Origin of the sequence: Alkalimarinus alittae, assembly GCF_026016465.1 — a bacterium.
GTDB classification, from domain to species: Bacteria; Pseudomonadota; Gammaproteobacteria; order Pseudomonadales; family Oleiphilaceae; genus Alkalimarinus; species Alkalimarinus alittae.
In genome coordinates this window covers 1,431,986-1,489,656 of record NZ_CP100390.1, presented here as the reverse complement: position 1 = coordinate 1,489,656, position 57,671 = coordinate 1,431,986, and the positions used below count along the sequence as shown (strand labels likewise).

Here is a 57,671-nt window from a genome sequence, read left to right as displayed (position 1 = left end):
CTACCGGTCCGCATCAAATTTTAATATTTAGCTTTTATACTAAATTGGTGGGTGGTACAGGGATCGAACCTGTGACCCTCGCCTTGTAAGGGCGATGCTCTCCCAGCTGAGCTAACCACCCAGTGGATTGTTTATTAATTGGCGGACCGGACGGGACTCGAACCCGCGACCCCCGGCGTGACAGGCCGGTATTCTAACCAACTGAACTACCGGTCCGCAACAACATCAAAACATTCACTTTATCCAATATTGGTGGGTGGTACAGGGATCGAACCTGTGACCCTCGCCTTGTAAGGGCGATGCTCTCCCAGCTGAGCTAACCACCCCAACCCGTATTGGAGATGCGCATTCTACTGATTCTTGGCAGAGTGTCAAATGCATTCTTACAACTTTTATAAAAAAAGAGGCCTATTTTTAAAAATAGTTAAAAAAACCGAATAATTGCTTATATTTTAAGCGACTAAGAAGACCTTTTACCTACCGAATAAATTATAGAGTCGACTGGTAAATACTTTATACCCTGTCTATATTTTAAAAGGTCAGATACTGATACGTCTCAAGAGAGTAACCACAGGATTCATCACGAATGGAAACTGGCAAAGCCAAGTAAATAGACAAGGAGAGAAAAATGGGACGTCCGCAAGAAATTCACTTTCAAGGTAGGCATTATCAGGTCGATATTGTAAAAAAAATGCTATCAGAAGAAATCAACCTTTACGAAAGACGTCTAATAATCATTAAACGTGCCTCATTAAAAGGTCAAGAGAGCCTAATAAAGACCTATCAAGATATGATTGACGCTAGAGTTAATATATTAAATCAACTCAGCAAGATGACTTACACGCGCTCTAACTAGACCCACAATCGCTTACACAGACATAAACAATACCCTCCCTGCATATAAATGTAAGGGGGGTCACTATAAACTCATCACTGCACCCGCTTAGCTACTTTTTCGACCGAACACTCTGAGTCGCTTTGCTACTAGAGCTACCATTCTTCTGCTGTGAAGCTTTTGTCTTACCTTTAACCGACTTTTTCTGTGCACCCTTTGCTTTTTGCTCCAACTGCTCTCTAGATACAGCACTTTTTCTAAAAGAAGGGATCGCCTTATCTGCCAATGACTGATTAAAGTCATCCAACGCCGTTTGAGCTCGTTGATATCCACCTTCAAGAGTTGTCTTTACTGCAGGGTGAATCTCTTTTATGAGCTCATTGCCCCCCCCCTTTCGTAGCTCGTCTGCTTTACTGTACGCATCTTCATATACAGCTCTCACACTATCTGCAAATTCTCGAGCCTTCTCTAGTCGATCTGCAATTACACGTTTTACACTCATAACACTCTCCACAACACACTATATATCCTTACAACGCTTCTTGCTGCGGCTCTTCTTCTTGCTGCTTATTACCAAACGGCCACCACCACTTTGTCTTCCCTTTATTCTCTTCTGCCGCCAGTGCTAACAAGTAATTCTCTCGTTCTTTTTCAAGTTCTTTGAGCTCGATATCGGCTTCAGTTCGTTTTGTTGGGCCTCCACCGAACGGCCAATACCACTTAGTGCTTTTCCAGTGACCATCCGCTTTTAACTGTTCCAACTCTTCTTCTTTAGCGAGCTCTAATCTTGCCTTTTCTTTTTCATAGGCGTCTTTTTTATTTTGCTCAACAATAGACGTACCGGCTGAGTTTTTAGCAAAAGGGGGTTCATTCTCAATAAAACGAGTTTTTACTATTTCTTTAATCGCCACATCACGCGAGACTAGCTGCATATCACCTTGAGCCAAGGTATCTTCTGGGTCTAAATCAGGATTAGGCTGTGATGGTGCTTGTATTTCTGAGTAACGGAAGTAATAAACCTTACCCGCTTCTAAATCAAACTCTGCGTCTACTATTTTACTCAGCGAGAAGCTGCCAATCCCTTCAAACCCTAGCAACAACCCTATCGGCCTTCTCATTGTTATTTGTTTAGGCCCTGGCGCCATCTCTAACCACGTAAACCCATTAGCACGCAGACTCACATAACGATGATCATCGATAAATACACTTGGAGCATCAATTTCTTCCGAAGCCCAACGACTATCGGGGCGATAAAAATAAACCATCGCATTATTTGTCGAGTCCCACTGGTCATTAGGGATATGCACAAACTGCTCCCCCGTTACAGACACCAAAAAAGCGCCGCCGTGCTTTTCAAACGCCATATACAAACAACCTGTCTGAAAAGTGACAATGACTGCAACAAATGCAATTTGTAAAATTCTTTTTAACATATTAAGTAAACTCCAAGATCTAAGCACTAATACTTTTCTAGTTAGATTTAGTTACAGCATTAGCGGTAATCTGCCCATATTAACAAACTTATGATGCAAAAATTGAGAAGCACCTCAAGTCATAGGATACATTTTGAAACAATTCGAGAATATTAACCTTTAACAAGACAGAAATCGTTGCATTACATTTCAGCCATCAACTCAACAACCCACTACCCACTACCGACTACCGACTACCGACTACCGACTACCAAAAACTATGCAACCAAAAACCTTCGTCTATACTTGAAAAAACGCTAGTTATAGGTTGTGGGTTATCATCAGCATAATGAGCAGCACAGCAATAATTTAAAGGTCATTGTTTTATGTCGGGTAATCATGCCAAGCAAGCAGTGGCCGCAGCACAAATTGCCTCAGAGCTTCACCTTGCTCAAAAGGTCGCTAAACAACTTGCTATTTCATCCAAAAACGCAAGGGCCATCGTTTTAAGGGCGGGCAGTCAAGCAGCCGGCCTTGCCGTTATCGCAAATTTTTACGATGAATTAGCAAGCGAAACCATCAGCTTAGCAAAATCAATTAACATTATGGCGCTTGATATATCGACACATTCTGTGACCGAGTGGAGAAACAGTGTCGTTTTAAACAAGCTGAACACTGCGTTTAAACTCGCAGAATCCGCTATTTATAAAAATGACATCACCTTTACTATGTCTAAAATCACCAACACGCAAAAATCCCTAAACTATGATTTCGGCAAATTAATTAACGATCTAGGCAATAAGCTGGACGAAATACAACAACACATGAGAGCCATTGATGTGATCGCGGTCACCTCAAAGCTTGAAGCAGTTCGAACAGGTGAATTTCAAGGTCATTTAGTTGAAATGGCGGACAGCATTCAGGTAATGGCCAATAAAATTAAAGAGCACATCTCTCGCTCAATATCATTATTGGGAACCCCAAGATAACACTATGACAGAGAACAACTAAAAATGCTGGCAACAACGCTCTACAATAAAAGTCATCGATGGATCATATTTGGCCGAGACCCAGGAAAGCCGGAAAAAATAATTGATACCAACCAAGTGCTAATTACGTCTGGCGAGCATTCAATTTTGCTCGACCCAGGCGGTATAGAGCTATTTGCGCCCATGCTGGCTGCAACCCTCAAATATGTGCCGATAGATCATATCACTCATATATTTGCATCTCACCAAGACCCAGACATTATTTCATCTCTTGGGTTATGGGATCAGGTAGTGCCAAACGCCAAACTCCACTGTCCCTGGCTTTGGGAAGGCTTTGTTCGCCATTTTGGAATGAATAATATTGAGTACACGCCAATTAAAGATCAGGGTGGAACGATTAAAGTCGGCAACATAGAGCTGCAATTTATCCCCGCTCATTATCTTCATTCTTCGGGTAATTTTAATGTTTATGACCCGGTCGCTAAAATACTTTTTTCGGGCGATATAGGCGCTGCACTTGAAGCACCCGATGCACCTTTTGAGATCGAAGACTTCAACGAACAAATTGACAAAATGCAGCTCTTCCACCAGCGCTGGATGCCATCAAACAGAGCTAAGCAGGACTGGATACGCCGCATTAGAAAACTAGACATTGACATCATGATCCCACAACACGGTCGAATATTCAGAGGGGAAAATGTCGGGAAGTTTCTCGATTGGTTTGAAGCGTTAGAAGTGGGCGTCGCTATACAGTAGAAAAGAAAAGAAAAGAAAAGAACAGCCGAATACACCTTAAGCAAGCGCCATTCGGCTAAGTGCCTTTTTATATCGCGCAGATCGAGCATAATTGGCTACACTCATAATACCCCGATCCCTCTTCCATGCCGCTGCAACAGGTGAGCTAACGCCTTCCCACTCATCATCATAGTTATCTAGCCAACACGCCAGCTTAGCCGCTTGATCAAACATTAATATATGTGCCATTGGCTCATCAGCATCCATCTGCTGCAAGCCTACTAACGTTACCAGTATCGACATAATTTCTACCTTAGACGACACAGGCCACTGATTCGTCAGCGCTAGTTTTAATAGATACCCTGTCAATGAAATAAATACATTGATATCTTCAAACCACCGAAATGGTTTTACAAAGTTGGCATAACCATCACCTGGGTAAATATCCTTACCCTCTACCAATACCGAGTCGAATGTAACAGCCCCATGACTCACATCAGGAATAAAAGGTAAAGGCGGGTGCGTTAAAACATCCACCCCAGAAGCAGACACATCCACTTTAACGAGCTTGATTTGGTTACGCCCATCACCCGATAGACCCGACTTTGCCGCCACAAGAAGCCACTTAGCATTACAAGCCATGGTTACAAAGTCTTTTTTCCCAGTAAGCATCCATTGCCCATCGCGCTTTTTAGTTAAAGATGTCTGCATTGCCTGAGGATGCGCACTTTTATTTTCTGTCACACAAAAGGCGGCCAAATATTCCTGAGTATCCAACCCAGTTAAACGCTGTATCGCAACTTCATACCCAAAAACAAATGCCTGACCCGCACTATTAGCGTAAAAGCCACCTTGCAGAGCACTTAGTCCTTGGGTTTCTAACCCTTCAGTATCGACCCTCATCTTCCGATACCATTCAACAAGGGGTAAATCGTCAGCACCTTTAAGATAAGGTTGCTGTATCAATTTCTGTAGCAAATGCTCAACGGATTTATGCTTTGTCATTATTCACCTATTAAAGGGTCTTCTGTATTTACACTAGACAAGCATACAGGCTCTATGAGCCTAAGGCGCTGCCGTTGGTTGAGACGACTTGATTGATAATTGAAGATCATTTAATCGACGATCTATCGCTACAATACGCTCATTCAATTGTAACCTTGATGCATCAATCGCCTCGATAGCCACTTCATTTAAACGAACTCTGCCTTCAACCGCTTTGGTGTCTTTTAGTTTATCGATACTTTGTCTAATTTCTGCAATTGCACTACCTGAAGCATCCTCAATAGATTTCAACTGACCCAGCAACTGACTGTTTTGCTCCCTTAACAATGACACTTCTGTCTGCAACGCTGCAGTAGAAGCCGTTTCTTTATCTATTTTAGCGGTAAGGCTATCAACCTTGCTCACTAGCGCCTCAACCCCTTTAGCTTGCTTGCTAACCGTTGAACTAATGGACTTTAGTTCTGTACCCTGCTGCTTTATATCGCCATTATTTGCAGCAATAGCCTTTCTGTTTCGGTCATACGCAATACCCCAAAGCTTACGAATTTCCGATTCGAGAAATGCCATCTTTTTTTGCGCCCCAGTATCACTTTCGATCAGTTCTGCACCGGTCTCACTCAACTCACCTTCGAGCCTTGCCATTAACAACTTACTTTGTCTCACAAACACTAATGCATCTTGCAGCTCAGCAGTAGTTGCCTTTAGCACCTGCTTCTGCTGATAGCTTTCCCAGCCGAACCAAGACACCACACCCGCAATAACGACCAACATTAACCACACAAGCATAGGACTACTTGATTTAGTGGTTTTTGGGGCTTTGGGCGGCTTAGATGCTGTTGTTTTTGCAGCGCCTTTCTTGTCTGCACTTATACTTGGGTTAGCTTTTTGCTTTCCAGCCCCCTTGCCCGTATTTCGACTTCGCTGAAAGTTGTCGACTTCATCTCTGTCGGGTCTTAAGCCTTCCATTTAAACTCCTTAACCTTCACTTTTTATATAAGAATCTGCTTATTTACTGTAAACAATTATCTGTTTACCCGCGGTCAAAGTAAATTGGGTTTGCATGGTAATCGCTGAATCACTACTATATGCCCTTTTTTCTGGCTAATATTCATTCAATCACTGCTTATCATTCAGTTTTTCGAAAGACTAAACGTTTTCTAAGCGATTCTGAATGATATTGAATAGTAGTCGCAATACGCATTGATTTATCTTGAGGACACAAAATGCAACCACTTGTTGGCCTAATCATGGGTTCAAAGTCAGACTGGCCCACCATGGAAAACGCCGCAACGATGCTTGATAAATTAGGTATCGCTTACGAAGCCAAGGTTGTTTCAGCGCATCGTACACCCGATTTACTATTTGATTATGCTAAAAGCGCTGAGTCCAAAGGTATTCAAGTTATTATTGCGGGTGCGGGTGGTGCTGCCCACCTACCAGGCATGGTCGCGTCCCAAACATCATTGCCTGTGCTAGGAGTTCCTGTTCAGTCGCGTACACTTAACGGTGTTGATTCTTTATTATCCATTGCCCAAATGCCGGGCGGAGTGGCCGTTGGCACACTTGCAATAGGCAAAGCAGGCGCAACTAACGCAGGTTTACTTGCCGGCCAGATTCTGGCACTGCAAAACCCATCAATCAAAAAAGCAGTTGATGAATTTAGAGCTAATCAAACTCAAACTATTTTGGACAACCCTGACCCTAGAGGCGAGTCAAAGAGAGTAGCAAAATGAAAATAGGCGTATTGGGTGCAGGTCAATTAGGGCGAATGCTTGCCATTGCAGGTTACCCTTTAGAAATGTCATTTAGCTTTTACGATACCAGCGGCTCACCTAGTGTTGGTTTTGGAGATATCATTGTCGATAAAGGCGGATCGGGTGATCAGTTAGAAAACTTTCTTCAAAATGTTGATGTGGTTACCTATGAGTTTGAGCATTTACCGCTTGAGCTCACTCAAGCCATCGAAAAACAAAAACCGCTTTATCCCTCTTCGAAGTCTATTGAAGTCTGTCAAAATAGATCGAAAGAAAAAGCATTATTTAAAACCCTAGGCATCCCTACTGCCAACTACCGTATCGCCACAAGTGCCGACGAACTCGCACAAGCTGCAACGGAACTCGGTTGCCCAGTCGTTGCCAAGTCAGTCACTGAAGGTTATGACGGTAAAGGTCAAGCGGTGCTTAGAGATGTTGCAGACGCTCAAACCGCTTGGAATTCAATCAATCACGACGCAGTTATCGTTGAATCATTTATAAATTTTTCGCGTGAACTATCTATCATCGCTGCGCGATCGACTAACGGCGAAGTCGCTTTTTACCCATTAGCTGAAAACAACCATCATGACGGTATATTGCGTTATTCAATCGCGCCTGCCCCAAAAGTATCAATGGAGCTTCAGAAGCAAGCCCAGAGCTACATCAAAGCACTGATTAACGAATTGAACCATGTCGGAGTGCTGACGCTGGAACTTTTCGAAACACCTGAAGGCTTAATGGCGAACGAAATGGCCCCTAGGGTTCATAACTCAGGGCACTGGTCTATCGAAGGTGCAGCAAGCAGTCAATTTGAAAACCACCTTAGAGCTATCGCGGGTTTACCATTAGGTAACACTGATGCCAACAAGCCTACCTGCATGATCAACATCATTGCAGAAAAAGGTGACAAAGAAGCCATTCTTAAACTCCCCTATGCCCACCTTCACCTTTACGGCAAAGAAGAGCGTAAAGGCAGAAAACTAGGTCATGTAACAGTTCAGGCTGACAGCTATGAAGAGCTAGCTTGGAGAGTTAAAAATGTTGCTTCATTTTTACCTGGCAGCCCCGATTTTATATCGTCCATCAGTTAAAATAGAACCTACAATAAAACCACTTTCGCCAACTATTAAGAATTTATAATAGTTGGCGACCCCCTTATCGGCTCGATATCTAGATAAGCTGCGATTTCAGTGCTATTATCTCGTCACAACTAGATTTGATGTACATCAAAAATAGCATCAGACTTTAGCATTGCCTAAAACAATTACGATGCAAAAATCAAATCAAAATAAATGCAATTCCTGATAGAAAACAATGGAGAAGACCAGCATGGCTTTTGAATTACCTGCACTACCTTACGCACAAGATGCCTTAGCACCTCACATCTCTGCAGAAACATTAGAATATCACCACGGCAAGCACCACAAAACGTATGTTGATAAGTTAAACGGTATGGTTCCGGGTACTGAATTTGAAGGAAAGACGCTTGAAGAAATCATCAAATCTTCAAGCGGCCCGGTTTTCAACAACGCAGCACAAATCTGGAACCACACATTCTACTGGAATTGCCTAAGCCCAAATGGCGGTGGCGCTCCAACAGGTGCTGTAGCAGATGCAATCAACGCTGCATTTGGATCTTTCGAAGCATTCCAAACTCAGCTTAACGACAAAGCAGTTAACAACTTTGGCGCAAGCTGGACTTGGTTAGTTAAGAATGCTGATGGATCGTTAGAAATTGTTAACACTAGCAACGCAGGTACCCCCATGACTGCAGGTCAAACAGCACTATTGACTGTAGACCTTTGGGAACACGCTTACTACATTGACTACCGTAACGCACGCCCTGCTTATTTAGATGCATTCTGGAAGCTTGTAAACTGGGAATTTGTTACACAAAACCTAGCGGCTTAAAGCACTTATTTGCTTTCAAGCCTGTTACAAAAAGAAGCCGCCTCTGTGCGGCTTTTTTTCGGTTTAAGCGTTCGCTATCTAGGCCGTTAAAAATTCTTTCAACTGTTCTCTTTCCCGTTCTAGTTTTTTTGCTACACTGAATGATAATTGATTGATTTTACTTAAAGTTCTTCGCAACCAAGAATATAACGACAAATGACTGAGATGCACCCTCAAAATCAGCGCCTATCTATCAAACTCCTTCGGTGGGTTATTCTAACTGCTCTCATCGCGGGGGGGGTATTAAGTATCGGGCAAATATCTTTAGATGCCTTTAGAGCGATGGATGAGCTTGACACTCAAGCAACCCAAATTCTTGACGTTGTCAAAGACCCTGCAACCCAAGCGGTGTACAGCCTTGACCCTGAACTTGCAAAGCAAGTAGTTGAAGGACTATTCCAGCAAAGGGAAATACGTTACGCAGGTATTGGGCACCCCGATGAAACGCTGTTGGCAGAAAAGGTGCGAGACTTACGTAAAGCGCCTTTTCGTTGGCTCACAGACCCTATTTTTGGTAAAGAAAAACAGTTTAAAGTTCAGTTGATTAAAGACGAGGGTGAGCAGGTTTACTATGGCGACTTAGTCATTACAATCGATACAGCCTACAAGTCAAAGCTCTTTTTAGATCGCTCTGTCATTGTTTTCGCCTCAGGTCTTCTTAGAGCGGCGATATTAGCGGCTATTTTGTTTCTGGTTTATCACTACCTACTTACACGTCCTCTATCCAACATTATCCAGTCGCTATTAAGGGTTAACCCTTCTGAACCCAGCAGGCAGACCATTCCAGCCCCAAAAAATCATGAGAATGATGAGCTTGGTGTTTGGGTTAGCACAGCTAACGACCTCCTTGAAGAAATTTCAGACAACCAACAGAAAAGAAGAGCTGCAGAAGCCAGAGTTCTCAAACTCTCTCAATACGACCCTTTAACTGGCCTACCCAATAGGCTGATGTTTAGAAACCATCTTCAAAGTTCACTTGAAGATGCTCGCCGAGCGGGCCATAAGGTCGCCGTATTATGTTGCGGTATAGATGATTTTAAATCCATTAATAGCCAATTCAACTATACCGTCGGCGACAAGCTACTTCAGGCGTTTGCAGAAAGACTATCCAATAACAATGGTGCATTACATACCGCATCTAGACTGGGCGGTGATCAGTTTTCATTAATCCAATACAACATCCACAACGCTTATAATGTGGCTGAATTAGCTGAAAAATTACTTAACCGCCTTAATGAACCCTTTTTGATTGATGACTTAAGTATTAATTTATATACCACCATTGGCATTACTATCTTTCCTGATGACGGAGAGACTGCAGATGACTTATTACAGAAATCTGAGCAGACAATGACACTGGCCAAAACGGTTAGCCGTAATCAGTTTCAGTTTTACGTTGCCAGCGTTGATAGTGAAATGCGTGAAAGAAAGCAGATGGAAAAAGATCTCCATCAAGCGCTTCTAAATAATGAATTTCATATCGTTTTTCAACCGCAAATTGACTACAAGAACCACACAATCATTGGTGCCGAAGTATTACTTAGGTGGGTTCATCCTACTCGTGGCTTTATCCCCCCTGATATCTTCATTCCCATTGCAGAAGATAACGGATCAATCGTTGGTATTGGAAACTGGGTTCTCGATCAAGCTTGCAAACAAGCTGCCATCTGGCAAAAGAAAGGACACTGTATCAAGCTGGCTATTAACTTATCGGCGGTCCAGCTAAGGGACACAACGATTGATAAGCACATTAAAGATACACTAGCAAAACACCATATCGAACCGCAGTATCTAGAGGTTGAGATTACAGAAACAGGCGTTATGGAAGACGTCAGTAAAGCCATTAGCACACTTAACAGCATTAAAGATCACGGTGTGTCGACCGCTATTGATGATTTTGGAACAGGTTACTCTTCATTGAGTTACCTTAAAAAACTGCCGATCGATAAAGTAAAAATTGATAAGCAGTTTGTGCATGACCTTCTGATTGATGAGGATGATACAAGCATCGTTAATGCCGTTATTCAGCTAAGTAAGAGTTTACACTTAAAGGTTATTGCAGAAGGCGTTGAGACAGAAGAGCAAGAGGCTTATTTAGTAAGTCGAGGATGCGACATGGGCCAAGGCTATTTTTATAGTAGACCCGTACCCGCCGACGAGTTCTTAACTTACCTTTTGGCTTACGATAAAAAGAATACCGAAAAAAATGTTTAACCCGCTTAACAGCCAGTCAAAAGGTGAATTATGTCAACTAACACGCTAATCGGGCTTGTGGTAATTGTAATATCAGTCTTTTACCTAATATCCATTTACAACAAACTCGTTACACTAAAAAACCGCTTTAAAAATGGATTTTCTCAGATTGACGTACAGTTACAACGAAGACATGACTTAATTCCTAATTTGGTCGATTCGGCGAAAGCCTATATGGCTCATGAAAAAGACACCTTAGAAAAAGTTATCTCTGCTCGAAACCAAGCGACTAAAGCCACAAAGTCAGCAGCTCAACACCCTGAAGATGGCGCTGCAGTAAAAAAACTGATGGGGGCTGAAAATCTTCTAAACAAAGCCCTTGCTAACTTTTATGCTGTTGCAGAGGCCTACCCTGATATCAAGGCCAATGAAACAATCCAGCAACTAATGGAAGCGCTATCTAGCACCGAGAACAAAGTATCTTTTGCAAGACAGGCTTACAATGATTTTGTAATGGCCTATCACACCTACAGAGAGCAGTTCCCCAACAACTTTATTGCAGGCTTATGTGGATTCAAAGAGACCTCGCTATTTGAACTAGAAGATGTCGAAGCCAAAAAAGCAGTTAAGGTTTCGTTCGACTAACACTATAAGTATTCATGAACTTCTTCGACCATCAAGAAACTGCACGAAAGAAGTCGCTGCTTTTAGTTTTTCTATTTCTAATCGCAGTCGCTCTTATCGTCGCTATTACTAATCTCGCTTGCTACTTAATTCTCAGCGTCACAGATTCACCCCCCATCGCCCTTCAAGAGTGGCTTTCAAGTCGACTCAGCCTTTCAATATCAGGGGCCCTTCTTTTCACCATCGCCTTAGGCACTATTCACCAGTTTCTGAATCTTTCGAAGGGTGGGCGCGCTGTCGCCAATATGGCAAACGGCAGAAAAGTAGACATAAGCACTCAAGACACGCTTGAACAGCGCTATATCAACCTTGTTGAGGAGATGTCTATTGCATCAGGGACAATGATGCCTGAACTTTACATTATGGACAAAGAACACTCTATCAACGCATTTGTGGCAGGTTATGAACCTACAGAGTGTGTCTTGGTTATTACTAAAGGGGCACTAGAAACATTATCAAGGGATGAACTACAAGGTATTATTGGTCATGAGTTTAGTCATATATTAAATGGTGATATGCGAATAAATATTCGCCTTATAGCGGTTTTGGCGGGCATTCTCTTGATTGGTCAAATTGGACAATACCTCATGCATGCCCCCTTTAATCGATCTAATAGTTACAGCGCTCGTAGAAATAAAAACGATGTAGCGCTATTTTTTATAGGTATCACTCTAATTGCAATAGGCTATACAGGTCTATTCTTTGGTCGAGTCATTAAAGCAGCAATATCCAGACAGCGAGAATTTCTGGCGGACGCCGCCTCGGTGCAATTCACACGCAACCCTGAAGGCATTGCAGGGGCCCTCTATAAAATACTGGATACCCAAGAAGGCTCCCAACTCCGTTTTACCCGTCACGCGGAAGATATTAACCACTGCTGTTTTTCTGAATCTATTAAACTCCATTTCAGTGGTCTTTTAGCCTCTCACCCACCACTAAAAGAGCGAATATCAACTATCGATACCTCATACTTAGTCCGATTTAAAGCGCGCAAGCATGCAGCCCAAAAACAACCTACACGTTACCAAGCCACATCGTTAGAGCAGCCTGCCACTCATGCGACTTCACAGCAAGCTCTTCATGCAGACCCTGTACAGTCAGCCTCTAGCTCTATTGTCGGATTTAGCCAAGGGCAATCTACAGCCCGAGAGCAATCCTTTAGAGTCAGCGCAGCAGCACTAGAGCGTACAACCGGCACTGTCAGACCCGCACACATTGATTACGCGAAAGCACTATTATCTGAGATACCTGACGAAATAAAGCACCTTACGCGCACCTCAGAGGGCGCAATAATGCTGCTACTGTCACTTATGCTTAATGAAACAGCTAAAAAAACTCAGGAAAAGGCGATAGCCAATTTATCTAAACGCGCGCAACAGAACTTACGCTCATCGAACTACAAGAACATTAAGCCGTTAATAGAAGCCATACGACTCGATCACCGCTTGCCTATCATTGAAACTTCAATCGGCTCACTCAGAAAGCTAACCCAAAGCCATAGGTTACAGCTAATAGATGATTTGTCGACTATCGCAAATACCGATGCAAAGATAACATTTTTCGAATTTGCCCTATTAACCTTAGCTAAGCAGCAGTTAGCACCAAATCATGGTCATAAGATCAAAAGTAAATATCATTCATTCAACGATGTAGGTAACGAAGTTGCTTTAATTCTTAGCTTGTTCGCAACCGCATCCAGTAAAGATAAAAAAGAGCAAGCGTCTCGTTTTAATCATGCTATGTCATTGTTCTCAGATACAATTGAGTGGCAAGAAAGCCCTACATACAACACCCGTAAAGTAAGTCATGCTTTAAATAAGCTAAGGTTATTATCCCCCCTACTCAAACGTCCATTAATTGATTCATTTATCGACTGCGTCATGGCTGACAACACCGTTAAATATCGTGAGTACGAGTTATTACGACTTGTTGCAGTGGTACTAGACTGCCCTATGCCTCCACTGTTAATGCAAAACTAGTTTGTTAGATATAAAAAAAGGGTCAGATACGTTGAGCAATCTGACCCTTTTTAAAATAACAAACGCTATTGAGTTAGCGCTATGCATGCCTAAATAGAAGGTTAATCTTTTTCCCCGTTTTCATCTTCATATTCCCCTTCGTCATTGTCATCCACAGTGTCATTCAGACGGTTACCGTTAAATAATGAGTCAACAGATGGTCGAGGAATAATTTCGCCCTCAGAACGTTCTCTGATACGTCCACGGTCCTCTTTAATGTCTAGGTTAAGCTCCCAAAGCGCATGAAACTTTTCTTCAGTAATTTCTTTAGTCTTCGTCTTATCACGTAAGATTGTTGGGCGTAGAAAAATCAGTAGATTTCGTTTTTCACGCTTATTCTCAGTACTTCTAAATAACGCCCCCAACCAAGGAATATCACCCAGCAAAGGCACTTTACTCACCTTAACCCTGTAGTCTTCAGTAATTAGCCCACCCAATACAATCGTTTCACCATCGTCAGCGAGCACATTCGTTTTGATCTCTCGTTTTTGGGTCACGATATCTGATGCAACCTGAACACTGTCAGCAATTGACGATATCTCTTGCGTGATTTCTAGGCGAACCAAATCCCCCTCACTAATACTGGGTGTAACCACCAGTTTCACACCAATATCTTCACGCGTAATTGTAGTAAATGGGTTTGAAGTCCCGTCTCCAGCGGTCGTGGACTCACCTGTTTTAATTGGAATATTTTGCCCAACAATAATAGACGACTCTTGATTATCCATGGTGATAATTTTGGGCGTAGACAACAGGTTCGCATCAGTATTTGAATCTAGGGCCTGTATGAGTGCCCCCCAACTCGTTCCGCCGCTTTCTTGCCCAACACCGAGTGTTAGACCTCCTTGCGCGACACCACTAACAGCAGCAGGGTCATCTGCGGCAATTGCACCCAACACGCCTGCAGCACTTAAGCCAACCTCGCCAAAATTAGTAATCGCTCCAGGAATAGTTCCACCAGCATCAAATAGTGCCCACTGAACACCTAACCCTTTAGTATTTTCGTCACCAATTTCAACAATTGCCGCCTCTATGAGGACTTGAGCGCGGCGAACATCAAGCTGACGAATAATTTCTTCAGTTTCTTGAAGTACTGAAGGTTCAGCTCTAATCACTAACGCATTGATACCTTCATCCGCGTACACAGTTGCTGCAGCACCACTGTTTTTCTTAGAACCTTGCTCTTTACTTTCTGAACTAATATCACCCATGATGCCTTTAAGTAATTCAGCCATCTCTTTAGCGTCGGCATGCTTCAATCTAACCACTTTTGTTGTACCAGAGGTTGCTGCAGGCTGATCGAGTTTATCTATTAGTTTTCTGATTTTATTTCGGAAATTTTCATCACCTTTAACTATTAAGCGATTACTTCTTTCGTCAGCTACAACACTAAACTTCTTCGCCGACGCTTTTGCTCCTGCTTTTCCTAATTCAGCCGGCGCTAGCTCTTCTAAAAGCTTAACCATATCGCCAACCCATGCCTCTTCAAGCTGAATAACTTCTAATCCATACTGAGAAGGACTATCTAGCTCATCGATAATGCCACTAATTCGTTTGATATTAGATATATGATCACTAATGATTAGTGCATTAGCAGCGGCAACGCCCGCTAAATGCCCATATTTTGCAACCATAGGACGAAGAATAGGTACCAGTTCAAGCGCATTCGCATTTTTTACTTGAATGACTCGCGTAACCAACTGTTCTGCAGGCACACGAGACAACATTCTTAAATTAGTTGCACTCTGTTTAGCTTCGTTTTGCTGAACAATTTTTATTACGCCTTCTGAAGGAATCGCCGAAAACCCATGAACCTGTAACACAGAAAGGAACATTTCATAAACAGCATCGCGGCCCATAGGGGCATTCGATATAACCGTCACCTTACCTTTGACTCGGGGGTCAATTACAAAACTATAGCCTGTAATATCCGATACTTGAGTTACAAATGCTCTAATATCAGCATCTTTAAGGTTTACTTTCCACGTCTGCTCTTCAGACCACACCGCCTGAGAAAACATAAACAAAAAGCTCAAAATAACTATGTGACTAACCGAAATAAACCGCTTCATCGAAAAATGTATTCCCATGGTTCTATAATATGTTTGGTTATTTTATTATTACTTAAATCAAAAAGATAACTACATAGTCACAACTAGGTCATGATTTTAATCTTTGATCTGCTATCAACGTAATGGGTAATTTATATAAAAACTCGTCCCATCTCGCTCAACTTCAACTTCTAAACTGCCTTCTTGATACAGTTGTTTTAGCAGCGCTCTGTCTTTATTAATGTCACCTAATAGGTTTCCGTTTACTGAACGTACCACGTCACCCGGTTTTAAGTTCATGCCTGCCAGCATTGGGTTCTTGCCATCATAGACATAACCTGACGCCGTACCCTCTTGTACTGGCTTTAACCCAACTGAGGCTAATGCCGTAGAAGGGCTTTCTATTAATCTTTTCTCTGCAATATCCACAAACTGTTGAGGTGATGTTACTGGTCTACGGCGAGTGGATGTCTCTACCTTTGCAAAACCATTATCACCTTTAGCGGCATCCTCGAAGCTGAGAGTTTCAAGTCTTCCATTTCGTTTAAGCAGTACTCTGTCACTATAGACCGCTACTAACTCAGCGTTTCCTGGAAGCTTATCCCCTATCTTAAAATATTCACCTTTCTGCCCTCTCTCAGCAACTATAGCACTAGATTCGCTGTCACGCTCGGAGGTAAATACGCCTTTAAGCTGTAATTGCAGTTTTGTCTTTGGCGCTTCTACTTGATCCATCACTTGCTGATCAGATTTTGATGACTCCTCTTTACCAAATAAACTCTGGGTCAACAGTATTGAGCTATCGACTGATTCCCTAGTCCCTTGGCCACTATTAGTCCCAACAAAACGGGTAGTGCCCACATATGACTGACCACCTTCCAACACACTCCATGTCAGCACTGCAAATAAGTTCGAGCAGTAAATCACAAGGCATAACAACAATAGTGTAAATATCCACTGGGGAAGTTTATCAATCAGCGTTGCTGTAGGGAGCTTATCTTTTACCACGTTTAAAAACCCACTTTTCTTTGAATTTTAAAAACCACATCACTTTCTGATGAGTTTTCGGGCCATGGTTCATTCGCCAAATCTAAAAGCCGACGCTTTACTTTTAACGTTGCAAGCCCTGCGTCATTCATAACACCTTCAATGGCGTTTACCGAAGACTCGGTATCTTTAATGACGAGTGATGTATTTCCAGCTTTCTGCCCCAACCGCCCTGTAAACGAAGGAAATTCATTACCATGAACCTCTCTTCCGGCTGGATATTCAACACGGCCGCCTGTCCAACTAAAGGAACCATCTGCGGTGGATAGCATCCCGTCAACCAGCCCAATCGTTAAGCTATCAATTTCAAGCGTGCCATTAACCGTAATGCGATGCTGTTTAAGTAGGGGGTTTAAAGCCGGTAAGTTAATACGCCCCTTTGTATCGCTCAACTCGATTCCGTTTGAGAATAACCGAGCAGTGGTATCAAGCTGTCCAACATTACTTTTCAATTCGATCTTAACGGGTAATTGTCCGGTCAAAAGCCCTAAAAATGAGATATCCCAACCGAGTACGCCCTCAATACCTCTTGAGTTCATATACGCATAGCCGTTCCATGCAGTACCCGAAACCCCATCCACATTAAGCTGTAATGAATTCAATGGCAATTGCGGGGAAATATAATTCCAAGCAAAGCTAGCAGGAACGGTTGCGACCAAAAAAGTGATATAAGAGATCACCCACACCAGTACAAATAATAATATTTTCTTAAACACGCGGCTCTTTTCTTCTGTGGTGCCCATCAATGAGCGTATAACTTCAATAGATTACAGACTAATTCTAACGTTAAATCCAACATTAAACAGGTATTTGTACCCAAAACTCAAACTTTATCTCATTCACTACCTACTTCTCAGACAACAAAAAAGCCTCTTTATTTAAAAGAGGCTTTTTCAAGTAGCAATGGATAAATACAAAAGAGCCGTATTTATCCAAAAGCGGTTAGCGGAACTACATCATGCCGCCCATGCCGCCCATACCACCCATGCCGCCCATATCTGGCATAGCAGGTGCGCCACCTTCTTCAAGGTGATCAGTAACCATACACTCAGTAGTGATCATCAAGCCTGCAATAGAACCTGCAGACTGTAATGCTGTACGTGTTACTTTAGCTGGGTCAAGAATACCCATTTCAATCATGTCGCCGTATTCGCTGTTAGCTGCGTTGTAACCGAAGCTACCAGTGCCCTGCTTAACTTTATCGATTACAACAGAGCCTTCGCCGCCGGCATTTTGTACGATCTGACGAAGAGGTGCTTCCATCGCACGACGTAGCAAGTTGATACCAACGCTCTGGTCTTCGTTATCGCCTTTAAGGTCGATAATAGACTGTAGAGCACGAATCAACGCAACACCACCACCCGCTACAACACCTTCTTCTACCGCTGCACGCGTAGAGTGAAGTGCATCTTCAACTCGCGCTTTCTTCTCTTTCATTTCTACTTCAGAACCCGCGCCAACCTTGATAACGGCAACACCGCCGGCCAACTTAGCAACACGCTCTTGCAACTTCTCACGGTCATAATCAGAAGAGCTATCTTCGATTTGCTTACGGATCTGACCAACACGCGCTTCAATATCTGCCGCAGCGCCCACGCCATCAATGATAGTGGTATTTTCTTTGCTAATGTTTACACGCTTAGCAGTACCTAGATCATCAATGCTCGCATTTTCAAGCGTTAAGCCCACTTCTTCAGAAATAACCGTACCGCCCGTCAAAATAGCGATATCTTGAAGCATTTCTTTACGACGATCACCAAAGCCAGGCGCTTTAACAGCAGCCACTTTAACGATTCCGCGCATATTGTTAACAACTAATGTTGCCAATGCTTCACCTTCAACATCTTCAGAGATGATAAGCAATGGCTTACCCGCTTTTGCAACATTCTCAAGAACCGGTAATAGCTCGCGGATGTTTGAAATTTTCTTATCCACCAATAAGATAAATGGATTATCTAGTTCAGCAGACATGTTGTCTTGGTTGTTGATAAAGTAAGGTGACAAGTAGCCACGATCAAACTGCATACCCTCTACAACATCAAGCTCATCTTCTAAGCCGCTACCTTCTTCAACAGTAATAACGCCTTCTTTACCTACTTTTTCCATTGCTTCAGCAATAAGACTACCCACAACATTATCGCTGTTAGCAGAGATTGTGCCTACCTGAGCAATTTCTTTGTTGTTCTCGCATGGACGAGAAAACCCTCGAATCGCTTCAACTGCAACAATAACACCTTTGTCGATGCCTCGCTTAAGGTCCATTGGGTTCATGCCCGCTGCAACCGCTTTAAGGCCTTCGTTTACGATAGCCTGCGCTAATACTGTTGCAGTTGTTGTTCCGTCACCGGCTGCATCATTGGTTTGAGACGCCACTTCTTTAACCATCTGTGCGCCCATGTTTTCAAACTTATCTTTAAGTTCGATTTCTTTGGCCACTGAAACGCCGTCTTTTGTGACTGTAGGTGCACCAAACGACTTATCTAATACAACGTTACGACCCTTTGGTCCTAATGTTACTTTAACTGCATCTGCAAGAATATTGACACCAGCAAGCATACGCTTACGAGCTGAATCACCAAATTTAACATCTTTTGCTGACATAATAATTTATCCTTCCTATTAACCTTTGAAATAAAACCTGTTAAAAGCTCAAAATCTAGACTTATTAGCTTTCAAGTACGCCAAAGATTTCACTTTCACTCATTATTAATAGCTCTTCGCCATCAACCTTTACGGTATTACCTGAATACTGACCAAAAACAACGGTATCGCCCTCTTTAAGAGCCAATGGACGAACGTCGCCGTTATCCATAATACGTCCAGTACCCACAGCGACAACTACGCCTTGTGATGGTTTCTCGGCTGCATTACCAGGAAGCACAATACCACTTGCAGTAGTGGTTTCTTCATCTTTACGACGTACAACGACACGATCATGTAACGGGCGGATCTTCATTTCACAGATTCTCCAAACTTAGGTTATTAATCCGAAAAAAATCAATATTAACTAATCAACAATCAACATTAACTTATCGCAGAAGCCTTTAAATTAATTAGCCAGCGAGCAACAAGTTAATATCAGTTGAACAGTGGTGGCTTTATAAATGGGGCTACATAAACTCATTTCAATAGAGAGAGGGAAAAATAATTACTTTTTTTCTATCTGGTCTGGATCAGCGCCCTTTTTAGAAGACTCTTCCTGAAATTCGCCTTCGATAATAACCCCGTCTTGATCACGATACGTTTTATAAGTGCTTCTGGTGTGAGTAAACTCACCACGGCCTTGGGTAAATTGCTGCTGCCCTGACACCACCATTTTTTTCATTAAGTGATTAATCATTAAACGTCTAATACCCGGCAATAAAAGCGCAAACCCAACCGAGTCAGTCACAAACCCCGGGGTCAACAGCAGAGCACCACCGACTGCCAAGATAAACCCCTCAGCCACCTCTTTAGCCGGAATTTCACCCGCATTCATCTTCTGGTTTGCTCGCATCAATGTGCTTAGCCCCTGACGCTTTAGCAAAGAGGCGCCAATAATCGCAGTTAACAGAACAAATAAAATGGTCGACCATACGCCAATTAACGATCCAACCTTAATCAAAACAGCCATTTCGACCACAGGCATGATAATAAAAAGAACAAACAAAACTTTCATAATAATCCTGACGTTAAAAAACGAAAACCACCGCTAATAAAATGCAGTAACGGTAAAAGGGTGCCTCAACGGCAATCAGATACAACAAAACCTTTAACTGATTGAAAATATAGCCTCATGTGGCAATAACTGACATAATATCGCGCCGTACGTGTTTTTCACAAACTTCTTTATATTATCAATTCGTATATTTCTTATATTAAGGTCAAATATGAAACTTCAAGATTCTGTTGTAGCAATTACTGGTGGTGGACAAGGTTTAGGTCGTGCAATGGCCGTCTATTTAGCCAATAAAGGCGTTAAGCTTGCGTTAATTGATCTTAACCAAGACAGACTCGATGAAACTGTAACGCTTTGCGAACAAGCGGGTAGCCAAGCAAAGTCTTACCTATGCAATGTTGCCAAAGAAGACGATGTTATCTCTACATTTGAGTCTATAAACAATGACTTTGGAAAGATTGACGGACTCGTTAACAATGCAGGAATCCTTCGAGATGGCTTATTAATCAAGGCAAAAAATGGGGAGATTGTTAAGCGCATGTCACTTGAACAGTGGCAGTCAGTCATTGATGTTAACTTAACAGGTGTGTTCTTGTGTGGCAGAGAAGCCGCGACCCAAATGATTCAAAATGATAATAAAGGCTGCATTATCAATATTGCTAGCATTTCACGCGCTGGCAATATGGGACAAAGCAATTATTCAGCGGCTAAAGCTGGTGTATCATCAATGTCGGTAACGTGGGCTAAAGAACTTGCTCGTTACGGTATTCGCTCAATGGCTATTGCCCCTGGCTTTATAGCAACAGAAATGACAGCATCAATGAAGCCTGAAGCATTAGAAATGATGTCGAGCCAGATACCATTGCGCCGCATGGGTGAGCCAGATGACATCGCACAGACCGTCGCATTTATACTCGAAAACGATTACCTATCAGGTCGTGTTATTGAAGTCGATGGCGGGTTAAGAATTTAAATCTTTATAATCCGTAGCCTTGTGATTAAGGCTACGGATTATAAACGAGCATTCAACAATGCCTCATAATCCCGATAGCGATCAGCAGCTAATACTACAAACAATCCATGCTATCCCCTGCGGCCAGGTATCAACCTATGGGCAGGTTGCAAAACTTGCAGGACTTCCAGGCAAAGCACGCTATGTAGGCTACGTATTAAAAACGCTGCCGCAAGGCTCTTCTATTCCTTGGCATAGAGTCATAAATTCACAAGGAAAACTTTCATTTCCGGCACATACAGAAGCCTATCGAGAACAAAAACAACGACTTCTTGCAGAAGGCATCGTTTTCAACGACCATAAGATATCGCTACGAAAGTTTCTATGGAAGGCATAATTAAAGTCCAACAACAGACCATTAAGAAACGACTTCAAGGTTTAAATAACCGTTCAGTACAAAAATAAAGAATCAGGACTGCAAGTCAATGCCACACAAGGAAACAATCAGCGAAGCCCTATTTAATAAACGGATGTTAATCTGCGTATTTACCGGGTTCACCTCTGGCCTTCCCCTGTATTTTGTCTACACGCTCATTCCGGCATGGCTCCGTAGTGAGTCCGTTAGTTTAAAAGAAATTGGCCTATTCGCCTTAATCGGCCTCCCCTATACCTGGAAATTTATCTGGGCCCCTATGATGGATCGATATGTCCCTCCATTCTTAGGTCGTCGACGCGGCTGGATGCTCATAACCCAAGTGTTCTTATTATTTTCAATGGCTATGGTGGGTTTTTTCAACCCGCTAGACTCCTTGTGGACCATTGCCTATTTAGCAGCCGCCATCGCCTTTTTTAGCGCCAGCCAAGACATTGTCTTAGACGCTTATCGTCGAGAAATACTGCCAGACCAAGAGCTCGGTTTAGGTAACTCGATTCATGTGAATGCTTACCGTATTTCTGGATTAATCCCGGGTTCTTTGGCCCTTATTTTGGCTGATCACGTAGACTGGGTGTGGGTATATATAATAGTTGCCCTATTTATGGCCGCAGGCATCGCCATGACACTAGCGGTTAAAGAACCTGACGGTATTAGCCGTCCTCCACTATCGCTCAAAGAAGCAGTTATTGAGCCTTTTAATGAATTCTTCAACCGATTGGGGCGGTTCCCCGCTATTGAAATTCTGGCATTTATCTTCCTTTATAAATTAGGCGACAGCATGGCCACAGCCTTATCTACCCCCTTTTATTTAGATCTTGGGTTCAGCCTGACAGAAATTGGGCTCATTGCTAAACACGCAGCCTTATGGCCCGCCATTATTGGCGGCCTACTAGGTGGCTTATTAATGGTTAGAATAGGTATTAACCGTTCATTATGGTTATTTGGGTTAGTACAAATAGTCACCATACTTGGCTTTGCTATCCTAGCCGAAATTGGCCATAACCTATGGGCTTTAGGCTTTGTGCTGGCGTTTGAGTATTTAGGAGTTGGTTTAGGTACCGCAGCCTTTGTGGCCTTTATCGCTAGAACCACCAATAAAAATTACACCGCTACACAGTTAGCACTCTTTACCGCTATCGCCGCATTGCCTCGCACATTTGCCAATGCGCTCACGGGTTATTTGGTAGAAGGGGCAGACCCAGAGCAAAATGCATTTGCATTTCAATTGATGAACTGGACAGGATATCCAGCAGACGGACTGGGTTGGACAAACTTCTTTTTACTCTGTACCGCTTGCGCAGTGCCAGGCATGCTGCTGCTATTTAGAGTAGCGCCTTGGGGGAAAGACGATCAACACTACGTTGATAAGTATAGAGTGTCGTAAATCGAACAAAAGAATCGCGACAAATTTCAGCCCCTACAAAATACTCTACCTTTGTAGGTGCACCACTTTAACGCGATTCTTTAAGTCAACTGAAACGCTAACTATATCTATTCAGCAGTAGACAGCAACGATTCCAAACGAAGTCGCAATTCACGCTCCCCTGTCGGTATATTTATAATCCTCAGCGGCTGACCATCTGACGTTAAAAACACCGCCATTCCATCTGTCATTTTATAGCCACTTGCAAACCCATCGCCTGCAGGCGTACCCAATTCAGCCACTACAAAGTCAAGCTGCGATTCAAAATCATCTCTGACTTGGCGCAACAAATTAAGCGCTTCGCCACCAACAGGCGAAAAGTTTTCATATGCCAAAACCAGTACTGGTTTACCTTGCCCAATAACCGAAAGGTCAGAATTAATAGGTTTTCCGCCACTGACTAAAACATAAGCCATTAAGGCGAAGACGGCTAAAGTTCCGATAGTCACCGCAAGTTTTTTAACCATTGCTATTCAGTCTCTTAAGTTTCTATATGTTTGCAGGAGCCGCTATAAGCTGCGATTTATTTTTGAATAATTAATCTCTAAAATTATCAAACTGCAACGGCGTTTCGAGGTCGGCCTCTCGTAAAAAAGCCATCACTTCTTGCAAGTCATCTCGTTTTTTACCCGTAACACGCACTTTTTCACCCTGTATAGCGACCTGTACTTTAAGCTTGGCTTCTTTAATTAGTTTAACTATTTTTCTGGATGTATCTTTATCAATGCCCTGCCGTAATTTATAGCTGCGCTTTACCTGCTTACCCGCCTTACTGTCTTCACTATCGCCTAACGAGCGACCATCAAGTTTACGTTTTACAAAGGCCATCAAAAGAATGTCGTAGAGTTGGTCGAGCTGAAACTCTTGCTCTGCACTTAAAACAATGACTTCATCTTTCGTTTTAAACTCAATATTTGAGTCTATTTTTTTAAAATCCCAACGATTCCCCATTTCACGCTTTGCTTGATCGACAGCGTTGGTTACTTCGTGCATATCTACTTCTGACACAGTATCAAATGACGGCATTTCAAGGCTCCAATAATATAAATTAATCGCAATAGACTAACATAAAGCCATTATAACGAATCAGATCATTTTTTTAATATCAGAGATCCAGTTCACTTCAATTAAAGTTGATCGTAGACAGAAAACGATAATCACTCTATGCTGTGTAACATTCTAGATACCCTAACTAGTGCCTAACCAGAAACGATGGTCATTCCCGCGAAGGCGGAAATCCATGACTTCAAACCACGCTAAAACACTGGATCCCCGCCTGCGCGAGGATGACAAAAAGGTACAATTACGGTATTTCTGGATGGACACTAGCTAGGTATTAAGTGTTATTTTTTAATGCCTGTATTAATTTAGTTTTCATGGATATAACAAAAATAACGACTCCCATCGAAAACTCATCTAAAGATCACTTATTAGACGCTTTAAATATGCCTAATTTAGACTTACCTATCCTTGTTGTTGATGACGCGAAATTTAGTAGCACTATCATTGGAAAAACCCTGAAATTAGCGGGTTATAGAGATATCCGCTTTGCCAATAGCGCTGCAGCTGCGTTAAAAATGATGGAAGAAAGACCTGTCAGCGTACTCGTTGCTGACTGGCTTATGCCAGAAATGGACGGTCTTCAAATGGCGGGGCGTGTTCGACAATTTGACGAACAGATTAACCATTACACCTATATCATTCTGTTAACCGCCAAAGAAGGTGTTGAAGCACTATCAGAAGCGTTCGATAGAGGTGTTGATGACTTTATTTATAAGTCTGATATGAACAAACAGCTTCTACCAAGAATATACGCCGCTGATCGTATTGTTGACCTACAAAACTCCTTACTTATCGCCAACCAACTATTGGTCGACAATAACCGCGAACTTGAAGCCAAGAATGTTATTGACCTTCAGACGGGGCTTGGTAATCAACGATTTGCACAGCAAAAATTAACAGGCAATCTTGAACACTCAGAATCAAGAGGTGGCGCCACTAGTTACTTACTCCTAGGCGTTAAAAACTGGACTCAAATCAAAACCAATTACAGTCATACTGTTCAAGAGGAGATCCTCTTAGGTATTTCTAGGCGTTTACGTCACCTAATTAGGCCGCTAGACACAGTATGCAGAGTGAGTGAAAGCCAGTTTGCCGTAATAGCAAGCTTTGGCAATATCGATCACTGTACCACTAGCTGCTACCGAAGAATTCATGACGGTATAAACCTAAAGGCGTTTAAAACTACCGCAGGTTTTGTGGCGGTTAAAGCAGGCACGAGTGTATGTGCCATTAGCAGTGAGCAGACACCACCAAAAGCACAAGAAGTTGAACGCTCTGCCCTCAACAAACTTCAATATTCTTATGATACTGGCACCATTTCAATTTATCGCTGGAAAAGTACACCACAAGAAATGGCTTAAGCGTTGGATTAAGTGGCCTATTACAATTAGTTACTCACCACTTACATTTAAAGACAGACGATTACCAATCTATCATAGAAAAAAAGGACGACAGCTCTTATCCTTTAATTGTGGATTTGAGTAGTATCCCCCTATAAGCGGAGGGTTAAGTAGTACCTCCGCTGTTTTTATAGGCTTATATGTGTATTGATATAGCTTAGGGATAAAATCCAAACGTTTTTATTTTCATGCCTTTATTTTTTAAGCGAGCGACCTAGGTCTCTCGCTTTTTTATGTTCGCAATAAACTGAATAGCCCAAACTAACTCGGGTAGCCTGTTATATCTCGTATAGAGCGATAAAGTGGCTGCAGCTGTTTATACATTTTTAAATATACCTCTTTATATAGCCGATCATACTTTTCGGCTGATTCAATGTTGGGCTCAAATACTTGCCCCACCCGCGTCATTTTACTAATGGCGGTTTTAAAGTCAGGGTGCATGCCTAAACCTACCGCGACATCAATAGCCGCCCCCAAACCAGATGTTTCATAAGTGTGAGGCCTTTCGGCAGGTATTCCAAAGATATCAGCCGTTAACTGCATGGCCGCATCACTCTGAGAGCCCCCACCCGCAACACGCAACTTGGTTATTTGGGTGCCACTGCGCTTTTCAATCGTCTCTTTACCCTCTCGAAGCGCATAAGCAAGCCCCTCTAAGATGGCTCGATAAATATGTGCACGTGTATGAACATCACCAAACCCAATGATGCCACCTTTAGCTTCAGGGCCTGGATCTCTTACACCAGGCGACCAGTAAGGCTGAAGCATAAGCCCCATTGAGCCCGCAGGAACCTGATTGACCAATTCATCAAATAACTGCTCTGGCTCAATTCCACGCGCTTTCGCAATCTTTTGCTCCCTAAGTCCAAACTCCTTTTTAAACCAACTCACCATCCAAAAGCCTCGATAGATCATTATTTCGGTGCAAAACAGTTTAGGTATTGCCGAAGGGTACGGCGGCATATAAGGAATCGACTCTATATACCGCTCGTTAGTGGTGTTAATCGTTGCGGTTGTACCATAACTCATGCAAGCAATATTGGCGGCGTCTCCACCTGAGCCAATAATCTCGCAAGCCTTGTCAGAAGCAGACGCAATAACCGGCGTACCTTCAGGAATACCTGTATGCAAAGCGGCTTCAGCAGTAACATTACCCAGTTGCTCTCCAGGCTGAATTAGCTCGGGCAGCATCTCTTGAGTGAGCGGTAAGACCCCCCAGCGCCAATCAGATTTAGCAGCCCAGCGGAGTTTTTTATAGTCAAAAGGGATATACCCTACCTGACACCCTACCGAGTCAACATATCGCCCTGTAAACTGGTAGGTTAAATACCCAGACAACAGTAAAAACTTATGGGTCTTCTGCCAAATTTCAGGTTGATTTTGCTTAATCCAAATCGCTTGAGATTTTTCTCTAAAACGCTTAATAACATCCCCTACCCTCGCGACCTTAAATAGCAACCCCCACAACCCTTTAACAGGGCCTTCGACTTCTGCATGGCGCTGGTCTAGCCATATAATGGCAGGCCTAAGTGGTTGACCGTCTTTATCTAAATTGATCACTGTGCCGCGCTGGGTGGTAATCGACATCCCTTTTATTTGAGTGCGATCAATATCAACCATCGACCAGAGTTGATCGCAGGCTTTTTTAAGTGAAGCCCAATAATATTCTGGGTGCTGCTCTGCCCAACCTGGCTTTTGAGAAAAATAAGGCTCTAGCTCCTCTTTACCCTTTCCAATCAAGTGGCCATCTGCATCAAATAACAAAGCCCGAACACTCTGGGTACCGTTATCGACAGCCAAGATATAACCCTGACTCATACGACCTCCTGACGATCAACCAGATAACGATTCGGCAAAGCATAACTACGCGTTATCAGTGCATGATAGTCGGATACTTCTGTATTCCAACGCTCGTTGTCCCAACCAAGTATCGACTGACAAAGGGGCTTAATTTTTTCGAGAATCACTGCGCCACCATTATTAAGCAAAAGTCCAACTCGGGTTCGGCGAAGTAAAAGGTCTTCTAGATGAACCACTGTTTCATGCTGTAATGCCCAACGCAACTCAGCATAAAGGGTTTCAGTGGTTTCTATAGGTGTGATCTCGGAAAGTGACGCATTCTTAATGATAGCCATAGCAAAGTCACCATAACGTCCTTTTAGGCGCCGCCATTGATGAGCGCCCAGCCCTGCGTTATTTGAATCATGTTCATGTTCAGAAGTGGGTTTAAATATTGACTCATCATCACTATCCCTCGCGTCTTTGGGCAGGTATTCCTTAGCTGCATCGAGTACATCTAACGCAATCAAACGAAAGGTTGTTAACTTTCCACCCGCAACACTAATAAGCCCTTGGTCGTCCCAAATGGAATGCTCTCGCTTTTCATTCGAAGGGTTGAGTGAGCCGGTGCCCACAACAGGTCTTACCCCCGAATACGACGCAATGACATCATGTTCCTCAATATGAGCGCCTGGAAACTGCAGATTCACGGCATCAATAAGATAATCGACTTCTTCTTGAGTAATATTGGCATCTTGTTTCATATCCTGCTGGTGATCAAGGTCCGTTGTTCCAATAACCGTAACCCCCTCCCAAGGAAAAGCAAATACAGGGCGTTTGTCTTTAGGGTGAAAAAAACTAACAGAATAGGCCGTGGGTAAGCGCCAGGAGGGCACAACAAGATGACTGCCCCGTAATGGGCGAATGACAGACTCAGCCCCAAGACCTGCGCGTAATTCATCGGTCCAAGCACCCGAAGCATTCACAATCGCATCTGCATGCACTTCAAAGCTAGCACCACTTAGCTCATCTCTAACTCGCACGCCTTTTACACGACCACCCTCTCGGATTGTATCTTGAGCCGATACATAGTTTAGGGCAACACCACCTTCATTCTTAGCTTCATGCAATACTCGCAACACTAACCGCGCATCATCTGTAACCGCATCGGCAAACTGAGTCGCACCGTTTAAACTTTCATTCTTCATGCCCGGTGCAAAAAAATCCCTAACAGATCTTTTTACAAATTTATGATTGCGCTTACCTGCCATCCAGTCATATATCGTCAACAAAATATTGAAAATAAAGGGGCCTGGAAATCCACCCTTATAGTGCCCCATTAAAAAATTTAGCGGGTCTACTAAGCCAGGCGCTTCTTCCAATAAGCGCTGTCGTTCTTTGACCGAGTCTAACGTTAAACCAAACTGACCAGATCCTAGGTATCTTAAACCACCGTGAACCATCTTCGATGAGCGACTAGACGTACCCCAAGCGAAATCCTTTTGCTCAATCAGCAGCACCTTCAAGCCGCGCCTAGTCGCTTCACGCAACACACCTGCGCCGGTAATTCCGCCACCAATAACAATAAGATCCCAGTTTTTTTCAGTAGACTGTAAACGCAACTTATTAAGTTGCTGTTCACGCCACCCCGGTGACCAAACAGCTTTACTCATCGTTAGTATCAACCAGCAACGTTCCAGGGTTCATTCTTTTTTCAGGGTCGAACGCATCGCATAGGCTACGAATCGCCATTATTCCTAGCTTGCCTTTCTCAACCGGTAAAAAGGGGGCATGATCTTTACCTACACCGTGTTGGTGGCTGATCGTACCGCCATTATTAACGATTACAGCAGACGTTGAGTGCTTAAGTTTTGCCCACCAATCGAGTGTTTTTTGATGTGTATCGGCAGTACGGTAAACGTAGGTTGTATATATGCTGCAACCCTGACCATAAAAATGAGATAAATGGGTGAATACATGTACCTTTTCATTCTCATCATTTAGAGCGGTCCTTAAACTCTCCTCCATTTTATTAAGCAGATTATCAACGTTTTCCCAGTTGGTAGCTGTCTCTAATGTGTCTACTGCGTAGCCCTTATCCCATAGTGCCTCGCGTAAATACGGCATGGTAAAACGTTTTTCTTCCCATCGTTTACCTAGCATGGTGCCAGTGTATATCCCACTAAATGACTTAATAATTTTTTTCAATTGAGAAAGCGCCGCATTACATTGGGCTTTAGAGCCCGTAAGCCCTAACGTCATCATGCACTTACCTGAATCAGCGCCTCTAAATGAAAGCGCTTTTTCCATTAAGGCAATTTGCATTTCATGCCCAGCTAACGCCAGTTGCGTTTCAGTTTCAATGGCATTACTCAGGCGCAGCATCGACAATTGAATGCGTGATTGCACTAATGCTTTAGCCGCATCCTTAGCTTTAGACCATTCAGGAAAAAAAATTACATAGAAGTTTTCTTGGTCTGCCAACTTAGAAACTCTAACCTTAACTTCACTAATAATGCCCATGCGCCCCTCTGAACCCAGCATCATTTCTCGAACATCAGGTCCACCAGAAGACGCAGGAAATGTTGGGATATCCATGCGGCCTTTAGGCGTTTCCACGCGCCCTCCAGCAAATAACTGCTCTATTCGACCATAACGCAAAGACTGCTGACCACTTGAGCGACTCGCGACCCACCCCCCCAATGTAGCTAATTCAAATGACTGAGGGAAGTGGCCTAACGTGTACCCTTTTGCATGTAATTGAGACTCGACTTGAGGGCCCGGCGTGCCTGCGCCAAAGGTAGCAATAAGACTATCTTTATCTAAATCCATCAATCGATTCATGCGCCCCATATCAATCGTCAGAATAGGTTTCTCTGATTGAAAAGGGTTAATATGGCCGACTACACTAGTGCCACCACCATAAGGAATCACCAAAATATCTTTGTCACCACAAAATGATAGTAACTCAGCGACCTGATCACTGGTTTCAGGGTAGGCAACCCCATCAGGGAATACACCAAAATCCCCACTGCGCGAGGCTAGTAAATCCGGCAGACTCTGCCCTCTTGCGTGTCGCACTCGATCTTCTTCGGCCACAACTATTAGTGGGTGCTCTGGAAGGCGTGAAACAGGCACTTGAGACATAACAGATTCTAATGAAACACTCGGCAAAGGTGTTGCAGTCCCAATTTTATCTTTTAAAAACATATCAGCATTAGGCGGTAAATCTAAACTATTTGTTTCATCACCCCAACCATTCCAACGACGCATAACCTTCCCCTAACTAATAATTCTATAACTCGACGGCCTGTACTAGACTTGCACCCGTACAGTTCGATAAATAAATATACTTGTGATGCTAAGATATACTATAGATAATACTTTTTAAGTCAGTGACCTATTACGACAACTTGTTCATCATTTTAAGCCACTGACACAAAACCACCGATAAACAGTTAATGAGCGCTTTAACGCCCAACAACTTAATAGTGATACTGTCAGTTAAATGAAACACTTGGGATTCGCATCAGTACCTGCCATACAACAATACCTTCGCTATGCAGAAGATACGGGGCTATCAGTCCCTATAGCGCTTAACGCTGCTGGCTTATCCCCGGCGCTCATATCAAAAGAGCATGAGCGTATTACGGGCGAGCAATTTCAAAAACTGATTCGAAGCCTAATCGACCAGTCAAACGACCCGCTACTAGGTTTAAAGTCCGGCCATTACGTTCAACCAGGCTCTTACAGTGTTTTAGGCTACATCTCCATGAGTTGCTCAACACTGAAAGAAGCGATTGATCGCATCATTCCTTATGAAAAATTAGTGGGTGATATGGGGGTTACTTCAATCGACAGTGAAGGAAGTAGCGATGACGATAAAGTATTCATTACTTGGAATTGCGCCTATACCGACCCCGTTGTTCGCCATCATATGATCGACAACGTACTAGCCTCTTGGTGTAATTACACTCGCTGGCTGGCCAACATAAACGAAGGGCCGCTAGAAGTCAGACTTGAGCACGGAATACCCAATAGTGAAGTAATAAAAGCCTACGAAGAAATGTTCCGCTGCCCGGTATTATTTGACCAATCCAAAAGCTGCTTGGTGATTAACCAAAACTATATGAAAACACCTTTACGGCAGCCAGATCAATCGCTTCGAAAAACCCTTGAGGAGCACGCTTCGTCACAAATATCGGTACTCTCAGACGATTCATCAAGGCTTTACACTCGGGTAAAAAATGCAATCCGCTCTCAGCTAAAGCAAGGGGTGTCACGCAAAGACATTGTTGCAGAACACATGGGGATGAACGCACGCACATTGCAACGCAAGCTACAACAAGCATCAGCGAGTTATCAACAAATACTGGATGAAGTCAGGCAGGAGTTGGCCCAAGACTATCTCAAAAACAGTCAATTACCTCTTCAAGAAATAGCCGTACGCCTAGGGTTCACCGAAGCGCGTTCATTCCACCGTAGCTTTAAAACATGGACAGGAAAGACCCCAGGCGAATACCGCGATCAAACCTAACCGAACAACCGACGTTCTCGGAATTGCGCTAATACGTCTGCCGTAAACCCCGCCTCGGTTAACACTTCATCAGTGTGCTGACCTAACGTACACCCTGTCGATTTTGACTGGCAAGCCGTATCAGAAAACTTAATCGGATGTCCTATTTGCTGCTGCATCGTGCCATCTGGGCGCGCCACCTCAATGACCATCTCTCTAGCCGCTATTTGAGGGTGTTCCGATGACTCAGAAAGACTTAATACAGGTTCAACACAAGCATCCACCCCCTCAAATACATTCAACCAGTCGGCATAATCACGCTGCCGAATGCAGTTTTTTAGAAACATTTTAAACTGCATTTGATCCCCTTTTTTCTGACTCAGCCCGATTTTTGTTAAGTCTGGCCTTTCTAAGACCTCACACAGCGCTTTCATAAAGGCGGGCTCTAAACCTCCAACCGCTAAATAGCGTCCATCAGCGGTTTCATAGTAGTCATAAAAACTCCCCCCATTTAATACCCCTTCCTCTGTTTTGGGCTCAACGCCGCCTGCAAGATACCCCGCACCAGACATACCGTTCATCGCAAAAGCAGCATCAGTCATGCTGACATCAATATACTGCCCTTTACCGGTTGTCTGTCGGTTAATAACCGCTGCCAATATACCCATAACAGCATGATGTGACCCGCCTGCTACATCAGCCATTTGAACACCTAATGGAGGAGGTGTTTGATCTTTACGGCCGCTATAACTGGCAACACCAGACAATGCCAAATAATTAATATCATGCCCTGCTCTATTTTTATAAGGGCCAGTTTGGCCGTAGCCTGTAATCGAACAGTAAATTAACGAAGGGTTTAAGTCAGCCAGCACTGCGTACCCTAAACCCAAACGCTCCATCACACCGGGTCTAAACTGCTCTAGCACCACATCATATTCTTTGATCAGCGTTTTAATGATATCAATCGCCCCCTCCTTTTTTAAATCCAGAGACAAAGAACGCTTGCCTCTATTCAAAAAAGCATGACTTGCAGACGTATCGCCATCCATAGGTGGCAGAAACCGTACTAAATCAAACCTTGTTGGCGACTCAACACGCAACACATCTGCACCCATATCTGCTAGCATCATTGATGCATATGGCCCTGGCAATAGCGTTGAAAAATCTAATATTTTTAGTGATTTAAGTGGTCCTGCCATCAAGCACCCCAGTAGTTATCGTTTTTTATTAGGTTTATATCAACACATACTAGGCGCCCGCTGAGACCCTATCAATGTTAAATAACGACTTTTGTAGTAGCATTATTTGCCATGTAGCCCAACCGCTCAGTATGATTAAACGAATTTATTATTCTTAAACAAACATTTGCCAGAGTAGATATGCCCAAACTTACGGTTTCAGCCCATTTTGTAAAAGCCGCACTCAGTGGCGCAAAAAACACAGGCTTCGATACCAAAGCCATGCTGCTAAAGGCCGGTATTGAGCCTGATTTAATGCAGCAGCAGGGTGCAAGAGTGACAGGCAAGCAGTACACACGCTTAATGCAAATAATCTGGAATACTTTGCAAGATGAGTATATGGGCTTTGCGTCAACTAAGAGCAAACCAGGTACTTTTGCCACTATGTGCTACCTAACCATTCATTGCAACACGCTAGAGAGCGTACTAAAAAGGGCCAATGCTTTTTATAACCTGTTCGACAAGCCCATCTCGATGAAATTAAGCCAAGTCGATGATCAAGCCCATTTGACCATCGTTTTTGAAGAACCTTTAGATGACCCCTACCACTTCTTGCAAGAGAGCTTACTCGTTATCTGGCATCGTTTCTCATGCTGGCTCACAGGCAAACGTATCGTGCTCGATCAAGTTATGTTCGATTACCCAGAACCTGAGCACGTTGCAGAGTATAAACACCTGTTTCACAGCCCTTTAACGTTTAATCAGCCCTGCACTAAACTTATATTTAATACACGCTATCTACAAGAAACCATTATTAGAGATGAGCTTGAATTAAAAGAATTTCTCAAATCTTCACCGGCGAACTTATTGGGCAAGCCAGATGACTACAATAGCTATACAAGCCAAATTAGACAGCAAATTGGGCGAGATTTAAGAGAGGAGCTACCCGATTTCGAATCTGTTTCGTCTGAACTTAATCTTAGCCCTCAAACACTAAGGCGACGTCTTAAAGAAGAGAACACCTCGTACCAAGAAATTAAAGACAATATACGTCGCGATCAGTCTATCTATCACCTTAGTCGTAAAGATTTTTCGATTAACGAAATAGCTTATCTTGTTGGCTTTACTGAGCCCAGCACTTTTCATAGGGCATTCAAAAAGTGGACAGGGTTGACGCCAGGGGCTTATCGGCAAGGCGAGCGCTAACGTGGTAATAATGCGTATTAGTGAAGATCTAGTACATCAATAAGCGAACAACGCGGCGGTTTGTGCTTCTTCATTTGGTACAGCTTATCATCTGCAGCTTTTAACAACGTTTTGTAGGTCGGATCAACTAGCTGATCTGTCGAAATAGAACCGTAACTAATTGAAAGCGATACTTGTAGGCCTCTATAAGTCATTGGCGACTCTGATAAATGATCTTTAATTCGACTGGCAATCAACTCGGCATCTGCTGAATTTTGGTTTGGCAACAGCAGTACAAACTCATCACCCGCAAAGCGAAATACCATATCGCCTTTACGCGTCATATCAATCAGTTTATCAGACACGTATTTAAGGTACATATCACCGCAGTCGTGGCCGTAGGTATCATTCACTAACTTAAAGTCATCACAGTCAATAAAAACCAATGCTAAAGGGTCATGATGACGCCGACTTCGACTCAACTCTCGCTCAAGCGACTCCTCTAACTCACGTCGATTTCGCAACAATGTCAGCGGATCTCGCGTGGCTAAAAAGCTAATTTTTTCTCGTATAGACACCCCAGCCAATGAGATAGAGGCCTTTACTGCCAACTGTTTTAGAAAAAAGCTGTCTTTACTGGGCTCATAACGTTCATCCGAACTATCGCCCAAGTTGAGACTCCCTATTATTTTGCCATCAACCACTAAAGGCAAAATAGCCATCGAACCCAGTTTAGGATAAATCGAACTAGGAATTAAATAACGGTATTTCTTAAACCCCTCATTTACCAAAATGGGGTCTCGACTGCTTTGAGTGGCCTGCAAAAAGTCCATGGTAGACATTATGTGCAATGCAGCGTTCTTATCTTGCCCTCGATCACCGCCAATAGAGCGAAGTATATGATCATTAACAGGCGAATCGGTCAGAGAAACCCAAACACTCTCGATATTAAACTTTTCAGACACCAGTGAAAGCAGTTGATCAAAAAAATCAGCACAGTGTCCAATGTTCATAATCTGAACTTCTATATCGAACAAACGGCGAGCAATATCTTCATTCTTTCTCGCTCGCGAAATTAACGCTTCCACTGTCGGCATATTCGTGATATCTCTGAGTTTTATATCGTTTTATAGCATGAGGACCATTCTTAATAAATGATCCTTGTCGTTTAGACTAAACCAATATGGGTATATTTTCAGCTTTTAGCACGTATAGTTCAGGCATCAAAAATTTATAGCACTAAGGTGTACACTCCCAGCCACTTATTCCCCTTCTAATTAGCCCTCAACGTAATAAAGACTTGACCTATCAGCCCCTCACCTATAGTATACGCCCCAAGTTGATGCGGGGTGGAGCAGTCTGGTAGCTCGTCGGGCTCATAACCCGAAGGTCGTCAGTTCGAATCTGGCCCCCGCTACCACATTTAGAAAGTTGATTCCAAGAGTCAATTTTGTAAATATCAACGATTATATAGTTTGAAATACCAGTTTTGATGCGGGGTGGAGCAGTCTGGTAGCTCGTCGGGCTCATAACCCGAAGGTCGTCAGTTCGAATCTGGCCCCCGCTACCAATTAAAAAACCAATTAGAGAAATCTAATTGGTTTTTTTTCGTCTGTGGGTTATGAACCAACGAAAAAACAAAAGAAAGCTCGTCGGGCTCAGCTCTCCAGTAGCCAGCGAAGGTCGTCAGTTCGAATCCGGCCCCCGCTACCCATTAAAAAACCAATTAGAGAAATCTAATTGGTTTTTTTTCGTCTGTCTCACCTCCTCCGGAGGGTGCAGGTCTATGTATCTGCCGAAGCCCTTGACCCAATGTCTATTAACTATTTAACATCAATCGCCTTAACCGAAAGACAAATATTCGGTCGTGAATTTTCCCCACAATACACATCATAACGGCTAGCATCTTGTTCTACGTTTTGACGTATTGTTACATCACTCCCTAAGAATACTGGCCCTTTAAACACCACGTCGACCTGAATCGCTTTACCCTCTTCAATACCCAATAAGACATTAGAATAATCAATCGCTTGCGCCATCACACCAAAACCATGGGCAATATCGCGCTTAAAACCAAACATTTTTGCCGCTAAAGGCGACATATGAATAGGGTTATAGTCGCCACATATTTTGGCGTAAGCCTTGCCGCGAGTAGTGGGTATATGCCACTTATGTATTACGCTAGCATCCGCCAAACTTTCGAGATCAAAGCTTTTAGTCTCGCTTGGGTTCTCTTTACCCCCAAACTTACCTCTCACTAAATAAATAGTAGTTTCCTGCCAAACCAACTGCCCTTTCACGGTCACGTCAGTTACAAAGTCAAACTCAACACCGCTTTCTGTTAAGCGGTAATCCCCTATTTTAGCGTCAATATCAACCAACTCGTTTGGCTTAATAGGGAGATACTGAGTAATGCGATTCTTTAAGTGCAATGCACCTAGCAACCGAATAGGGAACACTTTATGCGCTAACATATTCATGTGCATGGTGCCGGCCATTACATGCGGATAGCAAAGGGGCAAATAATCAACGGGTGAGATCTCGAGGGTTGAAAAGTAATTAGCTAGGTCATTAGAATTAACGCTCGCATTACGCCAATGAGCTTGCAGCTCAGGTAATCCAACACTCGCGTCAAAGCCGGCTCTTGGTAAAACCAACGCTTTAACCATGGCCATGCCATTATTAGGCTTAGATGAGTAGTTTAAGTGTGTTTCGCTCACTGAAGTGTTCCTATTGTTTTAATACACAATGAATGGCTATCAATATCAACAAGCACTACCCTGATCTATAAGGGTAAGTGGCCCGTTTTAACAAAAATAACGGTTTCTTGATCTACATAGGGGTGATGCTGACTTTGATGCGGGCTACGTAACCAGGTGTTAGCAGGGTATCGACCGTGCTCATCACAAAACTCGCCAGATAGCACCAGTATTTCTTCACCGCCAAAGTGTTTGTGCGGCTGGAAGACTTCGTTCGCCGGCCACTTTACTAGCGCAGCGTGCTCATGCTCATACTCATGTAGTGGCATTACTTCAAGACCACCCATACCCGGAACCCAAGCCGCTTTAGTCGTATCAATGCGAACAAACTGATCATCGTGTTCATTAAACTGATTAAGCTTCACAAAAATAGTGCACCCCTCTTTGCTAAAGGGTGTATGAAAGCTACCCGGAGGGTTACGAATATACGTACCGGCACCGTAATCGCCAGTTTCATCAGAGAACACACCGTCTAACACAAAAATCTCTTCGCCCATTGGGTGTTGGTGAGCAGAGAAGTCAGCCCCTTTTTCGTATTTAACAATACTCGTAACATGCCCACCGGGTTCACCTGAGTAGGCTAAGCGTTTTCGAAATACACCTGCAGATGGGCTCGCAACCCACGCTTCTGTATTTGCGTCAATAACGAGCGATTGACCAAAATCCAAATTCAACATACACACTCCAAACCTTACGGCTCACGTCATAACACCCTTTAAATAGAACTACTTTGACGGTGGCGTATTAGGAATCAGTAACATTTTATTAGGTTCGTAGTATTTCTTTTTCTTACTAGGGTCTTGCAGCTCCGCTATTCGCATGCTCACTTCTAAATTTTCATCTGATTTAGGAAACTCTTCCATAACCTTTTCAAAATACATCATTGCACGCTCAGTACTGTAGTACTTATGCGTTGGCACGCTATACATTAACCCATTTTGATAAAGCGCCTGCGCCCTAACGTTATCAGGGTACGAGGTATCTTCGTAGATATGTAAATAAGCACGTTCTGCATCAAGAACCTTATTATGGCTGATCGCATCAACTGACGTAGCAATCAATTCAGGTTCCATCGCATTGGTAGCCTCTGCGCGCTCTCTAACATCTTCTGCCGCCACGCTCACTTGAAGCGCACCATAACTCACTGCAGACAGCCCCCAACCCACACCGCAACCTTGAAGAACACACAAACTTAATAAAACGACTGCAACTTTTCCTGTCATCACGTTATTTTCCTTATTGTTAGAGGCACTAACATGCCATTAAATGTGACCTTTTTATTGTTTTTGAAACATAACATGTATTCCATTTAAACTAAATATCCTAAAACCCTGTAAGTTGCTACAATCATGAAGGAAGTGTTCATTGCCTAGTTTTTTTGGATGCTATAAAGAAGCGCATGGAACATAGCGCTCAAAACAAAGATAATAAAAGAGTCTCATTGTGTCGCATAAAACAGCCCTTGTCGTAGACGATTCATCTACCGCCCGTCTGCTGCTATCAAAAGTTCTCCGCAATATTGGAATCGAGTGCCGTGACGCTGTTTCCGGAGAAGATGCACTCAAACAGCTAGGAAGCTTTAAACCCGACTTTATCTTTCTCGACCATATCATGCCGGGCATTGATGGCTTCGAAACACTCAAAGCTATTAAGCTCAACCCAAAAACCAAGTCAATTCCCGTTGTCATGTACACCTCCCAAAATGCGGTTCAGTATTATAAAGACGCCCACAATTTCGGCGCTGCGGGTGTCATTTCAAAACAAATTGATCGTGAGAAGCTTTACCTAATGCTCGATAGATTGTGCATTAATAATACACATGAAGATGAGATTTCACGTTTAGAGCTTTCTTCATCGGCTAACGGCGACAATAAAACAGACAACAGTCAGGATAAAATTCGCAAATTAACAGGTCGATTATCGACTGTTGAAACCGCTTATGAAGAACTCGCTGAAGAATTTAGGCAGTTTAAACACGACATTACATCTAACAAGTATGTCATTGATAAAAGGTCGCAACGCCCTTTTTTCTCGGGGAGCCGAATTTCAACGATTGCGATTACTGTTGCACTATTTGTAAGCATATCGGCTTGGGTTGAAATTAGTCACGTTGAGTCAATTATCAATAGCTTTGATGGCCGTATAGGTGTAATGCAAAGCCTGATACAGGAAATAATCGACCTTCTCAACTAGCAGTTTGTCATATAAGGTCAATACTATACCTGTTACTTAAAGGCCTCTATCGAGATTAGCCCTGTGAACAGTAAAGAATCGACAGCGTTAGCTAAAACATACCAAAAGCTGAAATTTCTTATCGTCGATGATTTCGAAAGCTTCCGTATGTCGGTTAAACAAATGCTACACGCTTTTGGTGCTGAACATATTGATGTTTCGAGCAACGGTAAAGACGCAGTTCAAAAATGTACATATGAACGATATGACATCGTGCTCTGCGACCATAACATGGGTGAAGGCAAAACGGGGCAGCAAGTACTTGAAGAGCTTCGTTTTCATAAACGCCTAAAGCACACCAGTTTATTCATTTTAGTTACAGCAGAAACCTCTAAAGAAGTCGTCATTGGCACCAAGGAGTATCAACCTGACGGGTATATTGCAAAACCCATCACCAAAGCAGTGCTGCAGAAACGTATGGATGCTCTTATTCTGCAACGGCAAACATTGATGCCTATTAACAAAGAGCTTGATCTCGAAAACTACCCTAAAGCCATTACATTATGCACTCAAGAGATAAACAAAGGCAGCCGCTATAAAAGTTGGTGCCACAAAACGCTGGCTCACCTCTATTTTCTAACCGGAGATTTTCAACACGCGCAAAAAATATATGAAGATATATTAACTAAGCGTGAGATCATATGGGCTCGCCTTGGCTTGGGTGTCGTACAAATGGCTCAACAAAAATACCTTGAGGCTATCGAACAGTTTAAACACGTAATCAACGAAGATAAAAATTACGTCGAAGCTTACGACCAACTGTCAACCGCATACGAGAAGCTAGGCAAGCAAAAGCAAGCACAGTCAACACTTCAGCAAGCAGCGACTATTTCCCCCCTCTCTATCCCTCGGCAGCAAAAGCTAGGCGTGCTCTGCACCAAAAATCAAGATTTAGAAGGCGCTATTCACGCGTATAAATCGGCCGTTAAACACAGCAACAATTCGGTTCACGACTCCGCAGACAATTATTTAAATCTCGGGCGGAGTCTTTGTGATAGCAGTGAGGGAAACGATACCGAACAATCAAAAGAGGATGCAGAAGAGGCTATTAACATTCTCAACACCGCTGCTAAAAAATATGACAACCCTAACGTCAAAGCGAAAGCTAACTTAATTCAAGCGCGCGTACACATAGGACAAAACGATACCGAGGCATCAAAAGCCGCATTTGCCATAGCAGAAGCATTAATAGATGAAGAAAATATAGATTCTGATACTGGTATAGAGCTATCTAAAACGCTTTACCGCTTAGCCGAGACACAACGAGCGGAGCAACTACTGCATAACCTAGCGAAACGATTTGAAAGCGACCAAACCGTGATTAACCGCATTGAAGAACTGTTAGACGAACCCGTGAGCTTACGTCAAAAAATAAAGGCTCGAGACCTTAACAAAAAAGGCATCTCCTTCTTTGAAGGGGGCTTGCTAACCGAAGCAATTAATACATTCAAAGACGCGATAAATGAAACACCTAAGAACCCTGCACTTAATTTAAATCTGGTACAGGTCGCATTAAAGTCGTTCGAAAACAAAGCACCAGACGTAACTGAAATTGAGGTTTTACAACAAGCACTCGAAAATGTGAAACATATACCGGCGCAACATAGGCAATACAAACGCTTTATCACACTCTCAAAAAAAGTGTCTGAATTAGCGGGTAAAAACAAGCCTAGCATTACATAAAGCAGAACAGCCCGACGCTAACTAAATCAACACTGTTGACTATAAAGGACATAAAAATGGCTGAAGAACCATTAAAACCCGATTTTTCTATGGTCATGGCATCATCCGTCCATGATATGAAAAATTCCCTCAGCATGCTTTTGCATTCGTTAGAACTCATTAGCGATGAACTGCCCGATGAAATGAAAAAGTCGGGAAAAGTAGCAACACTTCAATATGAAGCTGAGCGTGTTAATAATGATCTTATTCAGCTATTAGGTGTTTATCGTTTAGAAAACGACAAGTTATCAATCCATATCGATGAGCACTACATACGAGACTTTCTTGAAGAACAGGCCGCTCGTTATGAAGTGCTGCTTAACTCTCGAAGCATTAAGTTAAATATTGAATGTGATGATGACCTTATCGGTTACTTTGATCGCGATATGATTGCGGGCATTATTAATAACACATTAACGAACGCCGCCCGATATACCCATGACGCCATCACACTAAAAGCATATCACCACGAAGGCAGCACCATATTAGAAGTATCTGATAATGGAACCGGCTACCCCGCTTCAATGTGCAAATCCCCTGGAAAAGTATTTAAAGGAATAGATTTTGAAACAGGCAGTACCAGTCTTGGTCTTTACTTTGCTTATCAAGTAGCACGATTACACAAGCAGAGTGGCCAGACAGGTAACATTGCATTAGAGAATGGTGGAGACCTAGGTGGTGGGATATTTCGTATTACCCTGCCCTAGCATCAGTCATGAGAATATTGCTCGCTCAATAGACTGATTTTGATTTATAAAGGACAAACTACCCATGGCTAAAGATACAATTGGATTAGCGCTTTCAGCGGTTAATAAGTTTGCTGGCTCTTCGCTAGTCAAAAAACTAAAACTCCAGCGGCCAGCAGAAAAGATCGCGTATATTTCAACCCGAACAGGGTTTCAGGTGGTATCGTCTACTAACGCCAGAGTTCAGCAGGCAAAAGACTTTTTCAACGCGTCAACGACGACCAAAAACAAGCCCACAGCGGCCCTATTTGACCCTTCACTCACTGAAGATCAACGCCTGATTAAAGACAGTCTTGACCGTTTTGCATCAGATGTTTTAAGCGTGGCGGCCTATGATGCAGACGACAATGGTGGCACAACCGAAGAGTTATTTCAGCAAGCAAATGAACTTGGCGTACTCACCTACTCTGTTTCAGAGCAATATGGAGGTTACTCCGACACGCAGTCACCTGTCACAAACTTACTTATTGCAGAGTCTCTGGCACAAGGGGATATGGGTATCGCGACAGCACTACTATCAACAACAAGTGTTGCAAACATATTAACCAGATGGGGCACTGACGAACAGCAAGCTAACTGGCTAGCCCCCCTTACTCAATCTCTTGAACAGTCGCAGCCTCTATTTGCTACTATTGCTATCAATGAGCCTTATCCTCTATTCAACCCAAATAGTCTCAATACAACGGTCACACCTAAAGATGAAGGCTATAAGCTCAACGGCAAAAAAAGCGGCGTTGCGATTGGCGACAGGGCAGACTTTTTTCTCGTTGCAGCCGCATCGCCCAATGGCGACCAAAACCTCTATATAGTGAATAGCGCACTCAAAGGAATATCAGTAGAGCGCAGCCCCGCGATGGGACTTAAAGCCGCTGAGCTATGTACTATTAACTTCGATAATGTACAACTACCCGCCGACGCACGCCTTGGCGACGAGTATTTCTGCTATCAGACATTTCTTGACCTATCAAACCTAGCCCGATGCGCCTTAGCCATCGGTTGCGGGCAAGCGATTCAAGATTACGTAGTCAAATACTGTAATGAACGCGTCGCATTTGGTGAGCCTATTAGTCACCGTCAATCGGTTGCTTTTATGATTGCCAATATTGGCATTGAGCTTGAGGGAATGCGCCTCCTAACCTATCGAGCCGCCAGTCTCGCCGAGCAAGGCTTACCCTTTCATAAAGAAGCCTATTTAGCGAAAGTTTTCTGCTCAGACAAAGCCATGGAGATAGGCACAAATGGCGTACAACTTCTGGGAGGCCACGGTTTCATCAAAGAACACCCTGTTGAGCGATGGTATAGAGACATGAGATCAATCGCTATTTTATATGGGTTACATGCCTAATGGTCTGCAGTAAAGACATAAACAATAAGCCTGACCTAAACCCCGTAGCGCTTTCTGATGAGCCACTAAAAGCGATTAACGAACAGGACATAAACAATGAACTTTGAAATACCTCGAAAATTTAATGCACTTATCAATCAGGCGCAACAAGTAGCGGTAGAAGTTTTTCGCCCTATTTCACGAAAGTACGACTCAGCAGAGCATGAATACCCTGTTGAGCTCAACATGCTTGCGTCGATTATGGACGGCATGAACGACGGTGATATCAAAGGCGGCGCAGGCGCAGCAAAACTAAAGCAAGATAAAGACACTGAGACATCTGATGCGGTTAAAAATGGTAGCAACATGGCGACCGTATTAGGCCTAACGGAACTCTGCTGGGGTGATGTAGGGCTTGCATTAAGTCTCCCGAGACAAGGCTTAGGTAACGCAGCGATTGCAGCCGTCGCGAACAAAGAACAACTTGAACGTTATAAAAACACCTGGGCTGCCATGGCAATTACAGAGCCTAACGCGGGTTCAGACTCAGCGAATATTAGCACCACTGCGAAGTTAGATGGCGACGAGTATATTATTAACGGTGAAAAAATATTCATTACGGCTGGCGACCGTTGTGATGCCATTGTTGTATGGGCGTCGCTAAACAAAACACTCGGACGTGCGGCAATAAAGTCTTTTGTAGTCGAAAAAGGAACCCCAGGCTTAGAATTGGTTCGGTTAGATAAAAAGTTAGGCATAAAAGCATCAGACACTGCGACGATCCGGTTTGACAACTGCCGCGTGCCTAAAAGAAACTTATTGGGCAACCCTGAAATTGATACGCAAAAAGGGTTTGGTGGCGTAATGCAGACGTTTGACAATACACGCCCTGTTGTCGCAGCAATGGCGGTCGGGTTAGCACGCGCCTCTCTCGAGCTCACTCAATCGCTACTTCAATCATCCGGCATTGCTGCCGACTACGCTGAACCTATTAATAATGCCCTAGCATGTGAAGCTGAACTTTATCGAATGGAGGCTGACCTAGAAGCCGCTCGACTGCTCACATTAAAAGCCGCGTGGATGGCTGACAATGGCCTACCTAACTCTAAAGAGGCCTCTATGGCAAAAGCCAAGGCAGGCCGAACAGCTAATAACATTACGTTAAAATGTGCTGAGCTATGTTCAACCTTAGGCTATAGCGAGTCTCACCTGCTTGAGAAGTGGGCTAGAGATTCTAAAATTCTAGACATATTTGAAGGCACCCAACAGATTCAACAGCTCATTGTCGCAAGACGCATGCTAGGGAAAAACTCAAGTGAATTAAAATAAACACCGTACGCCCTTCACAGGCCAACTGTTAAATGTTGTAAAAGTCATATAAAAATGATCATTAAACAAGCAGTCGTAAAAGCCAGGGTTTACGACTATTGTTATAATGACAGCAACACAGCGTTAAGCTAGGTATTTGGAGTACCACTCTATGTCACTGCCTGATGGGTATCATTGGGATAATATAAAGAAGAAACTTCACTTTTTCGGTAAAGATGGAATTCTATTATGGAAAAACCCGACCCTTAAAAATATGCTAACCCCGCTGATTGAGCAGTTGGGTGAGAGTTTTTACTTTTTGCTTGTGGCCTATGAAGCATCTGAAGGCGCGAAACAAAATTATAACTACATTATCACCCGTAAGAACAGTGACTTTGAACAAGGCTTTGAAATTTGGGCCGGCGTAGTCGCTAGCGCAGGTTGGGGGTTTATGTCCCTAAAGTCTGTGGATTGGAGAAATAATAAAGCAATACTGGTCATTGAAGACCCATTCGAACTCGTTATACGCGAAACCCAAAATATTAACGATAACCTCCCCCTCATTTGTGGTAAAGCTTCCGGTATATTTAGTATCGCGATGAACTGCTCAATGCGCGCATTGGTAACCGCGATAGAAACACGTAATGAACGCAAATACGCCACAATTGAAATACTCCCTACCGAAGCAACGCTTAAGTCAGAACTTGAAGAGCTGAATGCGCGAGAAGGTCACACTCGTTATGAACACCTTCAAATACTCAACAAAAAGCTTCAAGAAACCCAATCTGAACTTGAAGCTGCCAATCGTCGCCTTACAGAACTCGCCATTAAAGATGACTTAACGGGCGCCTTTAACCGTCGTTTTTTTCTTGCCCAAGCCGCCCAGCACCACAGCTATCAAGTACGTTATAAAATGCCGGTATCGGTAATGATGCTTGATATTGACCACTTTAAGAAGGTTAACGATACCTATGGGCATCATGCTGGCGACCTTGCACTCATCGAGTTTTCAAATACCTGTATCGAAAATTTAAGAGATACAGATATGTTCAGTCGTCTAGGCGGAGAAGAGTTCGCAATATCCATGCCTGGCCTCGATTTAAGCCAAGCCATGTTAACCGCCGAAAAGATTCGGCAACTCATCGAGAAACTAGAAATTCAATATGAAGATAATATAACGATTAGCTTTACAGTCAGTATTGGTGTTGTAGAAATGCAACAGAAAGAGTCGCTTGAAAGTGCTTTAAATAGAGCAGATAAAGCACTTTATCAGGCCAAGCATAACGGACGAAATCGTGTAGTCTCAGTTTAACCGCTCCGTTTATCGGTTGTAAGAAGAGTACCGTTAAAACTCATCACTCATATCTATCGAACCATCGTCTTCCCATTTAACCTTAGTAATGCCTGGAGACTCACGTTCAAGCCGTTTAAATTCAGTGACATGAAGACTTATCTCCCGATGTTGCGCTCTCACGGTCTCAGCAAGCTGTTTGTTCTCTTTGATAAGCTCATTGTGAGAGATGGCATTTTTAATAGTCATGACAAGGTCGTCATCATTCCATGGTTTCATTATAAATCGATAAACTTCAGCCTTATTAATCGCATCTAGCACGCCCGCCATATCAACCTGCCCACTTAAAATCATACGAATCGAATCAGGGCAATATTCTTTTAGCGTTTGTAATACTTCGACACCATCTATTTCAGGCATTCGATAATCAGAGATAATCACATCAATGTCGGAACGGCCACTTAGATCATTAATAGCATCATGAGGATTATTATACGTAAGCACCTCCCAAGGCTGATGTCTAAGCACTCTTTGGATCGATTTTAGAATGTTGATTTCATCATCAATAATCACTATCACACTCATTTTCCTTCTCCATCGAGATATACATAAACTTTCAGCTTTTTCCTTTCCAACCGTTCGATTGACATAAATCGATTAATAATAGGATTCGTCAGCAGAAAATCTTTTGATATTAATAAAATTCCATTTGCATTGGTTACATCTCGCGCCACTTTCATACCAGGTTTCAGCGCCAGTACATCAATATGCCGTTCACCTGAACTAACAGAAGAGACCACAAAGTCACTTTGAAATAGACCTAACACCTTTACAACCCCAGGGTCATATATTTTTGCAGAGTGACTTTTGATGTATTTAAACGCCTCGTCATTACTCATCGACTCTCGTTCTAAAACCCCCATTTGAAGGCCAATAAAATCTCGAACAACCCTTAATAGCCTTGCTCCCCGAGGGATAGCACTTCCTTTAAGGCCGTTAGGGAACCCCTGGCCATCAAACCGCTCCATATGGCTGCCAATAATTTTTGATGTGAGCGCTAATTGATCAACTCCCATCAAAATCATCTCACCCAAAGCGGGGTATTGACGGTATATCTCTGTATTCTCACTATCCAGCGAAGACTCAGGTACCGCTAATATGCTATCAGGCAACCCTGTTTTACCCAGCTCATGTAGTAAGCAAGCGTAATAAATGTGGTTAATTTCATCTTTAGGTAAATTAACTTTTTGAGCTATTTTCTTTGCCAAATCAGCCATCATACTAGCGTTAATACGCTGTGAATTAAATCGACTACTGATTATCGTCGAAAACACCTTAATAAACATGTCAGAGCTCTGTTTTAGCTCTTCATAAGCCATGTCTAGCATGTCAGCTGTTTGCTGTATTTCTTGAGTTCGGGTTAAAACCCGCGCTTCTAGCTCAGTATTGAATGATTGTAGTTTTTCGTTTTGAGTCTGAGTCAGCTTAAGCCACTCTTCTCTTTCACGCTCCAGCCTTCGCAAGCGAAGACTCTGATCTATTGCCTCTTCTAGCTCTTGGTCATTCCAAGGCTTACTGATATAACGGTAGATACCACCTTTATTCAAGGCCTCAATAGTCGCACCAATGTCTGAGTGACCCGTTAGTAATATCCTAACTGTATCAGGCCACTTTGATCGCGCAATTGAAAGAAACTCCGCGCCACTCATTTTTGGCATGCGCATATCAGACACAATTAAATCGATGGGTTGTTGCTCCAGTACCTTAAGCCCTTCCTCTCCGCTTTCAGCAAAATAGCAATTAAAACCAGACTTTCTAAACAGGCGCTTTAGCGATGACAGTATTGCAGGTTCATCATCTACAAATAAAACGCTCTCTTTATTTTCTAACTCCATTTTGAAGCCTCACTTTCCATTACCACCGGTTGTGTTACCGGTAACGTCACTTTAAACGTCGTACCTACTCCTAGTTCGCTCTCTACACTGATATCCCCATGATGTCGCTGAATAATGCCATAAGACAGTGAGAGCCCTAACCCAGTCCCCTTACCTACAGGTTTTGTCGTGAAGAATGGGTCAAACAACTTACCTAAATGCTCAGGACTAATACCTTTTCCTGTATCTTGAATCATTATTTGAATACTGTCTTGATGTTTATCAACCATCGTTTTGATCGTGATAGTGCCTCTGTCTTCAATGGCGTGAGAGGCATTTACCAGTAAGTTTAGAATAACTTGGCTAATCTGCGACTCCATCATCTCCACTTCTGGTAATTCAGCATAATCGGTTATCAGTTCCACACTGTATTTGATCTCGTTATGAATTAGGTTGAGAGTCTTATCAATAGTTTGTCGAAGGTCCACTATCGAAAACTCGCCACTATCAGTATGTGAAAAATCTTTTAAATCCTGAACTATGCCCCTAACCCGAGAAATGCCTTCTTTTGACTCCTCCAATAACGATGATAAGTCGTCTGTTATAAACTCGATTTCATGCTCTTTGGCCAAACGAGTGTAAAACTGCTGAAGTTCAACATCATTACCACCGTTTATTTTCTCTCCTAATGCTTGAATCGCGGAGAGCATGGACTGACTAAACTCAGACAACGTTGATAAATTTGAGTTTACAAACCCAATAGGGTTATTAATTTCATGAGCCACACCCGCCGCCAACTGGCCAATTGATGCCATTTTTTCAGACTGTAATAGCTGCGCCTGGGTGTCTTGAAGCTGCTGAATTAGTTGTTTTTGAGCCTCATGTTCTTTTTCAAGGGATTGGTTTGAACGCTCAAGCGCACTAACTAAACGATTTTTTTCAATGCCACTATAAACCTGATTGATCAGTTGATTGATATAGATGTGATCTGTGATTAAGAACCCATCTTGAGTGGGCTTTTTCGATAAAATAATAATAGCTTTTCGTTGGCCTTCAGGGTCTATCACTGGGCACAATAAAAGATGGGCGTGTTGGGCCACCATTGAATAGCCTGAATATGTATTCGATAAATCATTAAAGTCCTCCATCACCATGGCGGCATGAAGCTGTTTGTTTTTATCGTTTAGAATCTGTTCAAACTGTTCAATATCTTCAAAATTAATCCCTCGATAAAACCATTGTGAAGGGTCCTTAAGGTTTTCTTTTTCATTTTCAATATAAATAGCGCTAGCACTAGATTCCGTCAGAAGCATTAGGCGAACCATCAACTTTTTATAAAAATCATCATCCTCAATATCTAGCGTTCTAATCCATTCTAGAATTTCAGACCACACTATTTGATACAGCATATGCCGCCCGAGTTCTTTCAACTTTAAGTCGGTATCTTGCTGTTGACGCAAAAATGAAATATTAGAAAGGCAGAGCTCGGCTAGACATGTTTGATGCGGGCTCATCACTGGTGCCTGCTCACTGAAAATCAATACAGCGGATCGCTCATCCCCCATATTAACGGTAAGCGCTCTACATGAATATGCTTTATCAGATAGGTTGAATGTAAACTCAACCCATTGATTTACTTTTAAATGAGGCTTTACCGCTTGAAAAAGGCTGTCAGGTATTGCTGCTAGCGCGCCTGAGCCATTGCTTAGCAAGGAGTTTTGCATGGAACTCGTGAAAGAGGCTCCATACCAAACCCATGCAACCGACGCGCTATCAATATGCCCTTTTAAATGCATAAGATAGTCAACACAAGTACCTTTGGTAATAGGGCTATCACGTATCACTTCGCTAAATGTCACGTTCTCTCCTGACTTCATCGGTATCATCACGCCTTCGCTCACGAGGTAGCGTTATCAAAAATGAAGTGCCTTTTCCCACCTCACTTTCTACCGAAATGTCACCCCCGTGTTTATTAACGATAATATCGTAGGAAATATTAAGCCCGAGACCAGTCCCCTTCCCTACATCTTTAGTGGTAAAAAAAGCTTCAAATATTTTGTTTATTTGACTCTGTGGAATACCCTTTCCTGTATCTTTTACCCTTAAATATACATTGCACTCATCTGACCAGGTTTTAATTACAACGGAGCCATGCTTCCCTGTTTCTTTAATCGCATGCGATGCGTTGACTAACAAGTTAGAAATAACCTGATTGATTTGTCCGTAATGGCCAGCCACGACTAATGAATCACCTAAATCTATTTCAACATCACAGTTGTATTTCAGCTCATTGCGCACAAGCTTTAGCGTACTATTAACGGCATCATTAATATCAAACTCGGTATTTTCTCCCGCATCATCCATTCGAGAGAATGACTTAAGATTTTGCACAATCGTCTGTACTCTCACACTCCCTTCTACACAGTCCTTTAATAGGTCTGGGAGATCTTGTTTGATAAAACCATAGTCAAACTGAGCCTTAAGCTCTGAAAACGTTTTACGACTATCGCTCTCTATCGAAAAGCCATCAGTTTGAGTCGACTGTTTTTCTAGTGCATCAATAAATTCAGATATGTCGTTAAAGTAATCCTCAAGCCGGTTAATATTACTGCTGATATACCCTAAAGGGTTGTTGATTTCATGTGCGACCCCAGCCGCCAGTTGGCCAATAGAGGCTAGCTTTTCTTGCTGAACCATACGACTTTGTGTATTTTTTAAGCTATTAAGAGTGTCTTCAAGCTCTTGAGTTCTATCCTTCACTCTTTGCTCTAGCTCTTCATTGAGCGTGTTTAATTGTGCGGAGTATTGAGAAAGCTCAGATAGGATCATCGTTATAGCATTCACCAAGGCATTAAAAGCGCGATAAAAATCTCCTACTTCATCCTGCCGGTTTAGTTGAACGGAGTACCCCTCGATTAGGGCATTAAAATCGTTAAAGCTACTAGACTCTAGATTTCCTCCTTTACCGATGTGAAGGTTAAACTCATTAAACTTCTTCGTTAACGCTTTTGCCAACTCATGGGAGCGCTTAAAAGGCTTAACAAATTGTGTTTGCAGAACAACATATATCGCAATAAAGAAGACCGAAAAAATCAATGTACCCCTGATTAAATCAGCCCATATCCGTTGAGTTTGGTGCGCGTGTAGACTTCTCTTATCAAAAAAAACGAATAACTGACCAATAGTTTCACCCCCTCGAATAAGCTCAATATGCTTAATATCGTCATAATATTCAGGATAATAAGGTTCAATACTATCAGCCTCGTCATTAACGCTGCCCTTGCCTTTAACAAAGCCAATGATACGGTTTCCAAAATGAGTTTCCGAACTAGAGGTAAATAACACGCCAGATAAAATAGGGTCATCAAGAAGGTATTCACTAAAAAGTGCTAACTTATCGTACTCAAACCCCCACAATAAGCCGCTTCCTGACTGCGAGGCAATTTCTGTAATATAAAGCGCGCGCTGCTGAAATCTAAGCTCTTCGTCTTTATTATTTTTAATATACGTAACAAAACTCACAACAAGGTTTAACGCAACAAGTAAGCCGCATACGGTCAACGTTATGTTTCTTGAAATCGATTTTTTCAACGATTATTACCCATTACAACGGCGCTCAATTAGCCGGCGTCATTTACCCGTATCATTTTGGGGCGGTAGACTAAAATTAGGCAGGCCTTATTCACACTTTTTTTAAGGTCTTATTAACACTATAGCTTGAAAATCAAAAAAAACACGAGCATCAAACTGTTCATTAATATCACAATATCAGAGACCAAATTATTTTTGATCAATCTAAAATTCAGCCTATAGTTAATAGTAGGTATATAAAAAATTCGATAGGCAATGATATGGCCGGTAATGGCGATGAAATTAAAATCGATAGCGAACTATTTGATGGATTAACGGCATTAGCGGCATCTGCTTTCCCCAAAAAATGCGCCTGTTGTGGAAGGTCTTATCAAACAGCAGAAGCGTTTATAAAAGCGACCGAAAAGATTCCTACTGCGACCTCCTCAATGAAGTCTTCAGTTGAAGATGATGGCTCTACTGTTGTTGAAGTGTTTCGAAATTGCCCATGCGGCTCTACACTAATGGATGAGTTTAATGATCGTCGAGACATGTCTGATAAAGGTAATAAGCGTCGACAGCACTTTAACCGTATGATGGACTATTTAGAGGAGAAAGGCATTCCTAAAGACGTATCAAGAGTTGAACTGATCAAGGTACTTCATGGGGAGAAAAGTAAAATCCTATCTACCATCCCTCCCCCAAAAACATCTTAACTACCCAGGAAAGTCAGAGCATCGCTGTTGCTGTTTTAACCGAGCCTCTTGCTTCAACTCACGCCGCTTTGCTATTACCTTTGCAGCTTCGTCGCCGACATGTTCTTCTCCTCGCTGAGAAGCTAAGTCAATTTGACGCTGACGTTCAGCATACCGTGCTTTTTGTTCATCACTACTCTTATCAAAACAATGCGGGCAGCTGACGCCAACTACATAGTGCTCACTTAACTTTTCTTGTTCAGTGATGGGGAACCTGCACGCGTTACATTGGTCGTACTGTCCCTTTTCGAGCTTGTGATCTACGGCAACACGATTATCAAATACAAAGCATTCACCTTCCCATAAAGTCTTTTCTTCTGGCACTTCTTCAAGGTACTTAAGAATTCCACCTTCAAGGTGATACACTTCATCAAAGCCTTTTTCTTTCAAAAACGCGGTAGACTTTTCGCAACGGATTCCTCCCGTACAAAACATCGCAACTTTCTTATGTTTTGCTGGGTCAAGATGCTTCTCAACATACTCAGGAAATTCTCGGAACGTCTCAGTTTGAGGATTTACAGCATTCTTAAACGTACCAATATTAACTTCATAGTCGTTACGAGTATCAACCAACAGAACCTCAGGGTCAGAAATCAATGCATTCCAGTCTTTAGGCTTAACGTAAGTGCCCACTACATGTTTAGGGTCAATACCTTCAACCCCCATGGTTACAATTTCTTTTTTCAGCTTGACCTTAGTTCTATTAAATGGAACACCTTCGTCATACGATTCTTTATAAGAAATATCAGCAAACCGGCTATCTGTTTTCAACCAATCCAACAGTGCATCAATACCTTCTCGACTACTTGCTACAGTTCCGTTGATACCTTCTTCGGCCAACAGCAGCGTGCCTCTCACTTCATTTTTGAGCATGACATCAAGTAAAGGCTGACGTAGCATTTCATAATCGCTAAGCGTTACAAATTTATATAACGCACAGACAACCGTTTGGGACAAGCTGACTTCTTTTTTAGACCCTTCTGCTTGCTTCAAAGGCCCATCTGTTTCTTTCAAAATCATAGTATTCACCTATCATGCGGTCTGGAACGTAAAACCAGAGCAATTTTTGGGGCTGGGATTGTAAACAAAAATCAACATTTTATCAGTAATGATTTGTCACGTTACGTTCAAATAACAACTATAAAATCAGCGCTTAAATAATGAACGCAAGGCCAATTATTAGACCTATGTACTATTTAATTTTCTATATTGCGTTATTATGATAACTCTATTAATTCACGGAAGAGCAAAAACAATATAAACCCATTCTAATAAAAATCGGGGCACTACATGAGAGTTTTTACTGTATTACTTGTAAGCCTAATATCTTCAAACGCTGCCGCTGAAATTCATACCTGCGAAATTAATCAACGAACAGTCTATTCAGATACACCCTGCAGCCATATCAGCAAAAACTATACATCCGCTAAAGCAGCTCATCCAACCTCACATTGGTGGGAAGATATCGACGGGCGCAACCAGTACAAACAGCCTGTTGTTCTAGACGGCCCGTTAGACGAACGAGTCGACAAAGTTGCTAGTATCATATCCGAAGCATGGCTAAAGTCTAATGACTGCCAAACAGCCATCAGCACAGGTCAAGAGGGGTATAACTGTAAAGACTTTTTACAATATATCGAACCAGACACCGCATTTTGGCAGGCAAGCCGCCAATACCAATCATTAAATTTCTATACAAAAAAGAAAGTTAAAAACCAACAGAAGATGACTAGCATCGAACAACAGATACATGATTTGGTGTCATTTAGAGCTGAGCTCAAGCAATACGTCAAAAAGCAGCAACCTGCCCAGCGATAGGACGTCAAATATACAGTTAGATAAACAGAAAAGAAACATCCTTGATCATAAATATCACGCGAATAAGGTGCTATACCAACGTGACCACAGCACTTTATTCGCCAGTGTTTTGACTATCGAGTCAGCATGTTCCCGCCTCAATGGTTTCGATGGCTTTTTCTCTCAAATCCTCTACATCTAGTTCACAAATGCCAAGGTAGTCTAATAAACTATCTTTTATGGATAGCCATTCATAACTCTCTTCGCTTTGACCCAATGTTTTAAACTCTTTGGTCACATACTCAGCCAACTTTAGAATAGCCATCAGCGTTGTGGTTTCTGTTCGTTCAGCCCCAAACAGCTTATTCAATAGATCAACATTGTGGTGATGCTTGATAACGTCGGTGACCATTTTAGGCAATTTCCATGATCTGGCTAGAAAAAAACCTAAGTCCGCATGGTTTGTTTTGTACAAATGACTTTCAACAACGGTAAATGGGTGTTGATCTTGGCCATATATTTTATGAAGTAAGCTCAAATAGTTTTTATGCTTCTGCATCATCAATGGGACGCCGCAATCATGAAACAACCCAACCATATACGCAGTATCCGGCTTACAGAGTTTAAGGTCTTTAGCGATAAAACCTGCAGCTACAGCGGCATCATCACTGGCTTGCCAGAATGACTCCAATGCTTTCATATCAACCGTTTCTTGAAATGAACTTTTTAAAAGCACTGCGTTAACCACGTTGATCACGCTATCAAGCCCTAACAACGTAACGGCTTCTTGAACCGATTCAATCTCTCTTGCCAATGAAAAAGCGGCCGAATTAACGACTTTAATAATGGCGCCAGCAACACTAGGGTCTTTTATTATGATTGAAGAAATTTTTTCTATGTCAGGATAAACAGCCGCTATATCCTGTAATATGTAAGGATGAGGAGGAATAATAACGCCTTTTAGCGCGTTTTCCGCATCTTTTTCATTAATTTCAATACTATCGGGCGTTGTTTTTTCAAGCATTATCGATCTGCCTTAGTTACCATCCATTACGTTTCGCTATTTAAATATGGTCAAGCGTAAACAACCTATATTAAAACTATAGCATAGCAATAAACTTTAAAATGACACTCTGTATTAACCACCTTATCAATAAATAGAGTCGGTTAAACTGAGCACAACGTAATAAATAAATGTAGTATACTGCCTCGATGACAAACCAGCACCCAACTCCCCCCCCCGCACGCAAGCCTTCAGCCCGACTAACTCAAGGCCCTGTTGATAAAACGCTTATAACACTTTCAAGGCACATGGCACTTGGTATCATATCGATTATCTTTATTAACGTAGTCGATACGTTTTATGTTGGTCAACTGGGAGCAAAAGAGTTAGCGGCAATTAGCTTTACATTTCCTGTAACCATGATAGTAATTAGCCTTGCGATGGGCTTGAGCATTGGCACCTCGGCTCTAGTATCTCGCGCTATTGGTTCAGGGGACCATGGCAGGGTTAAGCGCCTAACAACTGACTGTCTTGCTCTAGCCTTCATTCTGGTCTTTTTAGTCGCGTTAACCGGTTATCATACAATAGACCCAATATTTACCGCACTTGGCGCCTCAATGCCGCAAATAGACCTTATTCATGACTATATGTCTGTTTGGTATGTTGGCGTAGGGTTGGTGGTAATCCCCATGGTGGGTAATAGCGCTATTAGGGCAACAGGCGACACAAAGACTCCTAGTCGTGTGATGTTAGTTGCAGCGGCCGTCAACATTATTCTCGATCCACTATTAATTTTTGGGTTAGGCCCTTTTCCAAGGCTTGAGCTAACAGGTGCTGCATTAGCAACGCTAATCTCATACTCTTTAACCTTTCTTTTTTCGCTTTGGGTTTTAATTTTAAGAGAAAAAATGCTAACGATTGCTATACCGTCACTAGCAGACGTGTGGCGATCTTGGAGCAGCCTACTAAAATTGGCATTACCTGCCGCCACAACCAATATGATGGCACCCGTCACTATCGGTATTCTCACACACTTAGCCGCTTCATACGGAGACTATGCAGTAGCCGCGCTAGGCGTTGGTACAAGAATAGAGTCTTTAGCGATGATTGGGGTCATGGCGCTTTCATCGGTATTAACCCCTTTTATAGGTCAAAACTGGGGCGCAAAAAAGTACGACCGAGTGCAACAAAGCCTAAACTTTGCGATTAAATTCGCACTACTTTGGGGGGCCAGTCTTTGTATTGTTCTAGCCCTCAGCGCGCCTGTTTTATCCAGATTATTTTCAGACAATCCAGATGTTATTCATCTGATCGAAATGTTTCTGAGAATGGTGCCGATTAGCTATGCCGGCATGGGCTTAATCATCGTAACCAGTGCGACATACAATGCCTTCCACCAACCTAAACAGGCCGCTATTTTAGTGCTAACTCGCCTATTCATTTTAATGGTTCCCTTAGCCTTCATCGGCGCTCAGATATGGGGCGTAATAGGGATTTTTGCAGGTGTAATGATCGCCAATATCTTAGCAGGAATACTCGCTTTCACTCAATTGAAAAGAAAAATTCGTACACTAATGCCTTAAACCAACCGACCTGTGAGCGTTGCTGTGACAAATCTTCAATCTATACAAGAACAACTTCAGTTAGCCCCGTCTGTTTCTATGTCTGATAGTCGCGCGCTATATGGTTCAACTGAGTCTCTAGCGCTACTCAATATTGAAAGCCCTATGTGCAATGCAGTGATTGCGGTACAAGGTGCTCAACTTTTAGAGTTTGCCCCCAAGGACGCGACCCCTTGGCTTTGGTTAAGCCCTAAAGCGGTATTTCAAGAAGGGCATCCTGTACGCGGCGGCATTCCCGTTTGTGCACCTTGGTTTGGCGTCAACCACCAAGATGCCACCAAGCCTAAGCATGGTTTTGTGCGCACTCAAGACTGGCAACTCATCAACATCACAGAAAGCCCATCCGGCGTGATGAAGTTAGTCTTCCAGTTTCTGTCTGCAAAAGAGGATTTTTCACTATTCCCCCATAAATTCTCGCTCGAATTGACTCTATTACTGTCAGATCATATTGATATTTCATTTTCTGTAAAAAATTCAAGCCCCATTGAAATGCCATTTAGCTGGGCGCTCCACAGTTATTTTTGTGTTGACGATTTAAACCGTGTTCGCGTTACAGGGCTAGAAAATAACACGTATCTCGATGCCACTAACGCCTTAACGCCCATAACGCAAAGCGGCGCTGTATGCTTTAAAACCGAAGTAGATCGAGTGTACGAGAGCGTCGACACTGAGCAAGTAATTAAGGGGTCACCTTCTTTATCGATCAAAGGGACAAATTGCCCCACCGCTATCGTTTGGAACCCGGGGAGTGAATTAGCTGAAAAAATGGCAGACATTACCGTTAATCACTATGATGAGTATATCTGTGTAGAGCGCGGTGCAGCATTTGGCAACACTTGGCGTGTACCCCCAGGTCAATCTGCCACGGCTGAGTTGACTATATTAAAGAGTCACTAATGCAATGAAATTATATGAAGAGTATCTCTTACCTCACGTTATCAACTTAGCTTGTGGCAGCAAACCCATTTTGCGGCAACGAAACAAAATAGTCCCTTTTGCCGAAGGCCGCGTTTTAGAGGTTGGGTTTGGCTCGGGGCTCAACTTGCCTTTTTACAACCCTGAAAATGTCGAGTTTATCTGGGGCTTAGAACCCTCCTCGGGGATGCGCAAAAAGGCAGCTAAGAATCTCGAAAAGTCCGCTATAGATATAAAATGGTTAGACCTGCCTGGCGAAGAAATTCCACTCGATAATCATAGCGTTGACACAATACTCCTCACCTATACGCTCTGTACCATCCCCGACTGGGAAGCAGCATTAAACCAGATGAAACGAGTGCTTAAACCAGGAGGTAAATTATTATTCTGCGAGCATGGAGAAGCGCCAGACGAATCTATAAAACGTTGGCAGCAGCGCATAAACCCTTACTGGAAGCAGGTATCCGGTGGCTGTAATTTAAACCGCCCTA

Annotated in this window: 52 protein-coding genes and 6 tRNA genes (2 of these 58 running past the window's edge); 28 read left to right on the top strand and 30 right to left on the bottom strand. The window is 42.8% G+C overall.

Annotation, left to right across the window (positions count from 1 at the left end; translation table 11 throughout):
- The 4 genes from NKI27_RS06785 to NKI27_RS06770 form a co-directional block, all read right to left on the bottom strand.
- Positions 1 to 10, bottom strand: a tRNA-Asp gene (locus tag NKI27_RS06785) (it extends 67 nt beyond the left edge of the window).
- A gap of 35 nt (positions 11 to 45) precedes the next feature.
- A tRNA-Val gene (locus tag NKI27_RS06780) sits at positions 46 to 121 on the bottom strand.
- 18 nt (positions 122 to 139) lie between these two features.
- A tRNA-Asp gene (locus NKI27_RS06775) sits at positions 140 to 216 on the bottom strand.
- Between the two features lie 34 nt (positions 217 to 250).
- Positions 251 to 326 (bottom strand) — tRNA-Val (locus NKI27_RS06770).
- A 302-nt stretch (positions 327 to 628) separates the two neighbouring features.
- Between NKI27_RS06770 and NKI27_RS06765 the strand changes: the two genes are divergently transcribed.
- The gene (locus NKI27_RS06765) at positions 629 to 856 is read left to right on the top strand and encodes a hypothetical protein (RefSeq protein ID WP_265048919.1); all 228 of its coding nucleotides are present in this window, start codon (positions 629 to 631) and stop codon (positions 854 to 856) included.
- A gap of 91 nt (positions 857 to 947) precedes the next feature.
- Here NKI27_RS06765 and NKI27_RS06760 read toward each other — a convergent pair whose 3' ends face one another.
- A complete protein-coding gene (locus NKI27_RS06760; protein WP_265048918.1) occupies positions 948 to 1,337 on the bottom strand; it encodes a hypothetical protein in 390 nt (129 codons plus the stop codon).
- A gap of 28 nt (positions 1,338 to 1,365) precedes the next feature.
- Positions 1,366 to 2,268: a DUF2846 domain-containing protein gene (locus NKI27_RS06755; protein WP_265048917.1), complete on the bottom strand. Its 903-nt coding sequence runs from the start codon at positions 2,266 to 2,268 to the stop codon at positions 1,366 to 1,368.
- Between the two features lie 365 nt (positions 2,269 to 2,633).
- Here NKI27_RS06755 and NKI27_RS06750 point away from each other — a divergent pair, with 365 nt between their 5' ends.
- Together NKI27_RS06750 and NKI27_RS06745 are read left to right on the top strand one after the other, a co-directional pair.
- The gene (locus tag NKI27_RS06750) at positions 2,634 to 3,236 is read left to right on the top strand and encodes a hypothetical protein (protein ID WP_265048916.1); all 603 of its coding nucleotides are present in this window, start codon (positions 2,634 to 2,636) and stop codon (positions 3,234 to 3,236) included.
- 24 nt (positions 3,237 to 3,260) lie between these two features.
- Entirely contained in the window at positions 3,261 to 3,992 is a 732-nt protein-coding gene (locus tag NKI27_RS06745) for an FprA family A-type flavoprotein (RefSeq protein WP_265048915.1), read from the top strand.
- A gap of 36 nt (positions 3,993 to 4,028) precedes the next feature.
- Here the strand turns inward: NKI27_RS06745 and NKI27_RS06740 are convergent, their stop codons facing one another.
- The gene (locus NKI27_RS06740) at positions 4,029 to 4,976 is read right to left on the bottom strand and encodes an acyl-CoA dehydrogenase family protein (protein WP_265048914.1); all 948 of its coding nucleotides are present in this window, start codon (positions 4,974 to 4,976) and stop codon (positions 4,029 to 4,031) included.
- A gap of 60 nt (positions 4,977 to 5,036) precedes the next feature.
- Positions 5,037 to 5,942: a hypothetical protein gene (locus tag NKI27_RS06735; protein ID WP_265048913.1), complete on the bottom strand. Its 906-nt coding sequence runs from the start codon at positions 5,940 to 5,942 to the stop codon at positions 5,037 to 5,039.
- 257 nt (positions 5,943 to 6,199) lie between these two features.
- Here NKI27_RS06735 and purE point away from each other — a divergent pair, with 257 nt between their 5' ends.
- The 6 genes from purE (at position 6,200) to NKI27_RS06705 (ending at position 13,536) form a co-directional block, all read left to right on the top strand.
- Positions 6,200 to 6,709 carry a 5-(carboxyamino)imidazole ribonucleotide mutase gene (gene purE / locus NKI27_RS06730; protein WP_265048912.1) on the top strand — a complete coding sequence of 170 codons (510 nt, stop codon included), beginning with the start codon at positions 6,200 to 6,202 and terminating at the stop codon, positions 6,707 to 6,709.
- Entirely contained in the window at positions 6,706 to 7,821 is a 1,116-nt protein-coding gene (locus tag NKI27_RS06725; protein WP_265048911.1) for a 5-(carboxyamino)imidazole ribonucleotide synthase, read from the top strand. The genes purE and NKI27_RS06725 overlap by 4 nt, the downstream gene beginning before the upstream one ends.
- Before the next feature lie 238 nt (positions 7,822 to 8,059).
- On the top strand, positions 8,060 to 8,641 hold the full coding sequence (gene sodB, locus NKI27_RS06720; RefSeq protein ID WP_265048910.1) for a superoxide dismutase [Fe]: 582 nt from the start codon (positions 8,060 to 8,062) through the stop codon (positions 8,639 to 8,641).
- A gap of 195 nt (positions 8,642 to 8,836) precedes the next feature.
- The gene (locus NKI27_RS06715; RefSeq protein ID WP_265048909.1) at positions 8,837 to 10,894 is read left to right on the top strand and encodes a putative bifunctional diguanylate cyclase/phosphodiesterase; all 2,058 of its coding nucleotides are present in this window, start codon (positions 8,837 to 8,839) and stop codon (positions 10,892 to 10,894) included.
- A 30-nt stretch (positions 10,895 to 10,924) separates the two neighbouring features.
- The gene (locus tag NKI27_RS06710) at positions 10,925 to 11,518 is read left to right on the top strand and encodes a LemA family protein (RefSeq protein WP_265048908.1); all 594 of its coding nucleotides are present in this window, start codon (positions 10,925 to 10,927) and stop codon (positions 11,516 to 11,518) included.
- Positions 11,519 to 11,532: 14 nt separating this feature from the next.
- The gene (locus tag NKI27_RS06705; protein WP_265048907.1) at positions 11,533 to 13,536 is read left to right on the top strand and encodes a M48 family metallopeptidase; all 2,004 of its coding nucleotides are present in this window, start codon (positions 11,533 to 11,535) and stop codon (positions 13,534 to 13,536) included.
- A 101-nt stretch (positions 13,537 to 13,637) separates the two neighbouring features.
- On the opposite strand, the gene gspD is transcribed toward NKI27_RS06705, so the two are convergent.
- The 6 genes from gspD to NKI27_RS06675 all read right to left on the bottom strand — a co-directional run bounded on the left by gspD (position 13,638) and on the right by NKI27_RS06675 (position 20,331).
- Positions 13,638 to 15,647 carry a type II secretion system secretin GspD gene (gene gspD / locus NKI27_RS06700; RefSeq protein ID WP_265048906.1) on the bottom strand — a complete coding sequence of 670 codons (2,010 nt, stop codon included), beginning with the start codon at positions 15,645 to 15,647 and terminating at the stop codon, positions 13,638 to 13,640.
- Between the two features lie 114 nt (positions 15,648 to 15,761).
- Entirely contained in the window at positions 15,762 to 16,634 is an 873-nt protein-coding gene (locus NKI27_RS06695; protein ID WP_265048905.1) for a type II secretion system protein N, read from the bottom strand.
- Between the two features lie 2 nt (positions 16,635 to 16,636).
- Positions 16,637 to 17,389, bottom strand: coding sequence for a type II secretion system protein N (gene gspN / locus NKI27_RS06690; protein WP_265048904.1), 753 nt, complete (start codon positions 17,387 to 17,389; stop codon positions 16,637 to 16,639).
- 235 nt (positions 17,390 to 17,624) lie between these two features.
- Positions 17,625 to 19,274, bottom strand: coding sequence for a chaperonin GroEL (gene groL / locus NKI27_RS06685; RefSeq protein ID WP_265048903.1), 1,650 nt, complete (start codon positions 19,272 to 19,274; stop codon positions 17,625 to 17,627).
- A 64-nt stretch (positions 19,275 to 19,338) separates the two neighbouring features.
- Positions 19,339 to 19,629: a co-chaperone GroES gene (locus NKI27_RS06680; protein WP_265048902.1), complete on the bottom strand. Its 291-nt coding sequence runs from the start codon at positions 19,627 to 19,629 to the stop codon at positions 19,339 to 19,341.
- A 192-nt stretch (positions 19,630 to 19,821) separates the two neighbouring features.
- Positions 19,822 to 20,331, bottom strand: a complete 510-nt coding sequence (locus NKI27_RS06675; protein ID WP_265048901.1) for an FxsA family protein — start codon at positions 20,329 to 20,331, stop codon at positions 19,822 to 19,824.
- Positions 20,332 to 20,542: 211 nt separating this feature from the next.
- On the opposite strand from NKI27_RS06675, the gene NKI27_RS06670 reads away from it, so the two are divergent.
- The 3 genes from NKI27_RS06670 (at position 20,543) to NKI27_RS06660 (ending at position 23,103) form a co-directional block, all read left to right on the top strand.
- Positions 20,543 to 21,304, top strand: a complete 762-nt coding sequence (locus tag NKI27_RS06670; RefSeq protein WP_265048900.1) for an SDR family oxidoreductase — start codon at positions 20,543 to 20,545, stop codon at positions 21,302 to 21,304.
- Between the two features lie 58 nt (positions 21,305 to 21,362).
- Complete coding sequence (locus NKI27_RS06665; protein WP_265048899.1) at positions 21,363 to 21,680, top strand: MGMT family protein; 318 nt, start codon at positions 21,363 to 21,365, stop codon at positions 21,678 to 21,680.
- 88 nt (positions 21,681 to 21,768) lie between these two features.
- Positions 21,769 to 23,103: an AmpG family muropeptide MFS transporter gene (locus NKI27_RS06660; RefSeq protein ID WP_265048898.1), complete on the top strand. Its 1,335-nt coding sequence runs from the start codon at positions 21,769 to 21,771 to the stop codon at positions 23,101 to 23,103.
- A gap of 107 nt (positions 23,104 to 23,210) precedes the next feature.
- On the opposite strand, the gene NKI27_RS06655 is transcribed toward NKI27_RS06660, so the two are convergent.
- Both NKI27_RS06655 and NKI27_RS06650 read right to left on the bottom strand, forming a co-directional pair.
- Positions 23,211 to 23,609 carry a hypothetical protein gene (locus NKI27_RS06655; protein ID WP_265048897.1) on the bottom strand — a complete coding sequence of 133 codons (399 nt, stop codon included), beginning with the start codon at positions 23,607 to 23,609 and terminating at the stop codon, positions 23,211 to 23,213.
- A 70-nt stretch (positions 23,610 to 23,679) separates the two neighbouring features.
- A complete protein-coding gene (locus tag NKI27_RS06650; RefSeq protein ID WP_265048896.1) occupies positions 23,680 to 24,168 on the bottom strand; it encodes a YajQ family cyclic di-GMP-binding protein in 489 nt (162 codons plus the stop codon).
- Positions 24,169 to 24,518: 350 nt separating this feature from the next.
- On the opposite strand from NKI27_RS06650, the gene NKI27_RS06645 reads away from it, so the two are divergent.
- Positions 24,519 to 25,565, top strand: a complete 1,047-nt coding sequence (locus tag NKI27_RS06645) for a response regulator (RefSeq protein ID WP_265048895.1) — start codon at positions 24,519 to 24,521, stop codon at positions 25,563 to 25,565.
- Between the two features lie 300 nt (positions 25,566 to 25,865).
- On the opposite strand, the gene NKI27_RS06640 is transcribed toward NKI27_RS06645, so the two are convergent.
- From NKI27_RS06640 to NKI27_RS06630, 3 genes are read right to left on the bottom strand one after another with little or no spacing between them, the layout of a single operon-like run.
- The gene (locus NKI27_RS06640) at positions 25,866 to 27,422 is read right to left on the bottom strand and encodes an FGGY-family carbohydrate kinase (protein WP_265048894.1); all 1,557 of its coding nucleotides are present in this window, start codon (positions 27,420 to 27,422) and stop codon (positions 25,866 to 25,868) included.
- Entirely contained in the window at positions 27,419 to 29,056 is a 1,638-nt protein-coding gene (locus NKI27_RS06635) for a glycerol-3-phosphate dehydrogenase/oxidase (RefSeq protein WP_265048893.1), read from the bottom strand. Before NKI27_RS06635 ends, NKI27_RS06640 begins: the two co-directional genes overlap by 4 nt.
- Positions 29,049 to 30,656, bottom strand: a complete 1,608-nt coding sequence (locus NKI27_RS06630) for an FAD-binding oxidoreductase (protein WP_265048892.1) — start codon at positions 30,654 to 30,656, stop codon at positions 29,049 to 29,051. The genes NKI27_RS06635 and NKI27_RS06630 overlap by 8 nt, the downstream gene beginning before the upstream one ends.
- Before the next feature lie 235 nt (positions 30,657 to 30,891).
- On the opposite strand from NKI27_RS06630, the gene NKI27_RS06625 reads away from it, so the two are divergent.
- Complete coding sequence (locus NKI27_RS06625; RefSeq protein WP_265048891.1) at positions 30,892 to 31,920, top strand: AraC family transcriptional regulator; 1,029 nt, start codon at positions 30,892 to 30,894, stop codon at positions 31,918 to 31,920.
- Here the strand turns inward: NKI27_RS06625 and NKI27_RS06620 are convergent.
- The gene (locus tag NKI27_RS06620) at positions 31,917 to 33,098 is read right to left on the bottom strand and encodes a CaiB/BaiF CoA transferase family protein (protein ID WP_265048890.1); all 1,182 of its coding nucleotides are present in this window, start codon (positions 33,096 to 33,098) and stop codon (positions 31,917 to 31,919) included. The two genes, NKI27_RS06625 and NKI27_RS06620, sit on opposite strands and share 4 nt — an antisense overlap.
- Before the next feature lie 180 nt (positions 33,099 to 33,278).
- On the opposite strand from NKI27_RS06620, the gene NKI27_RS06615 reads away from it, so the two are divergent.
- Positions 33,279 to 34,283, top strand: coding sequence for an AraC family transcriptional regulator (locus NKI27_RS06615; RefSeq protein WP_265048889.1), 1,005 nt, complete (start codon positions 33,279 to 33,281; stop codon positions 34,281 to 34,283).
- A gap of 17 nt (positions 34,284 to 34,300) precedes the next feature.
- Here the strand turns inward: NKI27_RS06615 and NKI27_RS06610 are convergent, their stop codons facing one another.
- Positions 34,301 to 35,359, bottom strand: a complete 1,059-nt coding sequence (locus tag NKI27_RS06610) for a sensor domain-containing diguanylate cyclase (RefSeq protein WP_265048888.1) — start codon at positions 35,357 to 35,359, stop codon at positions 34,301 to 34,303.
- Between the two features lie 246 nt (positions 35,360 to 35,605).
- On the opposite strand from NKI27_RS06610, the gene NKI27_RS06605 reads away from it, so the two are divergent.
- Both NKI27_RS06605 and NKI27_RS06600 read left to right on the top strand, forming a co-directional pair.
- A tRNA-Met gene (locus NKI27_RS06605) sits at positions 35,606 to 35,682 on the top strand.
- A gap of 73 nt (positions 35,683 to 35,755) precedes the next feature.
- A tRNA-Met gene (locus NKI27_RS06600) sits at positions 35,756 to 35,832 on the top strand.
- Positions 35,833 to 36,085: 253 nt separating this feature from the next.
- Here the strand turns inward: NKI27_RS06600 and NKI27_RS06595 are convergent.
- From NKI27_RS06595 to NKI27_RS06585, 3 genes are all read right to left on the bottom strand, one after another.
- Positions 36,086 to 36,982: a MaoC family dehydratase gene (locus NKI27_RS06595; RefSeq protein WP_265048887.1), complete on the bottom strand. Its 897-nt coding sequence runs from the start codon at positions 36,980 to 36,982 to the stop codon at positions 36,086 to 36,088.
- Between the two features lie 65 nt (positions 36,983 to 37,047).
- Positions 37,048 to 37,698, bottom strand: a complete 651-nt coding sequence (locus tag NKI27_RS06590) for a cupin domain-containing protein (protein WP_265048886.1) — start codon at positions 37,696 to 37,698, stop codon at positions 37,048 to 37,050.
- A gap of 48 nt (positions 37,699 to 37,746) precedes the next feature.
- The gene (locus tag NKI27_RS06585; RefSeq protein WP_265048885.1) at positions 37,747 to 38,247 is read right to left on the bottom strand and encodes a tetratricopeptide repeat protein; all 501 of its coding nucleotides are present in this window, start codon (positions 38,245 to 38,247) and stop codon (positions 37,747 to 37,749) included.
- 217 nt (positions 38,248 to 38,464) lie between these two features.
- Here NKI27_RS06585 and NKI27_RS06580 point away from each other — a divergent pair, with 217 nt between their 5' ends.
- From NKI27_RS06580 to NKI27_RS06555, 6 genes are all read left to right on the top strand, one after another.
- On the top strand, positions 38,465 to 39,214 hold the full coding sequence (locus NKI27_RS06580; RefSeq protein WP_265048884.1) for a response regulator: 750 nt from the start codon (positions 38,465 to 38,467) through the stop codon (positions 39,212 to 39,214).
- Positions 39,215 to 39,277: 63 nt separating this feature from the next.
- On the top strand, positions 39,278 to 40,936 hold the full coding sequence (locus NKI27_RS06575; protein WP_265048883.1) for a response regulator: 1,659 nt from the start codon (positions 39,278 to 39,280) through the stop codon (positions 40,934 to 40,936).
- A gap of 56 nt (positions 40,937 to 40,992) precedes the next feature.
- Positions 40,993 to 41,682 (top strand): sensor histidine kinase, encoded by a 690-nt coding sequence (locus tag NKI27_RS06570; protein ID WP_265048882.1) that lies wholly within the window; start codon positions 40,993 to 40,995, stop codon positions 41,680 to 41,682.
- Between the two features lie 64 nt (positions 41,683 to 41,746).
- Positions 41,747 to 43,066 carry an acyl-CoA dehydrogenase family protein gene (locus NKI27_RS06565; protein ID WP_265048881.1) on the top strand — a complete coding sequence of 440 codons (1,320 nt, stop codon included), beginning with the start codon at positions 41,747 to 41,749 and terminating at the stop codon, positions 43,064 to 43,066.
- Between the two features lie 96 nt (positions 43,067 to 43,162).
- A complete protein-coding gene (locus NKI27_RS06560; protein WP_265048880.1) occupies positions 43,163 to 44,374 on the top strand; it encodes an acyl-CoA dehydrogenase family protein in 1,212 nt (403 codons plus the stop codon).
- A gap of 151 nt (positions 44,375 to 44,525) precedes the next feature.
- Positions 44,526 to 45,665 (top strand): diguanylate cyclase, encoded by a 1,140-nt coding sequence (locus tag NKI27_RS06555; protein WP_265048879.1) that lies wholly within the window; start codon positions 44,526 to 44,528, stop codon positions 45,663 to 45,665.
- A 33-nt stretch (positions 45,666 to 45,698) separates the two neighbouring features.
- Here the strand turns inward: NKI27_RS06555 and NKI27_RS06550 are convergent, their stop codons facing one another.
- From NKI27_RS06550 to NKI27_RS06535, 4 genes are read right to left on the bottom strand one after another with little or no spacing between them, the layout of a single operon-like run.
- On the bottom strand, positions 45,699 to 46,229 hold the full coding sequence (locus tag NKI27_RS06550; RefSeq protein WP_265048878.1) for a response regulator: 531 nt from the start codon (positions 46,227 to 46,229) through the stop codon (positions 45,699 to 45,701).
- Positions 46,226 to 47,539, bottom strand: a complete 1,314-nt coding sequence (locus tag NKI27_RS06545) for an HD domain-containing phosphohydrolase (RefSeq protein ID WP_265048877.1) — start codon at positions 47,537 to 47,539, stop codon at positions 46,226 to 46,228. Before NKI27_RS06545 ends, NKI27_RS06550 begins: the two co-directional genes overlap by 4 nt.
- Positions 47,530 to 49,377, bottom strand: coding sequence for an ATP-binding protein (locus NKI27_RS06540; protein WP_265048876.1), 1,848 nt, complete (start codon positions 49,375 to 49,377; stop codon positions 47,530 to 47,532). The genes NKI27_RS06545 and NKI27_RS06540 overlap by 10 nt, the downstream gene beginning before the upstream one ends.
- Complete coding sequence (locus tag NKI27_RS06535) at positions 49,367 to 51,109, bottom strand: sensor histidine kinase (RefSeq protein WP_265048875.1); 1,743 nt, start codon at positions 51,107 to 51,109, stop codon at positions 49,367 to 49,369. Before NKI27_RS06535 ends, NKI27_RS06540 begins: the two co-directional genes overlap by 11 nt.
- A 260-nt stretch (positions 51,110 to 51,369) precedes the next feature.
- Between NKI27_RS06535 and NKI27_RS06530 the strand changes: the two genes are divergently transcribed.
- Positions 51,370 to 51,804: a hypothetical protein gene (locus tag NKI27_RS06530; protein ID WP_265048874.1), complete on the top strand. Its 435-nt coding sequence runs from the start codon at positions 51,370 to 51,372 to the stop codon at positions 51,802 to 51,804.
- Here the strand turns inward: NKI27_RS06530 and trhO are convergent, their stop codons facing one another.
- A complete protein-coding gene (gene trhO, locus NKI27_RS06525; RefSeq protein WP_265049481.1) occupies positions 51,805 to 52,800 on the bottom strand; it encodes an oxygen-dependent tRNA uridine(34) hydroxylase TrhO in 996 nt (331 codons plus the stop codon).
- A 333-nt stretch (positions 52,801 to 53,133) separates the two neighbouring features.
- Here trhO and NKI27_RS06520 point away from each other — a divergent pair, with 333 nt between their 5' ends.
- Positions 53,134 to 53,661: a hypothetical protein gene (locus NKI27_RS06520; protein ID WP_265048873.1), complete on the top strand. Its 528-nt coding sequence runs from the start codon at positions 53,134 to 53,136 to the stop codon at positions 53,659 to 53,661.
- Between the two features lie 121 nt (positions 53,662 to 53,782).
- Here NKI27_RS06520 and NKI27_RS06515 read toward each other — a convergent pair whose 3' ends face one another.
- On the bottom strand, positions 53,783 to 54,664 hold the full coding sequence (locus NKI27_RS06515; RefSeq protein WP_265048872.1) for an HDOD domain-containing protein: 882 nt from the start codon (positions 54,662 to 54,664) through the stop codon (positions 53,783 to 53,785).
- Between the two features lie 188 nt (positions 54,665 to 54,852).
- On the opposite strand from NKI27_RS06515, the gene NKI27_RS06510 reads away from it, so the two are divergent.
- The 3 genes in view from NKI27_RS06510 to NKI27_RS06500 are tightly spaced (at most 24 nt apart) and all read left to right on the top strand, a layout consistent with a single transcriptional unit that may run on beyond the window.
- A complete protein-coding gene (locus NKI27_RS06510) occupies positions 54,853 to 56,226 on the top strand; it encodes an MATE family efflux transporter (RefSeq protein ID WP_265048871.1) in 1,374 nt (457 codons plus the stop codon).
- Positions 56,227 to 56,250: 24 nt separating this feature from the next.
- Complete coding sequence (locus NKI27_RS06505; RefSeq protein ID WP_265048870.1) at positions 56,251 to 57,162, top strand: D-hexose-6-phosphate mutarotase; 912 nt, start codon at positions 56,251 to 56,253, stop codon at positions 57,160 to 57,162.
- 4 nt (positions 57,163 to 57,166) lie between these two features.
- On the top strand, positions 57,167 to 57,671 hold the 5' portion of the coding sequence (locus tag NKI27_RS06500; protein WP_265048869.1) for a class I SAM-dependent methyltransferase. Its footprint extends 116 nt past the window's final position; the window shows 505 of its 621 coding nt (coding positions 1-505); it begins with the start codon at positions 57,167 to 57,169; its stop codon lies beyond the right edge, outside the window.

Excerpts from the sequence above, each read along its gene's own strand:
- NKI27_RS06765 (WP_265048919.1), top strand. The coding sequence starts at position 629 with ATGGGACGTCCGCAAGAAATTCACTTTCAAGGTAGGCATTATCAGGTC.
- NKI27_RS06760 (WP_265048918.1), bottom strand. The coding sequence starts at position 1,337 with ATGAGTGTAAAACGTGTAATTGCAGATCGACTAGAGAAGGCTCGAGAA.
- NKI27_RS06755 (WP_265048917.1), bottom strand. The coding sequence starts at position 2,268 with ATGTTAAAAAGAATTTTACAAATTGCATTTGTTGCAGTCATTGTCACT.
- NKI27_RS06750 (WP_265048916.1), top strand. The coding sequence starts at position 2,634 with ATGTCGGGTAATCATGCCAAGCAAGCAGTGGCCGCAGCACAAATTGCC.
- NKI27_RS06745 (WP_265048915.1), top strand. The coding sequence starts at position 3,261 with ATGCTGGCAACAACGCTCTACAATAAAAGTCATCGATGGATCATATTT.
- NKI27_RS06740 (WP_265048914.1), bottom strand. The coding sequence starts at position 4,976 with ATGACAAAGCATAAATCCGTTGAGCATTTGCTACAGAAATTGATACAG.
- NKI27_RS06735 (WP_265048913.1), bottom strand. The coding sequence starts at position 5,942 with ATGGAAGGCTTAAGACCCGACAGAGATGAAGTCGACAACTTTCAGCGA.
- purE (WP_265048912.1), top strand. The coding sequence starts at position 6,200 with ATGCAACCACTTGTTGGCCTAATCATGGGTTCAAAGTCAGACTGGCCC.
- NKI27_RS06725 (WP_265048911.1), top strand. The coding sequence starts at position 6,706 with ATGAAAATAGGCGTATTGGGTGCAGGTCAATTAGGGCGAATGCTTGCC.
- sodB (WP_265048910.1), top strand. The coding sequence starts at position 8,060 with ATGGCTTTTGAATTACCTGCACTACCTTACGCACAAGATGCCTTAGCA.
- NKI27_RS06715 (WP_265048909.1), top strand. The coding sequence starts at position 8,837 with ATGACTGAGATGCACCCTCAAAATCAGCGCCTATCTATCAAACTCCTT.
- NKI27_RS06710 (WP_265048908.1), top strand. The coding sequence starts at position 10,925 with ATGTCAACTAACACGCTAATCGGGCTTGTGGTAATTGTAATATCAGTC.
- NKI27_RS06705 (WP_265048907.1), top strand. The coding sequence starts at position 11,533 with ATGAACTTCTTCGACCATCAAGAAACTGCACGAAAGAAGTCGCTGCTT.
- gspD (WP_265048906.1), bottom strand. The coding sequence starts at position 15,647 with ATGAAGCGGTTTATTTCGGTTAGTCACATAGTTATTTTGAGCTTTTTG.
- groL (WP_265048903.1), bottom strand. The coding sequence starts at position 19,274 with ATGTCAGCAAAAGATGTTAAATTTGGTGATTCAGCTCGTAAGCGTATG.
- NKI27_RS06680 (WP_265048902.1), bottom strand. The coding sequence starts at position 19,629 with ATGAAGATCCGCCCGTTACATGATCGTGTCGTTGTACGTCGTAAAGAT.
- NKI27_RS06675 (WP_265048901.1), bottom strand. The coding sequence starts at position 20,331 with ATGAAAGTTTTGTTTGTTCTTTTTATTATCATGCCTGTGGTCGAAATG.
- NKI27_RS06670 (WP_265048900.1), top strand. The coding sequence starts at position 20,543 with ATGAAACTTCAAGATTCTGTTGTAGCAATTACTGGTGGTGGACAAGGT.
- NKI27_RS06665 (WP_265048899.1), top strand. The coding sequence starts at position 21,363 with ATGCCTCATAATCCCGATAGCGATCAGCAGCTAATACTACAAACAATC.
- NKI27_RS06660 (WP_265048898.1), top strand. The coding sequence starts at position 21,769 with ATGCCACACAAGGAAACAATCAGCGAAGCCCTATTTAATAAACGGATG.
- NKI27_RS06655 (WP_265048897.1), bottom strand. The coding sequence starts at position 23,609 with ATGGTTAAAAAACTTGCGGTGACTATCGGAACTTTAGCCGTCTTCGCC.
- NKI27_RS06650 (WP_265048896.1), bottom strand. The coding sequence starts at position 24,168 with ATGCCGTCATTTGATACTGTGTCAGAAGTAGATATGCACGAAGTAACC.
- NKI27_RS06645 (WP_265048895.1), top strand. The coding sequence starts at position 24,519 with ATGGATATAACAAAAATAACGACTCCCATCGAAAACTCATCTAAAGAT.
- NKI27_RS06640 (WP_265048894.1), bottom strand. The coding sequence starts at position 27,422 with ATGAGTCAGGGTTATATCTTGGCTGTCGATAACGGTACCCAGAGTGTT.
- NKI27_RS06635 (WP_265048893.1), bottom strand. The coding sequence starts at position 29,056 with ATGAGTAAAGCTGTTTGGTCACCGGGGTGGCGTGAACAGCAACTTAAT.
- NKI27_RS06630 (WP_265048892.1), bottom strand. The coding sequence starts at position 30,656 with ATGCGTCGTTGGAATGGTTGGGGTGATGAAACAAATAGTTTAGATTTA.
- NKI27_RS06625 (WP_265048891.1), top strand. The coding sequence starts at position 30,892 with ATGAAACACTTGGGATTCGCATCAGTACCTGCCATACAACAATACCTT.
- NKI27_RS06620 (WP_265048890.1), bottom strand. The coding sequence starts at position 33,098 with ATGGCAGGACCACTTAAATCACTAAAAATATTAGATTTTTCAACGCTA.
- NKI27_RS06615 (WP_265048889.1), top strand. The coding sequence starts at position 33,279 with ATGCCCAAACTTACGGTTTCAGCCCATTTTGTAAAAGCCGCACTCAGT.
- NKI27_RS06610 (WP_265048888.1), bottom strand. The coding sequence starts at position 35,359 with ATGCCGACAGTGGAAGCGTTAATTTCGCGAGCGAGAAAGAATGAAGAT.
- NKI27_RS06590 (WP_265048886.1), bottom strand. The coding sequence starts at position 37,698 with ATGTTGAATTTGGATTTTGGTCAATCGCTCGTTATTGACGCAAATACA.
- NKI27_RS06570 (WP_265048882.1), top strand. The coding sequence starts at position 40,993 with ATGGCTGAAGAACCATTAAAACCCGATTTTTCTATGGTCATGGCATCA.
- NKI27_RS06565 (WP_265048881.1), top strand. The coding sequence starts at position 41,747 with ATGGCTAAAGATACAATTGGATTAGCGCTTTCAGCGGTTAATAAGTTT.
- NKI27_RS06560 (WP_265048880.1), top strand. The coding sequence starts at position 43,163 with ATGAACTTTGAAATACCTCGAAAATTTAATGCACTTATCAATCAGGCG.
- NKI27_RS06555 (WP_265048879.1), top strand. The coding sequence starts at position 44,526 with ATGTCACTGCCTGATGGGTATCATTGGGATAATATAAAGAAGAAACTT.
- NKI27_RS06550 (WP_265048878.1), bottom strand. The coding sequence starts at position 46,229 with ATGAGTGTGATAGTGATTATTGATGATGAAATCAACATTCTAAAATCG.
- NKI27_RS06545 (WP_265048877.1), bottom strand. The coding sequence starts at position 47,539 with ATGGAGTTAGAAAATAAAGAGAGCGTTTTATTTGTAGATGATGAACCT.
- NKI27_RS06530 (WP_265048874.1), top strand. The coding sequence starts at position 51,370 with ATGGCCGGTAATGGCGATGAAATTAAAATCGATAGCGAACTATTTGAT.
- NKI27_RS06520 (WP_265048873.1), top strand. The coding sequence starts at position 53,134 with ATGAGAGTTTTTACTGTATTACTTGTAAGCCTAATATCTTCAAACGCT.
- NKI27_RS06515 (WP_265048872.1), bottom strand. The coding sequence starts at position 54,664 with ATGCTTGAAAAAACAACGCCCGATAGTATTGAAATTAATGAAAAAGAT.
- NKI27_RS06510 (WP_265048871.1), top strand. The coding sequence starts at position 54,853 with ATGACAAACCAGCACCCAACTCCCCCCCCCGCACGCAAGCCTTCAGCC.